General features: G+C 64.8%; 51 protein-coding genes. 20 read left to right on the top strand and 31 right to left on the bottom strand.

The window, feature by feature from the left end:
- Window positions 1-152 precede the first annotated feature (152 nt).
- The 7 genes from ACMV8A_RS12950 to nifH all read right to left on the bottom strand — a co-directional run bounded on the left by ACMV8A_RS12950 (window position 153) and on the right by nifH (window position 5,877).
- Window positions 153-413, bottom strand: a complete 261-nt coding sequence (locus tag ACMV8A_RS12950) for a DUF6129 family protein (RefSeq protein WP_495326290.1) — start codon at window positions 411-413, stop codon at window positions 153-155.
- A 3-nt stretch (window positions 414-416) separates the two neighbouring features.
- Window positions 417-1,127 (bottom strand): dinitrogenase iron-molybdenum cofactor biosynthesis protein, encoded by a 711-nt coding sequence (locus tag ACMV8A_RS12945; RefSeq protein ID WP_495326289.1) that lies wholly within the window; start codon window positions 1,125-1,127, stop codon window positions 417-419.
- A 4-nt stretch (window positions 1,128-1,131) separates the two neighbouring features.
- On the bottom strand, window positions 1,132-1,332 hold the full coding sequence (locus ACMV8A_RS12940; protein WP_127477631.1) for a 4Fe-4S binding protein: 201 nt from the start codon (window positions 1,330-1,332) through the stop codon (window positions 1,132-1,134).
- Between the two features lie 11 nt (window positions 1,333-1,343).
- The gene (gene nifT, locus ACMV8A_RS12935; protein ID WP_495326288.1) at window positions 1,344-1,553 is read right to left on the bottom strand and encodes a putative nitrogen fixation protein NifT; all 210 of its coding nucleotides are present in this window, start codon (window positions 1,551-1,553) and stop codon (window positions 1,344-1,346) included.
- Between the two features lie 91 nt (window positions 1,554-1,644).
- Window positions 1,645-3,216: a nitrogenase molybdenum-iron protein subunit beta gene (gene nifK / locus ACMV8A_RS12930; protein WP_495326287.1), complete on the bottom strand. Its 1,572-nt coding sequence runs from the start codon at window positions 3,214-3,216 to the stop codon at window positions 1,645-1,647.
- A 173-nt stretch (window positions 3,217-3,389) separates the two neighbouring features.
- On the bottom strand, window positions 3,390-4,862 hold the full coding sequence (gene nifD, locus ACMV8A_RS12925; protein ID WP_495326286.1) for a nitrogenase molybdenum-iron protein alpha chain: 1,473 nt from the start codon (window positions 4,860-4,862) through the stop codon (window positions 3,390-3,392).
- Between the two features lie 133 nt (window positions 4,863-4,995).
- Window positions 4,996-5,877 carry a nitrogenase iron protein gene (nifH, locus tag ACMV8A_RS12920; RefSeq protein WP_495326284.1) on the bottom strand — a complete coding sequence of 294 codons (882 nt, stop codon included), beginning with the start codon at window positions 5,875-5,877 and terminating at the stop codon, window positions 4,996-4,998.
- Window positions 5,878-6,043: 166 nt separating this feature from the next.
- Between nifH and ACMV8A_RS12915 the strand changes: the two genes are divergently transcribed.
- The 4 genes from ACMV8A_RS12915 (at window position 6,044) to ACMV8A_RS12900 (ending at window position 9,538) form a co-directional block, all read left to right on the top strand.
- Window positions 6,044-6,889 carry an NAD(+)--dinitrogen-reductase ADP-D-ribosyltransferase gene (locus ACMV8A_RS12915; RefSeq protein WP_495326283.1) on the top strand — a complete coding sequence of 282 codons (846 nt, stop codon included), beginning with the start codon at window positions 6,044-6,046 and terminating at the stop codon, window positions 6,887-6,889.
- Window positions 6,890-7,078: 189 nt separating this feature from the next.
- Window positions 7,079-7,930, top strand: coding sequence for an SIR2 family protein (locus ACMV8A_RS12910; RefSeq protein WP_495326281.1), 852 nt, complete (start codon window positions 7,079-7,081; stop codon window positions 7,928-7,930).
- A 68-nt stretch (window positions 7,931-7,998) separates the two neighbouring features.
- Entirely contained in the window at window positions 7,999-8,226 is a 228-nt protein-coding gene (locus ACMV8A_RS12905; protein ID WP_495326280.1) for a hypothetical protein, read from the top strand.
- Entirely contained in the window at window positions 8,210-9,538 is a 1,329-nt protein-coding gene (locus tag ACMV8A_RS12900; RefSeq protein ID WP_495326279.1) for an EAL domain-containing protein, read from the top strand. The genes ACMV8A_RS12905 and ACMV8A_RS12900 overlap by 17 nt, the downstream gene beginning before the upstream one ends.
- Before the next feature lie 63 nt (window positions 9,539-9,601).
- On the opposite strand, the gene draG is transcribed toward ACMV8A_RS12900, so the two are convergent.
- The 9 genes from draG to nifL form a co-directional block, all read right to left on the bottom strand.
- Window positions 9,602-10,492 carry an ADP-ribosyl-[dinitrogen reductase] hydrolase gene (draG, locus tag ACMV8A_RS12895; RefSeq protein WP_495326277.1) on the bottom strand — a complete coding sequence of 297 codons (891 nt, stop codon included), beginning with the start codon at window positions 10,490-10,492 and terminating at the stop codon, window positions 9,602-9,604.
- Window positions 10,493-10,563: 71 nt separating this feature from the next.
- Entirely contained in the window at window positions 10,564-11,145 is a 582-nt protein-coding gene (locus ACMV8A_RS12890) for a nitrogen fixation protein NifQ (RefSeq protein WP_495326276.1), read from the bottom strand.
- A 46-nt stretch (window positions 11,146-11,191) separates the two neighbouring features.
- Complete coding sequence (locus ACMV8A_RS12885) at window positions 11,192-11,599, bottom strand: ArsC/Spx/MgsR family protein (RefSeq protein ID WP_495326275.1); 408 nt, start codon at window positions 11,597-11,599, stop codon at window positions 11,192-11,194.
- 130 nt (window positions 11,600-11,729) lie between these two features.
- A complete protein-coding gene (locus ACMV8A_RS12880; protein ID WP_495326274.1) occupies window positions 11,730-11,990 on the bottom strand; it encodes a 4Fe-4S dicluster domain-containing protein in 261 nt (86 codons plus the stop codon).
- Between the two features lie 17 nt (window positions 11,991-12,007).
- A complete protein-coding gene (nifB, locus tag ACMV8A_RS12875) occupies window positions 12,008-13,495 on the bottom strand; it encodes a nitrogenase cofactor biosynthesis protein NifB (RefSeq protein WP_495326272.1) in 1,488 nt (495 codons plus the stop codon).
- Window positions 13,496-13,774: 279 nt separating this feature from the next.
- Window positions 13,775-14,176: a gamma-glutamylcyclotransferase family protein gene (locus ACMV8A_RS12870; protein ID WP_495326271.1), complete on the bottom strand. Its 402-nt coding sequence runs from the start codon at window positions 14,174-14,176 to the stop codon at window positions 13,775-13,777.
- A gap of 8 nt (window positions 14,177-14,184) precedes the next feature.
- Window positions 14,185-14,598: a bacteriohemerythrin gene (locus ACMV8A_RS12865; protein ID WP_495326270.1), complete on the bottom strand. Its 414-nt coding sequence runs from the start codon at window positions 14,596-14,598 to the stop codon at window positions 14,185-14,187.
- 79 nt (window positions 14,599-14,677) lie between these two features.
- Window positions 14,678-16,231 (bottom strand): nif-specific transcriptional activator NifA, encoded by a 1,554-nt coding sequence (nifA, locus tag ACMV8A_RS12860; RefSeq protein WP_495326268.1) that lies wholly within the window; start codon window positions 16,229-16,231, stop codon window positions 14,678-14,680.
- Window positions 16,231-17,832 (bottom strand): nitrogen fixation negative regulator NifL, encoded by a 1,602-nt coding sequence (gene nifL / locus ACMV8A_RS12855; RefSeq protein WP_495326266.1) that lies wholly within the window; start codon window positions 17,830-17,832, stop codon window positions 16,231-16,233. The genes nifA and nifL overlap by 1 nt, the downstream gene beginning before the upstream one ends.
- Window positions 17,833-18,130: 298 nt before the next feature.
- Between nifL and rsxA the strand changes: the two genes are divergently transcribed.
- The 8 genes from rsxA (at window position 18,131) to ACMV8A_RS12815 (ending at window position 24,604) form a co-directional block, all read left to right on the top strand.
- Window positions 18,131-18,712 (top strand): electron transport complex subunit RsxA, encoded by a 582-nt coding sequence (rsxA, locus tag ACMV8A_RS12850; protein ID WP_495326265.1) that lies wholly within the window; start codon window positions 18,131-18,133, stop codon window positions 18,710-18,712.
- A 147-nt stretch (window positions 18,713-18,859) separates the two neighbouring features.
- Entirely contained in the window at window positions 18,860-19,393 is a 534-nt protein-coding gene (locus tag ACMV8A_RS12845; protein WP_495326264.1) for an RnfABCDGE type electron transport complex subunit B, read from the top strand.
- 187 nt (window positions 19,394-19,580) lie between these two features.
- Entirely contained in the window at window positions 19,581-21,038 is a 1,458-nt protein-coding gene (rsxC, locus tag ACMV8A_RS12840; protein ID WP_495326262.1) for an electron transport complex subunit RsxC, read from the top strand.
- Window positions 21,035-22,123, top strand: coding sequence for an RnfABCDGE type electron transport complex subunit D (locus ACMV8A_RS12835; RefSeq protein WP_495326261.1), 1,089 nt, complete (start codon window positions 21,035-21,037; stop codon window positions 22,121-22,123). The genes rsxC and ACMV8A_RS12835 overlap by 4 nt, the downstream gene beginning before the upstream one ends.
- Window positions 22,120-22,755, top strand: coding sequence for an electron transport complex subunit RsxG (rsxG, locus tag ACMV8A_RS12830; RefSeq protein ID WP_495326260.1), 636 nt, complete (start codon window positions 22,120-22,122; stop codon window positions 22,753-22,755). The genes ACMV8A_RS12835 and rsxG overlap by 4 nt, the downstream gene beginning before the upstream one ends.
- A gap of 105 nt (window positions 22,756-22,860) precedes the next feature.
- Window positions 22,861-23,547, top strand: coding sequence for an electron transport complex subunit E (locus ACMV8A_RS12825; RefSeq protein WP_495326259.1), 687 nt, complete (start codon window positions 22,861-22,863; stop codon window positions 23,545-23,547).
- Between the two features lie 11 nt (window positions 23,548-23,558).
- A complete protein-coding gene (locus ACMV8A_RS12820; protein ID WP_495326258.1) occupies window positions 23,559-23,840 on the top strand; it encodes an RnfH family protein in 282 nt (93 codons plus the stop codon).
- A 152-nt stretch (window positions 23,841-23,992) separates the two neighbouring features.
- A complete protein-coding gene (locus tag ACMV8A_RS12815) occupies window positions 23,993-24,604 on the top strand; it encodes a hypothetical protein (RefSeq protein ID WP_495326256.1) in 612 nt (203 codons plus the stop codon).
- Window positions 24,605-24,702: 98 nt separating this feature from the next.
- Here the strand turns inward: ACMV8A_RS12815 and nifM are convergent, their stop codons facing one another.
- From nifM to nifV, 6 genes are all read right to left on the bottom strand, one after another.
- The gene (gene nifM / locus ACMV8A_RS12810) at window positions 24,703-25,524 is read right to left on the bottom strand and encodes a nitrogen fixation protein NifM (protein ID WP_495326255.1); all 822 of its coding nucleotides are present in this window, start codon (window positions 25,522-25,524) and stop codon (window positions 24,703-24,705) included.
- Window positions 25,514-25,972, bottom strand: a complete 459-nt coding sequence (locus ACMV8A_RS12805; RefSeq protein WP_495326254.1) for a nitrogen fixation protein NifZ — start codon at window positions 25,970-25,972, stop codon at window positions 25,514-25,516. The genes nifM and ACMV8A_RS12805 overlap by 11 nt, the downstream gene beginning before the upstream one ends.
- Window positions 25,972-26,286 carry a nitrogenase-stabilizing/protective protein NifW gene (locus ACMV8A_RS12800; protein ID WP_495326253.1) on the bottom strand — a complete coding sequence of 105 codons (315 nt, stop codon included), beginning with the start codon at window positions 26,284-26,286 and terminating at the stop codon, window positions 25,972-25,974. Before ACMV8A_RS12800 ends, ACMV8A_RS12805 begins: the two co-directional genes overlap by 1 nt.
- A gap of 77 nt (window positions 26,287-26,363) precedes the next feature.
- Window positions 26,364-26,870 carry a hypothetical protein gene (locus ACMV8A_RS12795; protein WP_495326252.1) on the bottom strand — a complete coding sequence of 169 codons (507 nt, stop codon included), beginning with the start codon at window positions 26,868-26,870 and terminating at the stop codon, window positions 26,364-26,366.
- A gap of 1 nt (window position 26,871) precedes the next feature.
- Window positions 26,872-27,645, bottom strand: a complete 774-nt coding sequence (cysE, locus tag ACMV8A_RS12790) for a serine O-acetyltransferase (protein WP_495326251.1) — start codon at window positions 27,643-27,645, stop codon at window positions 26,872-26,874.
- Window positions 27,646-27,662: 17 nt separating this feature from the next.
- The gene (nifV, locus tag ACMV8A_RS12785) at window positions 27,663-28,784 is read right to left on the bottom strand and encodes a homocitrate synthase (RefSeq protein WP_495326250.1); all 1,122 of its coding nucleotides are present in this window, start codon (window positions 28,782-28,784) and stop codon (window positions 27,663-27,665) included.
- A gap of 255 nt (window positions 28,785-29,039) precedes the next feature.
- On the opposite strand from nifV, the gene lexA reads away from it, so the two are divergent.
- The 3 genes from lexA (at window position 29,040) to ACMV8A_RS12770 (ending at window position 30,937) form a co-directional block, all read left to right on the top strand.
- The gene (lexA, locus tag ACMV8A_RS12780; RefSeq protein WP_495326249.1) at window positions 29,040-29,648 is read left to right on the top strand and encodes a transcriptional repressor LexA; all 609 of its coding nucleotides are present in this window, start codon (window positions 29,040-29,042) and stop codon (window positions 29,646-29,648) included.
- Entirely contained in the window at window positions 29,645-30,244 is a 600-nt protein-coding gene (imuA, locus tag ACMV8A_RS12775; protein WP_495326247.1) for a translesion DNA synthesis-associated protein ImuA, read from the top strand. Before lexA ends, imuA begins: the two co-directional genes overlap by 4 nt.
- Before the next feature lie 231 nt (window positions 30,245-30,475).
- Window positions 30,476-30,937 carry a CBS domain-containing protein gene (locus ACMV8A_RS12770; protein ID WP_495326246.1) on the top strand — a complete coding sequence of 154 codons (462 nt, stop codon included), beginning with the start codon at window positions 30,476-30,478 and terminating at the stop codon, window positions 30,935-30,937.
- 36 nt (window positions 30,938-30,973) lie between these two features.
- Here the strand turns inward: ACMV8A_RS12770 and malQ are convergent, their stop codons facing one another.
- The 3 genes from malQ to glgC all read right to left on the bottom strand — a co-directional run bounded on the left by malQ (window position 30,974) and on the right by glgC (window position 35,546).
- Window positions 30,974-32,446 (bottom strand): 4-alpha-glucanotransferase, encoded by a 1,473-nt coding sequence (gene malQ, locus ACMV8A_RS12765; protein WP_495326245.1) that lies wholly within the window; start codon window positions 32,444-32,446, stop codon window positions 30,974-30,976.
- Window positions 32,447-32,587: 141 nt separating this feature from the next.
- Window positions 32,588-34,288 (bottom strand): glycoside hydrolase family 57 protein, encoded by a 1,701-nt coding sequence (locus ACMV8A_RS12760; RefSeq protein ID WP_495326243.1) that lies wholly within the window; start codon window positions 34,286-34,288, stop codon window positions 32,588-32,590.
- A complete protein-coding gene (gene glgC, locus ACMV8A_RS12755; protein WP_495326242.1) occupies window positions 34,278-35,546 on the bottom strand; it encodes a glucose-1-phosphate adenylyltransferase in 1,269 nt (422 codons plus the stop codon). The genes ACMV8A_RS12760 and glgC overlap by 11 nt, the downstream gene beginning before the upstream one ends.
- A 237-nt stretch (window positions 35,547-35,783) precedes the next feature.
- Between glgC and glgB the strand changes: the two genes are divergently transcribed.
- From glgB to ACMV8A_RS12740, 3 genes are all read left to right on the top strand, one after another.
- The gene (gene glgB, locus ACMV8A_RS12750) at window positions 35,784-37,958 is read left to right on the top strand and encodes a 1,4-alpha-glucan branching protein GlgB (protein WP_495326241.1); all 2,175 of its coding nucleotides are present in this window, start codon (window positions 35,784-35,786) and stop codon (window positions 37,956-37,958) included.
- Between the two features lie 87 nt (window positions 37,959-38,045).
- A complete protein-coding gene (locus tag ACMV8A_RS12745; protein WP_495326239.1) occupies window positions 38,046-43,070 on the top strand; it encodes a tetratricopeptide repeat protein in 5,025 nt (1,674 codons plus the stop codon).
- Between the two features lie 54 nt (window positions 43,071-43,124).
- Window positions 43,125-43,682 (top strand): tol-pal system YbgF family protein, encoded by a 558-nt coding sequence (locus ACMV8A_RS12740; RefSeq protein WP_495326238.1) that lies wholly within the window; start codon window positions 43,125-43,127, stop codon window positions 43,680-43,682.
- Window positions 43,683-43,972: 290 nt separating this feature from the next.
- Here ACMV8A_RS12740 and ACMV8A_RS12735 read toward each other — a convergent pair whose 3' ends face one another.
- Complete coding sequence (locus tag ACMV8A_RS12735) at window positions 43,973-49,414, bottom strand: IPT/TIG domain-containing protein (protein ID WP_495326237.1); 5,442 nt, start codon at window positions 49,412-49,414, stop codon at window positions 43,973-43,975.
- Window positions 49,415-49,971: 557 nt separating this feature from the next.
- On the opposite strand from ACMV8A_RS12735, the gene ACMV8A_RS12730 reads away from it, so the two are divergent.
- Window positions 49,972-50,529, top strand: a complete 558-nt coding sequence (locus ACMV8A_RS12730; protein ID WP_495326236.1) for a phage tail protein — start codon at window positions 49,972-49,974, stop codon at window positions 50,527-50,529.
- Between the two features lie 55 nt (window positions 50,530-50,584).
- Entirely contained in the window at window positions 50,585-50,905 is a 321-nt protein-coding gene (locus ACMV8A_RS12725; RefSeq protein ID WP_495326235.1) for a DUF6916 family protein, read from the top strand.
- 21 nt (window positions 50,906-50,926) lie between these two features.
- Here the strand turns inward: ACMV8A_RS12725 and ACMV8A_RS12720 are convergent, their stop codons facing one another.
- The 5 genes from ACMV8A_RS12720 to ACMV8A_RS12700 all read right to left on the bottom strand — a co-directional run.
- Entirely contained in the window at window positions 50,927-51,433 is a 507-nt protein-coding gene (locus ACMV8A_RS12720) for a GNAT family N-acetyltransferase (protein ID WP_495326234.1), read from the bottom strand.
- An 8-nt stretch (window positions 51,434-51,441) separates the two neighbouring features.
- On the bottom strand, window positions 51,442-52,542 hold the full coding sequence (locus ACMV8A_RS12715; RefSeq protein WP_495326232.1) for an SAM-dependent methyltransferase: 1,101 nt from the start codon (window positions 52,540-52,542) through the stop codon (window positions 51,442-51,444).
- A 181-nt stretch (window positions 52,543-52,723) separates the two neighbouring features.
- Window positions 52,724-52,927, bottom strand: a complete 204-nt coding sequence (cspE, locus tag ACMV8A_RS12710) for a transcription antiterminator/RNA stability regulator CspE (protein ID WP_495326231.1) — start codon at window positions 52,925-52,927, stop codon at window positions 52,724-52,726.
- Window positions 52,928-53,154: 227 nt separating this feature from the next.
- Complete coding sequence (locus ACMV8A_RS12705) at window positions 53,155-53,514, bottom strand: hypothetical protein (protein ID WP_495326230.1); 360 nt, start codon at window positions 53,512-53,514, stop codon at window positions 53,155-53,157.
- A 48-nt stretch (window positions 53,515-53,562) separates the two neighbouring features.
- On the bottom strand, window positions 53,563-54,768 hold a 1,206-nt coding region (locus tag ACMV8A_RS12700; protein ID WP_495326229.1), incomplete at its 5' end, for a DUF58 domain-containing protein.

The following is a 54,768-nucleotide window of genomic DNA, read 5'->3' as shown; positions in this document are numbered from 1 at the left end:
GGCATCACGCAACAATTGCACATCGGCCACCTTCCACGGCGACCGCAATCCAAGAATCTGGGCGTACAGGTCTATGTCTCTCATGGTTCAACAGGCTAAGCTACCCACTCGATCCGGGGAAGAGCCTTATTTTGTATTGCTACGACTGCCCTTCATGACACCTCGGCCACGACCACCCCACTGGCCACCGCCGCATCACTGGTCAGGCTCATGCAATGACTGCTGCCGTCCACCAGATAGAGATTGAAGCGCTCGCGCTCCACCACCGGCCTAGCGCGAATCACGTCATCATCGGCGCAGACGGTGAAGGTCAGCGCCGGGAAATCAGCGCGCAGACGCGCAGCGAGCCCCGGCGCCGCCGGATCGTCAATGGCAGCCGCGATGGCCGCCAGCTGCGCGTCGTTGACGGCCATGGCTCACGCCTCCTCGGCGTCGGGCATGAAGCGCTCGAGGTCGGCGCGATGGCCCATGATGCGGGCCAGCCAGGGCGGCGGTGAGCCGGCCAGCACCCGCTGCAGATCGGCCAGGATCACCTGTGCCTCGCCGCCGTGCGGATACTTGATAGGATGCACGCCGGCCTTCACCACCTTGGCCGCCGCCGGGCCGCCGATGGATACCACGCACAGCAGCTGGCAGTCATTGAGTTGCGTCGCGCGATCGGCGTTCTTGTCGATGCCCTCGCCGTCGGTGCTGGCGCGGCGCACGTCGATCAGGCGCAATTCGTCCGCCGCCACCTGATAGATGAGGAAACGCAGGCAGCTGCCGAAGTGGCCGTCCAGGTTCTCGCCGCTGTTGGAGGCGATGGCGACGCGGATCGATCCGGGCATGTCGCCTGCCTGGTAATTCACGGGCTTGGGCAGGTCCGGGTCATCGACGGCGGGCGTGGCCTTGCCCCACAGGCAGTCCATCGCCGCCTTCATGGCAGGCATCGCCACGTTGCCGTAGCGGCTGTCGGCCGCGCTGCGCAGGGTGCGCACGGTGATCTGGGCCAGCTTGTCCTCGGTGAGCGGCATGCCGACGGCCTGCACCAGCACCTGCATCAATTCAGCGCTGTCGGTATCCGGCAGCTTCCGTGCCGCCAGACCGATACGCAGCGCCGCCTCCCGGGTAAGCCCCTGGGCGCCCATGGCGTCATGCCTCCAGCGGCAGGATGCAGTTGTCGATGGGACAGACATCGACGCACTGCGGATCGTCGAAATCACCCTCACACTCGGTGCAGGTGTCGGCGTTGATGGCGTACAGACCTTTTTTCTTCACGATGGACTGGGTCGGGCAGACCGGCTCGCAGTCGCCGCAGGAGGTGCACTCTTCTTTAACGATATACAAGGCCATGATGGTAGCTCCTACAGTTTTTTGGCGCGTATGGTGGTCGGCAGCTTCGGTGCCGGCATCGGGTCGATGTAAAACAACGAACCATCCGTCAGCTTCACCTCGCCGCCCCATTTCTCCGCCGTGGAAAATTCCATCGTGTCGATGGTCTCTTCCAGGTCTTTCTTGGCGACGTAGAAGGAAAGCCTGCCGTCCGCCATCTGTCGAATCATCACGCTGGGCATCTCTTGAACCTCAGTTGCGAGTTGCGAGTTGCGAGCTTCGAGTCCGGGCCGAAAACCCGAAACTCGAAACCCGAAGCTCGTAACTGTTCCTTTACCGCACCAAGTCGAAGTTGTAGTCGGTGGTGCCCATGCCCATGGTCTCTTCGTCGAGACGCTCCAGAACGGCGTTGACCAGAGTGGTGAGGATGTACATGGCGCCCTCATAACCCAGGGTGGTCATGCGGTGCAGGTGGTGACGATCGAAGATCGGGAAGCCGAGGCGAATCAGCGGCACCTCGAACTCCTCGCCCTTGTACAGCGTGTCGCGCTGGATGAACTTGCCGTAGCTGTTGCCGATGAGGAAGTCCGGCTTGTTGGTGAAGCACAGCGAGCGCAGGTGCCACAGGTCGGCGCCGACATGCACCTGGGTCTCCTTGCCGTACGGCGACGCCTCCAACATCTTCTTCATCGCCTTACCCCACTTCTTGTTGGCGTTGTGACAGACGATGTCGGTGGGCTCGGCGCCCAGCTCCAGCAGGAACTTGGTCAGCCCCATGAGGAAGTCCGGATCGCCGTACAGGGCGAACTTCTTGCCATGCAGCCAGGCATAGCTGTCGGTCATCATGTCGACCAGGCGGCCGCGCTCCAGCGTCAGCGAGTCCGGGATGGCCTTGCCGGTCAGCTCGGAGATCTTCATCAGGAACTCATCGGTCCAGGCCAGCCCCATGGGGATGTTGAGCTTGGGCACGTCGTGATTCCAGGTGGTCTCGACATACTTCTTGGTCTTTTCGAGCTGGGACGGCTGCAGCATCACGGTGGTGATGGCGTTGGGTGCATCCTTGATCTCGGCCTGGCTGGTACCGCCGGCATACATGCGGAACTGGCCGTCGGCCGGGGTATCGAGCACCTCGGTCGGGTCGGACAACAAGGTCGCCTCGACGCCCATTTCCTGCATCATGCGCTTGATGACGCGGTAGTTACCCAGGTAGGTCTCGAAGCCTGGAACGAAGTTGATCTTGCCGTTCTTGCCCGGTGCCTTGCCTTCCATTTCGTTCAGCGTGAAGTAACGCAGGATGCCCTCTTCCATGTTGTCCCAGCCGGTCACATGCGAACCAACGAAGGACGGGGTGTGGGCGAACGGAGTCGGAAATTCGGTGGGGATGCTGCCGCCCTTCTTGGCATTGCCGATGAAGGCATTCAGGTCGTCACCGATAACCTCGGCCATGCAGGTGGTGGACACAGCGATCATGTCCGGCTTGTACAGCGCCTTGGCGTTCTCCAGGCCGGCGTGCATATTCTTCTGGCCGCCGAATACCGCCGCGTCTTCGGTCATGGAGTCGGATACGCAGGCGACTGGCTCCTTGAAGTGGCGGTTGAAGTAGGAACGGAAGTAGGCCACGCAGCCCTGCGAACCGTGCACGTAGGGCAGGGTCTTCTCGTAACCGAGCGCGCACAGCACGGCGCCCAATGGCTGGCAGGCCTTGGCCGGGTCAACGGTCAGTGCCTCACGCTGGAAATTGAGGTCCTGGTATTCCTTGGTGGTGGTCCACTGGAACACCTCGTCGATCTTGGCCTTGGGCACGACGTTTTCGTACTTCGCCCGCTTGTTGGCGAGAGTTTCCTTGTATTCCGGCTCGCGGAACAAGGGATAGCACGGCTTCACTTTTTCAGCAGACTGGCTCATTGCATTTCTCCTGCCGCGCCACTCATGCGTGGACGACGGCTCAGTAAAGATTTGCCGCAGAGACGCGGAGACGCAGAGCACTAGATGCGTTCCGTTCCATGCGTAGTTACCTGCCGCAGAGCGCCAACCGCATAGTCATCTCTGCGCCTCTGCATCTCTGCGGCAGATTGGTCTTACTCGTTCACGGCCTTCGCTACCGGGGCCTCGGAACCCGCCAGCCACGGCGCTTTCATGCCGCTCCAGGTGGGGCTGTTGATGGCCATGTCCATGTCGCGGGCGAAGATGGCGAAGCCGTCGTAGCCGTGGTACGGACCGGAGTAGTCCCAGCTGTGCATCTGGCGGAAGGGGATGCCCATCTTCTGGAAGATGTACTTCTCCTTGATGCCGGAGCCGATCAGGTCGGGCTTGACCTTCTTGACGAACTCCTCGAACTCGTAGCCGGTGACATCGTCATAGATCAGGGTCGCGTTGCCCATCTCCTTGACGGTGCGGTCGTAGTCGTCGTTGTGGGCGAACTCGTAACCGGTACCGACCACCTCCATGCCGAGGTCTTCGTAGGCGCCGATGACGTGGCGCGGGCGCAGGCCACCGACGTACAGCATCACCTTCTTGCCTGCCAGGCGCGGCTTGTACTTGTCGACCACCGCCTGCATCAGCGGCTGATACTTGGCGATGACGCGCTCGGCGCCCTCCTTGATCTTGTCGTCGAAGTGGGCCGCGATGGCACGCAGGCTTTCGGCGATCTTGGTAGGGCCGAAGAAGTTGTACTCCAGCCATGGAATACCGTACTTCTCTTCCATGAAGCGGGAGATGTAGTTCATGGAACGGTAGCAGTGCAGCAGGTTGAGCTTGACCTGCGGGCAGGCCTTCATCTCTTCCACGGTGCCGTCGCCGGACCACTGCGCCACGACGTTCAGGCCCATCTCCTCCAGCAGGATGCGCGAGGACCATGCGTCGCCGCCGATGTTGTAATCTCCGATGACGGACACGTCGTAGGGACCGCCCTCCTTCTTTTCCACGCCGTCCAGCATGTGGTCACGGATGGCGTCGTTGGCGATGTGATGACCGAGGGACTGGGACACGCCGCGGAAGCCTTCGCAGCGCACCGGCACAACCGGCTTGTTGAGTGTAGCGGCGGCCTTCTTGGAAACGGCCTCGATGTCGTCACCGATGAGACCGATGGGGCACTCGGACTGCACAGAGATACCCTTGTTGAGCGGGAACAGCGTCTCCACTTCCTCGATCAGCTTGGCCAGCTTCTTGTCGCCGCCGAACACGATGTCCTTCTCTTGGAAATCGGAGGTGAAGTTCATGGTGCCGAAGGTGTCCACGCCGGTGGTACCGACGTAGTAGTTGCGGCGGCCGGCGCGCGAGTACTGACCGCAGCCCACCGGGCCGTGGGAGATGTGGATCATGTCCTTGATCGGACCCCACACCACACCCTTGGAACCGGCGTAGGCGCAGCCGCGGATGGTCATCACGCCGGGCAGCGACTTGCGGTTGGAGGTAATGCATTTGCCGGCTTTGTCGAGGCTGGGGTCGTTGGCCATCAAATGCTTGGCACGATCCTCCCGGGCCTCGGCGGGATAGACCTCGAGCACCTCATTGATGAGGGCCTCGGTCTCTTCTCGGGTCATCGTCGTCATGGTTTTCTCCTCTCGCCGCCTAATCCGGCGGACGATGAAAAAGATCAATGTAGGATGGGTGGAATGCAGCGCTACCCATCAGACTTCCTGGCACGGTGGGTTTCGCTTGCGCTCCACCCACCCTACCGGTGCGTCAGGCCGTCGCCAGCTCTGCCGCGGTCTTGCCGACGATGGATTCGTCTTCCTCTTCGAGGATGCCGAACTTCATCATCACGTCTTCCAGCTCGTCCATGGTCAGCGGAGTGGGGATCACGAACATCTTGTTGTTGATCACCTTCTGCGCCAGGGCACGGTACTCGTCGGCCTGCTTGGCCTTCGGGTTGTACTCGATGACGGTCATGCGGCGAATCTCGGCGCGCTGCACTTCGTTGTCACGCGGCACGAAGTGGATCATCTGGGTACCCAGCTGACGGGCCAGCTCTTCAATCAGCTCGTCTTCACGGGCGGTGTTGCGGCTGTTGCAGATCAGGCCGGCCAGACGCACGCCGCCGGAGCTGGCGTACTTGACGATGCCCTTGGCGATGTTGTTGGCGGCGTACATGGCCATCATCTCGCCGGACACCACGATGTAGATTTCCTGCGCCTTGTTCTCGCGAATCGGCATGGCGAAGCCGCCGCACACCACGTCACCCAGCACGTCGTAGAACACGAAGTCCAGGTCTTCGTCGTAGGCGCCTTCCTCTTCCAGGAAGTTGATGGCAGTGATGACGCCGCGGCCGGCGCAACCCACACCGGGCTCCGGGCCACCGGACTCGACGCACTTCACGCTGCCGTAACCGACGGAAAGCACATCTTCCAGCTCCAGGTCCTCCACCGAGCCGGCTTCAGCGGCCAGGTGCATTACAGTGGTCTGAGCCTTGGAGTGCAGAATCAGACGGGTCGAGTCAGCCTTGGGATCGCAGCCGACGATCATCACCTTCTTGCCGGCCTCGGCCAGGGCCGCCACCAGATTCTGGGTGGTGGTGGACTTGCCGATGCCGCCTTTGCCGTAAATCGCGCATTGACGTAGTGCCATGGTATGTTCTCCTTGCGTTGGGACACGGATTAACCTGTCGAACAGGTATGAGCAACGCCCATGCCAACATCGAAATCACGCGTTAGAACACTGGATTTACTGGAATTTTTTAATTCGACACGGTGCCGTCAGGCAGTGTCATGTACGACAAAGGCGCAGCAGCTGTATGGTTAGCGACAAAGCCCCCCCGGCCGCCCCGAACCCCATGTTGCCGGCCTGCGCGCGCCTGCCCATCAACCGCTGCAACCTACCTGCGGTAATCCTCGGCAGCCTCACCTTCCAGCGCCATCCCACCGCCCTGCGCATCGACGGCGTGGCCGAATTGCACCGCGAGCTGTACCGTCTGCTGGCGCCGCTGGAGCGCGCCGAGCACCGCGCGCATCTGTTCATGGATTATCTCGCTGCGCACTTTCTGCTCGATGCACCGGAACAGGCCGGGCTCGATCCCTCGTCGCGGCTGCAACGCCACAAGGCCGACTACCTGCGCGTGCTGCGCGGCTGGTCCTTCGATGCCGACGGCCGCGAGGGGGCGGTGGTAAAGGGTTGGGTGGAATCGCGCTTCGGCCTGTTGCCACGCCATCACGGCGCGCCGATCCGCGACGCCAACGATGCGACCTATCACGCCTATATGGAGGCGCGCGCCCAAGGCTTGTACAGCACCAATGCCCTGGAGGCACAGCTCGACCTGCTCTACGCCTATTGCCAATACGAACTGGGCCGACAACACCCGGACACCACCCACCTGCGCCTGTACCGCGGCGTCAACCGCCTGGAACAGCACGACGTATTGGCCAGCCCGGGCAAGGGCCGGCAGATTCTGCTGCTCAACAGCGCCAACTCCTTCACCGATCAGCGCGAACGGGCCGATGAATTCGGCGATCGCATTCTGGAAGTGGACGTGCCGCTGCCGAAGATCCTCGCCTACAGCCGCCTGCTGCCGGGCCGGCTCAAGGGCGAGGACGAGTACATCGTCATCGGCGGGGTCTACGAGGTGCAAAGCCATGCCTTGTAACAGGGAGCGCTTTGTCGCAATCGCGACAAATTGGTGCGTCCCTCCCCAATACGGCCGCCGCAAACCCCAGTAAAACAGTCATTTCAAAGGTCGGCCCGCTAATTGCAATGCTTGCGCCAGCACGCACGCACGCACGCACGCACGCATGCACGCACGCACGCACGCACGCACGCACGCAAGGAGCCTTCCATGACCACTCTGCATCTCGATGAAATCGTTGCCGGCCTGAAGGACGGCAGCATCGCCGCCTACCTCGGTCCCGATGCCCTGCGCGGCGCGGTCGATGCCGCCGGCGCACCGATCCCCGCCGACGGCGAAAGCCTGATCCTGGCCATGAACGGCGGCCGGCCGATGGCACCCAAGCTGATGTACGAATTCCCCCGCGCCGCCATGAACCTGGAGCTGAAAAAGGGCCGCAGCTTCGTCAACCGCTTCCTCACCAAGACCTACGCCGACACCCAGTGGAGCCGTGCGCCGCTGCACGACTGGCTGGCGGAAATCAAGCCGCGCTACGTCATCGACATCAACCGCGACACCCAGCTGCAGGACAGCTATCGCACCACGCCGCATCTGCTCATCCAGGGCTTCGCCCGCATGGTCGGCGGCTTTCGTTTCCGTATCTATCAATACAACGGCAGCGCCTACCGCGAGGTGACCCAGGAGGAGGCCGACGCCTCGCTGCCGGTGCTGTTCAAGCCCATGGGCTGCCCGCAGCCGCAGGCCAGCTACATCGCCGCCGACGCCGACTACGTGGACTACATCACCGAGCTGATGGGCGGCTTCGCCATCCCCTCCTTCCTCAAGCAGCAGCGCAAGGGGATGCGCTACCTGCTGATCGGCCTGTCGCTGACCCGCGACACCGAACGCATGGTGCTGTCCAACATCATTTACGACGCGGCGCAGCCCGCCGGCTGGGCGCTAATCCCCAACGCCACGGCGAAGGAACGGCGCTTCTGCGCCAAACTCGGCCTCGACGTGATCGACGCCGGTATCGAGGCACTGTTGAGCGGCACCCTGCCACCGCAGGTGCACACTGCCTGATACGGTTGCGGAAGCCCGGTGCACCGGGCTCCCGCAAAATTCACCCAACCCAATTGAGTTGATCTGCCATGAAATTCACCACCTGCGTCAACCGCACCGCCTGCACCGAGGACGGCACCCACTGCCGCGCCTGCGGCCGTTCGCATGAGGAAATCGCGCGCCTGCGTCAGCTCACCGACGCCGTCACCGCCTTCGCCATCGACATGGACTACGACAACATGGATGACTTCCTCCACTACCTCACCGGCAAGGTGAACAAGAAAGTGAAAGCCGTCCGAGATGAACGCCCCCGCTGAATTCTTTCTGCCGCCCCAGGACCGCACCGACGTGCGCCTGCCACCGGCGCACCAGCGCTCCTTTCTCGATCAACTGCTGCACGACAATGTTCAGGAACAAAACGGACTCGCCACTGCCACGTTCAAGGAATATCAGCTGAGCAGCGCGTTCCAGCCCATCTTCGGCCTGGCCCATGGCCGTCCGGTCGGTTACGAGGCGCTGCTGCGGGCAAGCAATGCCGCCGGCGCCGCGGTATCGCCGCTACAGGTATTTGGCAGCGTGGAAACCACTGAGGGCATCGTGCATCTCGACCGCACCAGCCGCATGCTGCACGCGAGCAATTACCGCAGCCTCGCCCGTGCCGACACCTGGCTGTTTCTCAACATCAACCCGCGCGTGGTGATCGAAGGCAGCCTGTACGGCCCATTCTTCGCCGAGCTGCTGGCGCACAGCGGACTTGCCCCCAGCCAGGTGGTGGTGGAGATACTGGAAAACGAAATCACCGACGAAGGCCAGTTGGCCGAATCGGTGCGCTATTACAAGGATTTGGGCTGTCTGGTGGCCATCGATGACTTCGGCGCCGGCCACTCCAATTTCGACCGTATCCTGCGCCTGGCGCCGGACATGGTGAAGCTGGATCGTAGCCTGTTGCAGCAGGCGCGCAGCAATAGCGTCGCCCGCCGCATGCTGCCCAGTCTAGTGGCGTTGCTGCACGAGGCCGGCTGCCTGGTGGTACTGGAGGGTATCGAGGACGAGGCCGAGGCCTTGCTGGCCATGGAGGCGGACGCCGATTTCGCCCAGGGCTACTTCTTCGCCCGCCCGGCCCCCGCCGCGCAGTTACACATTGCACCGCGCAGCCTGTTCGACAGTTTGAGTCGCGCCGCACGCGCCGGCCTGCATGGCGAGGCCACACGACACGCCGCCGCCCTGCAACCCTGCAGCCGGGCCTTCGAGCAGTGCAGCGCGCGTTATGCCGCCGGCACCGCGCTGCAGGAGGCCGCGGCCCCGTTGTTCGCGAGCAGCGATGTCCTGCGCTGTTATGTGCTGGATGGAGCCGGCGTGCAATTGGGTGGCAACCTCGTGCCGCCTCACAACAGAACCACGCTGCACCCGCGCTATGCCCCGCTGCGCGCCACCACCGGCTGCGACTGGAGCGGGCGCAGCTATTTCCGCCGCGCCATCGCCGAACCCGGCACGCTGCAGATCACCCGGCCGTATTTCTCCGTCACCGATGCCGCCATGAATATCACCCTGTCCCAGGCGGTACGCCGTGGCACAGCGTGGCATGTGATCTGCTGCGACATACGTTATCCGCTGAACGGCATGGTGTAACGGTGCTGTTGCTTTATAAGATACACCGCTAACCCGGCCTACATCGGCAACGTCATCAGCTCGTCAGGAGTGCAGTGCCAGCAGCGCCCGCGCCTGCTGTTCGCACGCTGTGCGCACCGCGGGACTGAGCGCCTTGAGCCAGGCGGTAGGGATGCCCGCCAGGCCGTAGCACGCCCCGGCCAGCATGCCGGCGATGGCGCCGGTGGTATCGGCATCGCCGCCGCGATTGACCGTTTCCACCAGGCAGTCGGCAAAGCTATCGGTATCGAAGAAGCATTGAAACACCGTCTGCAGGGTGTCGACGATGTAACCGGTGGGGTTCTCGCGCGGCTTGCCACCGCGAAAGCGAAAAGACGGATGCTGTTCGATAAGCCGATGCACCTGCTCATGCAGCACCTCGACGCGGCTGCGCCCGGCGAGAAAGGCCTGCACCATTTCGACGACACACAGCGTGCCCGCATCGGACAGGGCATGGTTGTGGGTCACCCGCGCCTGCGTCAGCACGGCCTCCCTGACCGCTGCACGGTCGTGATTGTGCGTCGCCAGCGCCACAGGCAACACACGCATGCAGGCGCCGTTGCCCGCATCATGCTCGTTGGGCGGGGTGCAGGTATCGCCGGTCTGGCGGAAACGCAGGATGCCGCGGCGCACCGTGTTGCCAATGTCCACCGGCTTGCTGCGCATCCAGCCATCGAAGGCGCGCGCGGCGGCCAGGGCATCCACCCGCCCCTGCTCCAGGATCGACTGCCCCAGTGCCAGCGCCATGGTGGTGTCGTCGGTGACCTCGCCGACCTTAAGCCGTAGCCAGCCACCGCCGCGGATGGTGTCATGCACACCGTACTCGGCGCGGATCTCGCGTGGCGTCATGAACTCCACCGTGGCGCCCAGGGCATCACCAATGGCGAGGCCCAGGTAGGCGGCCACGGCGCGGTCCTCGACCTGAATGTCTGGCACGGCTAAGTCCAAAGCAAATTCTGGCCTGTGCGGTAGACGCTGTCTTTCAGACCCGTGGGTGGAGTAGCTGCTCACTCCTCCGGCCCGAAGCAGCGCAGATAATCGTCGCACACCTCGCACGACGGCGAGCGGCAGGTATAGACGCCCTCCTGGTTGCAAAGCTGCTTGTAGAAGAAGCGCTTCCACTTCATGTCCCGGTCGTTCTTGGCCTTGAGGGCAGGAAAGTTGTGCTCGATGAGCGCCGACAGATCCTGGCGCGACCACAGGCCCAGGTCCTGCCACAGATGGTCGCTGCCCGTACAGCCGGCGGCCAGGATGTCCGCCATCCACTCCTTCTCCGGCGTCACCCTGGGGCAGTGGGCAAGGAACAGCGTACGCAACTCGTCCAGCTCCGGCGCCCGTGCCAGGTCAACTTCCGGCCCGGCCATCCAGGCCTCCGCCGCCGCCCCGGGAAAGTGCAGCCGCATCATGGCGGCGAACTGCTTGTGCGACAGGCCGAGGCAGAACGGCATGGCGCCGAGGCCGGCGCGCTGGCTGGCCAGCATGCGCGCCAGCGGCTCGTCATTGCCTAGTCCGGCCGCCTGCGCCTTCAGCTCCGCATACAGGTCGCGCACATCCAGCGTCGCCATCTCATTCATCGTCAGCACCATCATGACCATCTCCTTCGTCTGTACGATTCGTCGTCCGAACGGTCCTCCGCTAACTGCAGCGGTGTCCTGCGGTACGCGGACAGGACTCGTCCGCCTGCGCCGTGTTCAAATCGATGCCCAGCAGCGCCATCACATCCGCCGCCTCGAACCCCACGGCGCGCCATCCCTCCACATCCAGCAACGGACGGCGGATCAGCAGCGGGTCAGCCAGCATCAGCGCCAGTGCCTGTTCGGCGCTGACGGCGCCGGGGTCCACGCGACCGGACGTCACTGCCGGCGCACTGCGGTTGAACCACTCCGCCACCGGGCGCGCACCGAAGAAGCTGAGCAAGCGCTCGGCCGTCCACGGTTCGGTCAACAGGTTGCAGGCCTCAACCTCCAGGCCAGCGGATGCCAGGATGGCCTTCTGCCGCGTGTTATTGACGCAGCCGGGCTTTTCGTAGAACAGCACGCGCATGGCACTCAGCGCCTGCGGCTGTAGTGCAGCAGCGCGCTATGGCGCACGCGCGCCCGCTGCGGCAGATGGCCGTAGCCGTCATGGTCCAGCATGCCGAAACAGAACTTCATCATCCGCAGCCACATGATCATCACCCCAGCGCCGCAATACGTTCCGGCGGTATATTGGTCAGCGAACCCGGCGGATTGAGCGGCTCACCGAATGCATCGACGATGGCGCACTCGATGGGGCAGATGCTGGCGCACTGGGCATCGGCATAGTCGCCGTCGCACTCGGTGCACTTCTTCCCATCGATGACGAAGTGCGGTACCGCGGCGGCGATTGCCTGCGACGGGCACAGCGGCTCGCAGGCCCAGCAGTTGACGCATGCAGCAACGATTTTGAATGCCATGATCGGTCTCCCCCGGTTTACGCCACGCTGGCGCCGACGCTGGGCGCGGCAGCCAGTTCGCCCGCCTCGGCCATGGCGGCATACAGTGCCGCCACCGCCTCCTCGATGGGTTCCATCGCGTGGTCGCTGTCCGGCTTGATGCCGGCCGCCTCCAGCGCCTCCCACGGCGTGATGCCGATACGGGCGCAGAGCACGGCACGGCAGCCGTCCAGCGCGGTGATGGCCAGGGCCAGCTTGTCCTCGCCTTCGTCGCAATGATCCGAGCCGACGCAGTACTGATCGGTGCGGCGCGTGCCGACGAAGCGCACCCCATTGCTCGAGGCCTCGTACACCAGGAACTCGGTGGCGTGGCCGAAATGCTGGTTCACCACGTTGCCGCCCTTGCTCGCCACCGCCATCAGCACCGGCGGCGTCGCCGCGGCACGGCGCTTCAGCACCGCCAGCGACACCGTCGCCACCTGCACCTTGGGCTTGTTCATCTCCTCGACTATGGCCGACTGCACCGCGGCGCGCCGGGCGCGGATCTCCTCGTAGTCGAATTCCATCGCCTCAATCTTGTCCAGGGTGAACTCCGCGCCGCGATCCTCGCCCAGCAGGCCAACCGCATCGGCGCGGCACTGGCGGCAGTGGCGCATCATGTTCATATCGCCGGCGCAGGCATCCTGCAAAGCCTGCAGCTCCTGCGCCGTGGGCGAGGGTTGCTCCATCACGCCGTAATAGGTGCCATGCTCCGGCTCGGCGATGAGCGGCATCACGTTGTGCAGGAAGGCTCCCTTGGACTTCACTACCCGGCTCACCTCCTGCAGGTGGCTGTCGTTGACACCGGGGATCATCACCGAGTTGACCTTCACCAGCACGCCGCGTTCGGTGAGCATCTCCAGGCCGCGCTGCTGCTGCTCGATGAGGATGCGCGCCGCGGCACGACCGCGGATGCGCCTGTGGTTCCAGAACACCCAGGGATAGATCTCGGCGCCGATCTCCTCGTCCAGGGTGTTGATGGTGATGGTGACGTGATCGATGTTGTACTTGGCCAGCTCGTCGATATGCTGCGGCAGCGACAGGCCGTTGGTAGACACACACAGCTTGATGTCCGGCGCGTACTCGGCAATGCCGCGGAAGGTGGCGAAGGTGCGCTCGGGATTGGCCAGCGGGTCGCCCGGGCCGGCGATGCCCACCACCGTCATCTGCGGAATCGCCGCGGCGACGGCAATCACCTTCTTGATCGCCTGCTCCGGGTGCAGCACCTCAGACACCACACCGGGGCGCGACTCGTTGGCGCAATCGTACTTGCGGTTGCAGTAGTTGCACTGGATGTTGCACGCCGGCGCCACCGCCACATGCATGCGCGCGAAGTGATGATGGGCCTGCTCTGAATAGCAGGGATGGTTGAACACCTTCTGCCGGATGTGTTCGGGCAGATGGGACATCTGGTCCGACGTGCTGCCGCACGACGACGCGCTGCAACCGCTCTTCTTGCTGATTTCAATGGGGGTGGTGGTGGCCATCGCATTGCTCCCTTGGGTCTTTGCCTAGGGCAGTGCAAGTGGCGTGCCTGAACAGTAACTTATTGAATAATCATGGATATATTGATTCTCACAAGTTCATTTGTGGGGAACGCTACGCGCATTGGGAGGGGGCTGTGGAGGGGATGTGACATTGGAACGTGGTGCGCCGCTCCGGGCGGCTCTCCTCCCCAAGCATGAGGGGAAGTTCGGGAGGGGGCCTTCTCCTCCCCCATGTTCATGGGGGAGAAGTAAATGCACAGGGGTATGGCATGCCGCCGATCAGCGTGTAGCGAAGAAATCCCCCGACGCGATCAACTCCAATCCCGCCACCGGCCGGTTGTAGATATACACCCAGGCCGGCACCTCGCGCCCGTCACGCAGGCGCACCGTGCGCAACTCGCGCACATATTCAGTGGGATGCGCAAAGCCCGGCCCGCAGGCTTCGTAGCGATCCAGTTCGGCGAGGGCGAACAGCGGCCGGCGCAGGCGGTAGACCTCGCCGTGCACCACATCCGTGGCGTCATCCGACGGCACGGCGCCGGGATAGAAATCGACCCGGTACAACCGGCCCTGCCAGGTGGCATGGGCGACGAAGTCGGACTCGCGGGCGAGGAAATCGTGCATGGGGTTGGCGCCGTCCTTGCGCAGGGTGCCATAGACGAACAGGTGGGACTCGAACACGATGCGAATCAATCCTCGTGGCTAACCGGTGCGGCATTTTCCTGCATCGCCAGATACGCCGCCAGCGCGCTGTCCATGGTGGCGGCGTGGACGGCGAACCAGTGCGGGATTTGATCGATGAGGTAGCTGCGCGCCAGGCCGATTCGCCCCTGCACCACGCGCTGGCCCATCGCACGCAGGTCGCCGAGCACGCGCCAGTGTTCGGCGCGGTGTTCGGCGCTGGCCGGAAAGGCCGACTCTTCCATCAACGCCTCTTCGGCGCCGAAGTGATTGCCGGTGTGGTCGAGCAGTTCCAGAAACAGCGTCTGGAATTCGCGCCCATCGACGCCGGCGAGGCGATTGACCAGAGCGACGAACTCGGCATGGGTGGCATCCATGCCGGGGTTGCCGAGGAGATGGTTTGCGGGCCAGGGTATAAGCATATTGGTTTCGGTCTTCCTATCGTCCATCGTTCCCACGCGGAGCGTGGGAATGATGTCGTTGAACATATTCAGAGCTTCCCTAGAACTGTTTAACTTTTATGTTCAGCGTCTGGATGCGATAGGCGATCTGTCGTGGTGTCATGTCGAGCAGCCGTGCCGCCTTGGCCTGCACCCAGCCGGACTGTTCCAGCGCGGCGATGACGCGCTCGCGTTCATCGAGGTCGGGCGAATCGAGATCGACACTCTGGCTGGCGGCACGCGAGATGGGCATCTGTTCTTCCAGGCCGGTGAGGCTGACGGCATCGCGGTCGATGGTGCCGTCCTCGCTCATGATGGCGGCACGCTCCAGACTGTTTTCCAGCTCGCGTACGTTGCCGGGCCAGTTGTGGCGCATCAGCATACGCACGGCGCTCTCGGTGATCGATAGTTCACGCCCCTGCGCCTTGGCAATCTTCTGCACCAGAAACTGGGCCAGGGCCGGAATGTCCTCGGCACGCTCGCGCAGTGCCGGCACCTGAATAGGCATGACGTTGAGACGGTAGTAGAGGTCTTCGCGGAATTCGCCCTTCTCCACTGCCGATTCCAGGTCGCGGTTGGTGGCGGCGATGACGCGCACGTCGACCTTGATGGTCTGGTTGCTGCCGACGCGCTCGAACTCGCCTTCCTGCAACACGCGCAGCAGCTTGGCCTGGAAGGTGGGCGAGATCTCGCCGATCTCGTCCAGGAAGATGGTGCCGCCGTGGGCCTGTTCGAAACGGCCCTTGCGCTGGGCGGCGGCGCCGGTGAAGGCGCCCTTTTCGTGGCCGAACAGTTCCGACTCCAGCAGGTTGTCCGGCAGCGCCGCGCAGTTGAGCTTGACGAAGGCGCCGTTGGCGCGCGGCGAATTGTAGTGGATGGCCTGGGCGATCAGCTCCTTGCCGGTGCCCGACTCGCCACGCACCAGTACAGTGGTGTTCCACTTCGCCACCTGGCGCACCATCTCGAACACGCGGCGCATGGCGCTGGTGTGGCCCACCATGTTGTCGAAACCGAAGTTGCCGCGCACGGTACGGCGCAGCTGGTCGCGCTCGTCCTTGAGATCGCGCCGCTCGCGCTCCACCTCCCAGGACAGGCGCACGCTCTGGGCGATGAGGTTGGCCACCATCTCCATGAAATGGGCACGGTCCTCCAGCAGGCCGTCGACATGGTCGGCGGGCTGCGCCGCCAGCACGCCCACCGGCTTGCCGTCACCGACGCGGATCGGCACGCCGACGAAGGGCAGGTGCGGTTCGTACAGACCGGTGCGCGAGAGAAAGCGCGGCTCGTCGGCGATGCACTCCACCACCACCATCTTGTCCGCCTCCAGGATCGCGCCCACCACGCCTTCGCCGGGGCGGTAGCGCACGCTGTCCACCGCGCTCTGCTCGCTGGTGTAGAGGCCGCGCACCAGCATCTCGCCGCTGTCCGGCTCCACCAGCGCCACCATGCCGCGCTCCAGGCCGCCGAGGCGGTGCAGCGTTTCCAGCACGCCCTGCAGGGTGGTGCGCAGGTTGAGCGAGCGGCTCAACACCTTGCTCACTTCATATAGCGCTTCCAGCTCACGTTCGATGAGGCGGGAGCGCGCGGGATTGACGGTTTCGTGGCGGGACACCATCACTCTTCCTGTACGTTATCGCTATGGAGGGGGAAACGCAGACAGATGCGGCAGCCGTCCCGCTGGGCCGGGTCGATCTCCAGCGTGCCTGCGTGCTGATTGACCACGTCCTGTGCTATGGCCAGCCCCATGCCGGCATGATTGCCGCCCTTGGTGGTGAAGAACGGCTCGAATACCTTGAAGCGCAGTTCCGGCGCGATGCCGGGGCCGCTGTCCTCGAACTGGAGCACCACGAACTCGCCCTCGACACGGCTGGCGATATGCAACTCGCGGCGCACACCGCCGCCCTCGGCCACCGCCTCGATGGCGTTGTCGGTCAGTTGCTTGAGCAGGTTGCGCAGGCGCCGCTCGCGACCGTTGATCACCGGCAGGTCGGTCTGCGGCTGCCAGTCGATGACGATGCTCTCGGCCAGCAGGCGCGGCGTGCTCACCAGCAGCACCTCGTGGATCAGCTGGTTGAGATTCACCGGCAACAGCGGCTCCTGTATTTCCTGCGGCACGCTGGCGCGCAGGGTCTCCACTGCCGCACTGCCCTCGTCGCGCACTTGGCGCAGCACCGCGAGCAGGGAATCGTCGCCTTCGCTGCGCCGCTCCAGCATACCCACCGCGGCATTGAGCAGGTTGAGCGGCCGCTGCATTTGGTGCAGCGCACCGGTCAGCGTCTCACGCAGGCCGCGTCCCAGGGCCTCCTCCGCCATCAGGGCACGCAGCGCATTCATGCGCACCTCCTCCTGCTGGCGTTTGATCTCGGTGACCTCATGGGCCACCAGCAACTCGTAGTGCACCTCACGCGCGCTGAAATAGGCGTCGGCGCTGCCGTCGCGGGCGCTGAAGCGGCTGAGCAGGCAGACGAACCAGCGCGTCGACCCGTCGGGGAAATCGAGGCGCAGCTCGCGTGCCGGCGCCTCGGCGCCGTCCTTGCGCGGGGCGCCGAACAGCAGCTGCGCCGGGTCACGCCCGTGTAGCTCCGCAAGCAGGTTGCGGTAGGCGCGATTCTGCAACACCACCTCACCGCCTGCGTTCAGCACCGCGATCACCGCCGGCGCCACGTCCACCACCGAGCCGATCAACTCTTTCTGGTTCTGCAGCTCCTGCTGCAACTGGAACATCTCGGTGATGTCGCGGTGCATACCCAGGTAATGGGTGGTGGTGCCGGCGCTGTCCAACACCGGCGCCACGGTCAGTTCCGCCACATAGCGTTCGCCGTTCTTGCGCCGGTTCACCAGCATGCCGTTCCAGCTTTTCTGTTGCAGCAGCCGGCCCCACAGCGCCTGATAGACGATGGCCGGCGTGCTCTTGTCGGACAGGGACGATTCGTTGTGACCGATCACTTCAGCCGCGCTGTAGCCGGTGACCTGGGTGAAGGTCGCATTGGCGTAGAGGATGTTGGCCGCGGTGTCGGTGATGGAGATGGCCACCGGCGCCTGCTCCACCGCCTCCATGAACAGACGCGGCATCAGACCGGGACGGCGGTTGCCGTGCAGCGCGGTACCCAACAGTTGCAGCACCGCCGCCGGCACCTCGGGCGCCGGCGCGCTCAGAAAACGCTCCACCGCGGCGAGGGCCTCCAGGGGGAGCTCGGGTTGTTTGGGCTGGGACATGGGCTGCACCGTATAGGAACCTTGTGGGGGGCAATGCAGGATGCGTGCCCGCAGCCAGAGGCACACGCCAATCGTGGCAGAGCCGCTGCTGCCGGTGCCCGGCCCCTTTGTCGAATGTGCGACAAACACCTGTCGCACCACACGGCCGCACGACAAAACAAACGCTGTTTTTGCACCACAAGCGTGCACACCCACGACAAAACGGTGCAAACACTGGGGTTATGGTGGTGCAGTCGCGCGCCCGCCGCCGTGGCACGGTTGATGCAAAAACCTCTGCATCGATGAAGAGGTGTGCAACGTGACCGAATATCTCCTGCTGCTGCTCGGCACCGCCCTGGTGAACAACGTGGTCCTGGTGAAATTCCTCGGCCTGTGTCCGTTCATGGGCGTATCGAGCAAGGTGGACTCGGCCCTGGGCATGGGCCTCGCCACCACCTTCGTGCTCACCCTGGCCGCCTTCGCCGGCTGGCTGCTGGAGCACTTCGTGCTGCAGCCGCTCGGCATCGGCTTCCTGCGCATCCTCGCCTTCATCCTGGTGATCGCCGCGGTGGTGCAGTTCACCGAAATGGTGGTGCGCAAGACCAGCCCGGCGCTGTACCAGATGCTCGGCATCTTCCTGCCGCTGATCACCACCAACTGCGCCGTGCTCGGCGTCGCCCTGCTCAACGTGCAGGAAGGCAACGGCTTCGTGCACAGCCTGCTGTACGGCTTCGGCTCGGCGCTGGGTTTCACCCTGGTGATGGTGCTGTTCGCCGGCATGCGCGAGCGTCTGGCGCTCGCCGCCGTGCCTGCCCTGTTCAAGGGGGCACCCATCGGTTTCATCGTCGCCGGCCTGTTGTCGCTGGCATTCATGGGCTTTGCCGGTTTGCCGGTGAAATGAACGCACATTCCGATCAACCACGGAGAACACGGAGATGCATGACCGCAAACACGCAGATGCAGCGGGCCTTGCGATCGACGTCCTGAAGGATCAGCAACACGCCGTGTTCTCCGTGGTTCAACACTTTTTGTAATGAGGTGACCGACCATGCTCGCTGCCGTACTGAGTCTGACCGTTCTGGGCCTGGCCCTGGGCTGGCTGCTCGGCCTCGCTGCGCGCCGCTTCAAGGTGGAGGTGGACCCGCGCGTGGCGCAGGTGGAGGCGCTGATGCCCGGCTCGCAATGCGGCCAGTGTGGCTTTCCCGGCTGCTCTCCGGCGGCGCTGGCAGTGGTCAACGGCGAGGCGCCGCTGACCCTGTGCCCGCCCGGCGGCAAGGCGCTGGTGGAGGCGCTTGGCACCACCCTCGGCATCAGCGTCGACACCTCGGCGATGAACGATGGCGAGCCGCAGCTGGCGCGCGTGGATGAAACCATTTGCATCGGCTGCATCAAGTGCCTGCGCACCTGCCCCACCGACGCCATCATCGGCGCACCGAAACAGATCCACGTGGTGATGGAACGTGCCTGCACCGGCTGCGGCGCCTGCATCGACATCTGTCCCACCGGCGCCCTGGCCCTAGTGGAGGAAGAGCCCACCCTGCGCACCTGGCGCTGGGCAAAACCGCAACTGGTGGCAGCATGAACCGCTTGAAAACCTTTTGTCGCAGAGACGCAGAGACGCAGAGAAAACCCACGTCTCTGCTGGCAACTCCGGCCGCACGCGATGGCTGGCGCTTGGGGGCTGCGGACGCCGATCCACTGCCGCCTTGCCCTCACACCCTCCGCGTCTCTGCGTCTCTGCGACGGGTTTCATCGATGGAGAATCGGACATGAAACTGTTTCGCTTCCGCGGCGGCATCCATCCGCCCACCCGCAAGGAGTTGAGCGCAGACCGCGCCATCGAGGCCATGCCGCTGCCGGAGCGCTTGTACATCCCGATGCAGCAGCACATCGGTACGCCCGCCGAGCCGGCGGTGAAGATCGGCCAGCACGTGCTCAAGGGCCAGTTGCTGGCGCGCGCCAGCGGCGCACTGTCGGCGCCGATCCACGCGCCCACTTCGGGCTGGGTGCGCGCCGTCAGCGATTTCACCGCGCCGCATCCGTCCGGCCTGCCGATCCTCACCGTGGTGCTGGAACCGGACGGCAAGGATGAGTGGGACGAATTTCCGCTGCCGAAAGACCCGTTCGAGATGCCGCCGGAGCTGATCGCCGAGCGCGTCGCTGCCGCCGGCATCGTCGGCATGGGTGGGGCTACCTTCCCCACCGCGGTAAAGCTGGGCGGCGCCACCAACAAGCACATCCATACACTGCTCATCAACGGCGGTGAGTGTGAACCCTACCTCACCTGCGACGACCGCCTGATGCGCGAACGCGCGGCCGAGGTCATCGACGGCGTGCGTCTGATCCTGCATGGCATCCGCTGGGGCCGCGCCATCATCGCCATCGAGGACAACAAACCGCAGGCGCTCGCCGCGATGCGTGCGGAGGCAACAGGCTATGGCCAGCTGGAAGTCGTCGCGGTGCCGACGCTGTATCCCATGGGTTCGGAAAAACAGCTGATCAAGACCGTCACCGGCCTGGAGGTGCCCGCTGGCGGCCTCGCCGCACAGGTCGGCGTGCTGGTGCAGAACGTCGCCACCGCCTACGCGGTGCACGAGGCGATCCGCCACGGTCGCCCGCTGGTGCGGCGCATCGTCACGGTAAGCGGCGGCGCAGTGCGCGACCGGCGCAACCTGGAGGTACCCATCGGCACCCTGGTGGACGACCTGCTGCGCCATTGTGGCTACAGCGGCGAACCGGAACGCCTGTTGATGGGCGGGCCGATGATGGGCACGGTGCTGCCACATGCCATGGTGCCCATCGTCAAGGGCAGCAACGGCGTGCTGGCACTGAGCAAACCGGAACTGCCGCAGGGCAGTGCCTCGCCCTGCATTCGCTGCGGCTCCTGCGTGCGCGTCTGTCCGGTGGGCCTGATGCCGCTGGAGCTGATGAAGCGGGCGCAGAACAACGACCTCGACGGCGCCGTCGATTACGGCCTGTCCGACTGTCTCTCCTGCGGCACCTGTGCCTACGTCTGCCCGGCGCAGCTGCCGCTCACCCACTACTTCAACTACGCCAAGGGCGAGCTGGCCGCGCGCGCACAGCAGAAGCGCAAGAACGACTACACCAAACAACTGGTGCAGGCCCGTCAGGCGCGTCTGGAACGTGAGGCCAGGGCCAAGGCCGAGGCCGCCGCCAAGCGCAAGGCCGAACGCGCGGCGAAGAAGGCGCAGGAGGCCGAGGCATGACCACCCCCATCAGCGGTCCGCACTACCATGGCCAGCGCAGCGTGCGCGGCATCATGCTGCAAGTGATGCTCGCTCTCGTCCCCGCCACCGTGTTCGCGCTGTGGCAGTTCGGCTGGCCGGCGCTGTTCCTGTTCCTGCTCACGCTGCTCAGCGCCGTCATCACCGAGGCGCTGTCGCTGCACCTCGCCGGCAAGTCCACGCGCGCGTTTCTGCTCGACGGCTCCGGACTGCTCACCGCCTGGCTGCTGGCCTTGAGCCTGCCGCCCTGGGCGCCATGGTGGATCGGTGTGGTGGGCGGCGCCTTTGCCATCGTGCTCGGCAAACAGGTGTTCGGCGGCATCGGCCAGAACCTGTTCAACCCGGCGATGCTGGCGCGCGTCGCCCTGCTCATCTCCTTCCCGGTGGAGATGACGCGCTGGGCCGCGCCGCAACCGCTGTTCAGCGCCGGCGCGCCCGGCTTCATCGACAGCCTGAAGATCACCTTCGGCGGCGGCAGTCAGCTCGACAGTTTCACCGGCGCCACCGTGCTCGGCCACAGCAAGACCGAGCTGACCCGCGGCGTCGGCCTCGACACCTCGCTGCCTGACGTGTACGTGCCGCTGGATTACCTGCTCGGTCTCAGCGGCGGCAGCTTCGGCGAAACCTCCGCCCTGCTGCTCCTGCTCGGCGGATTGTTCCTGCTCGCCCGCCGCATCATTACCTGGCAGATCCCCGTCGCCCTGCTCGCCACCGTGGCCCTGCTCGCCGGAGTGATGTACCTGGTCGACCCGCTGCGCTACGCCGACCCGCTGCTGCACGTCCTGGCCGGTGGCCTGATGCTCGGCGCCTTCTTCATTGCCACCGACCCGGTCACCTCGCCCAGCAGCGGCCTCGGCCAGCTGGTGTTCGGCGCCGGCTGCGGTGCGCTGGTCTATGTCATCCGCACCTGGGGCGGCTTCCCCGAGGGCCTCGCCTTCGCCGTGCTGATCATGAACGCCGCCACCCCGCTCATCGATCACTACCTGCGCCCGCGCGTCTACGGCCGCAACCGCCGCGGCACGCCACTCAGCTACGCGCCGGAACAACTGGGACGGGAAAAGGAATGATGCACAAGGCCAATCCGGAACCGGAATACCGCAAGCGCCTGGCCTATTCCGCGGCGCTGCTGGGCGGCTTCGCCATGCTCGCCGGCGCGACGCTCACCTTGGGCCATGTGCACACGCGCGATGCCATCGCCGCGCGCCTGGCCGAGGATCGCCAGGCTTCCCTGAGCCAGGTGATCCCCGCCGCGCTGCATGACAACGATCTGCTGGCCGATCCGCTCCTGCTCGCGATCAACGACAAGGAACGCAAGACCGTGTTCCGCGCCACGCATGAGGGCCAGGTCAGCGCCGTGGCCTTCGAGATGATCGGCCAGGGCTACGGCGGCCCCATCGTGGTGCTGCTCGGCCTCGACCGTGACGGCAAGGTACTCGGCGCCCGCGTCATCGCCCACAACGAAACGCCGGGGCTGGGCGACAAGATCGAGGTGAAGAAAGATCGCTGGATCACCACCCTGGACGGCCACAGCCTCGCCGCCCTCGGCCACGGCGGCTGGCAGGTGAAGAAGGACGGTGGCCAGTTCGATCAGTTCACCGGCGCAACGATTACGCCGCGCGCGGTGATCACCGCGGTGCGCAACGGACTCGACCTGTTCGAGGCGCACAAGGCGGAACTGCTGACGGTGGATGTGGAATAGCAACGCAGGATGGGTTGCGCTGCGCTCCACCCATCCTACATAGGTTCCCTCCCCGAGACAGGAGAGGAGAAACGGAGCAACCACAACCGGCATCCGAGGTTCATCATGACTGATTACAAACGCATCGTCCGCGACGGACTGTGGGACAACAACGTGGTATTCGCGCAGATGCTCGCCCTGTGCCCGCTGCTCGCCGTCACCGGCACCGCCAGCAACGGCCTCGGCATGGGCCTCGCCTCCACCGCCGTGATGGTAGCCGCCGGCGTCGTCATCGCCTTGTTCCGCGGCCTGATCACGGCTGAGGTGCGCATCCCGGTGTTCGTGCTGCTCATCGCCGCCATCGTCACCCTGGTGGACATGATGATGAACGCCTGGCTGCACGAACTGTACAAGGTGCTCGGCCTGTTCATCCCGCTCATCGTCACCAACTGCGCCATCCTCGGCCGCGCCGAGTCCTTCGCCTCCAAGAACCCGGTGCTGGCCTCGGCCAGCGACGGCCTGTTCATGGGCCTGGGCTTCACCTTCGCCCTCGTCGTCCTCGGCGCCGTGCGCGAGGTCATCGGCAGCGGCACCCTGTTCGCCAACGCCGCCCTGCTGCTGGGCGAGCCGTTCCACTTCATGGAGCTCACCCTGCTGCCGAACTACGACGGTTTCCTGCTCATGATCCTGCCGCCCGGAGGTTTCCTCGCCCTCGGCTTCCTGCTCGCCGGCAAGCGCCTGCTCGACGCCCGCCGCAGCCGCGTGGCGGCACAGCCCGAGCCGACCACGGACGCAGCACCTGTCGCAGGATAAGGAACCCAACCATGCGCATCAGCATCGCCTACGCCGAACCGCACTACCAATTCTGGCAAGACCTCGACATCGACGACGGCGCCACCGTCGCCTACGCCATCGAACGCTCGGGCATCCTGAATCGCTTTCCCGAGATTGATCTGGAAGAACAGAAGGTGGGCGTGTTCGGCAAGGTGGTTAAGCTGGACGCGGTCCTCAACGAAGGCGACCGCCTGGAGATCTACCGCCCCATCACCGCCGATCCGGAAACGGTGCCGCGCAAGGACGGCGGCGATGACGAGGATGACGAATAAGGGGGACGCGAGTACCGCGTACGAGCCGTGCTTGTCGGATAGGAGACAACGCCCGAACAGGCGGCGCACTCCGTGTGTAGGCAAACACACATCGCCTTGCCCCACCCCAATCCGATCATGAAGTTACGCGCACCGAGCGGTTGGTATCAATCTTGCTCAATAACCTGCAGTCGATAACCCACCTGAAAGGTAACGCCATGCTCATCGAAAAATACGACCAGAACGGTCTGCTCTTCAACATCAACTTCATCGACAAGGCCAGCACCTCCGGCGTGGTCGGCTTCCGCGGCCGCGTCGCCATCGTCGAAGGCGAAGTAGCCGACGCCCAGGGCCGCCGCAAGCCGCCCGCCTTGGTGATGGAACATGCCGTCATGCTGGAGAAGGACGGCAAGCTGGCCATGGTTGCCGGCTCGCTGGACGAGCTCGCCGCGCTGCCAACGTTTGTCGAGAAGTACAAAGACGATTTCGCCCCCGACATGCTGGGCATCATCTACACGGTCAACATCACCAAGCTGATGCAGGTGGATCTGGCCGGCGTAAACTTCGCCCTGATACCCATGCAGGAAGGTATTACCTGGAACGAACTCAACGATGAGGCGGGCATCGAGAAGAGCGCAATGAAGAAGCTCTCTTCCGGCGACAAGGTGTACACGGTCTGGAAGGAACTCGGCGGCTACAAGGCCAAGGGCGACAAGCTGACCCTCGCCGAGGCGCTGAAGAACGTCGACGCCAATCTCAAGCGCGTGGAGCGCGGCGCGATTTAAACCATGCTTGCATCCCGCACGGGGCCGCGACGGCCGCGTGCGGGAACGCACACCTGCAGCAACCTTCCGCAAAGCATTTGTCTATGGCGTTAATCCGGCTAGGCCTTGGCCAACCACTGGCGCAGAAACTGCTTGCGCTTGCGCTCACCGAGATGTTCGATGATCTTGTCGCGCACCTCTTCAAAGGGGAGCGCGCCGCCCGGCTCGATCGCCTCACACCACAGCACATGCAGTCCGATCTCGGATTCGACCACCTCGCTCACCGCACCCGGGGCCAGGGCGAACAACGCCTGGTCGAGGGCGGGATAGAGCATGCCGGGTTTGACGCGGCCGAGGCGGCCGCCTTCCATGGCGCTGGGGCATTCGGAGTGGCGACGCGCCAGTTGCTCGAACTGCTGGGCGGGATTGTTCAGCTCGCGGCGGATCTGCTGCAGGCGCGGCAGGGCGCGCTCAACCCGGTTCTCCGCGTAGACTGGATTGAGGGTGATGAGGATGTGGCGCACGGTGCGGATCTCCGGGCGGGTGAAACGCTCGGGATGCTGGTAGTAGTAGATGGCCGCTTCGTCGTCGCTCACGGCACAGTTCGCGGCGGTGAGGCGGTCGATGACCGCCTCGACCTTCAGTTCGCGCTCCAGCGCGCTACGCAGCGCCAACGGGTCCAGGCCGTTGCCGGCCAGCTCATCACGGAAAGCCTCTTCACTGTCATAACGGGCTCGAATCGACTGCACGGCCTGTTCCACCACCGCGGCGGGGACGTGTACATCCTGCGCCGCCGCGCTGGCCAGCACCTTGCGCTCCAGTGCCGAAGCCCTGGCCACCTGCAACTCCAGCGCCTGGCGCTCGTCGTCGGTGAGCTGTGCCGGCGTGCGCTGGAAACCGGCCAGGGCGGTACGCAGGCGCAGGTAGTTGTCAGCCGTCATGGGCCACGCCCTCCTCCAGCGGCTTCAAACCTCGCTCGGGCACGCTCAGAGTCATGGCGCCGAAGATCACGTCGTAGCTCACACCATCGGCATCGTTGCGCCACACCTTGAGGATCTGCCCGCGCTCGCCGGTGTGCACCAGCACCTTGCCCTGATGGGCCAGGGTGACGGCAGCGGTGACATATTCGCGACTTTCAAACCGACTCGGCACCCAGGGCTGTTCGGCGTCGATCAGCTCCTCCTCGCGGCAGCCGACCACGCGCTCATCGTCGAGGAAGTGTACCTCGTAGATGATCTGGTCCTGCAGAAAGGTGCCGATCTGGCGCACGAAGCCGACGCTGCCGCGGCGCACCAGCAGGTCGCCGGTGGCCATGCCTGGATAGGTGCCGTCGTTGCGCACGTTGCGCACCACGCGCACCCTGTCGCCGTAGTCGAATTGCGGTCGCATCAGAAGCTCCTAATATCGCCGAGGCTCACCGGCACCTTGCGCGGCTGCGCGGCCTGGAACACCTTGAACACCTTTTCGGTGATGGCGTCGGATATCACGAAGTCCTGATAGGCGGCGGCCAAGGCCGCACGATAGGCGGCACGCTGCGCGGCCTCGCCATCCGGCAGGCTCACCCGCTGCATGTAGTCGTGGAAGCGTTGCAGAATGTGCAAGCGATTGACCTGCACCACACTGCGTTCGTAGGCGATGCCGAAGTAGTCGAGGAAGTCCTCGGCGCTTTCCAGATCCTGCAGGTCGTCATTCAGCGTGGTCATGATTGATTCCTCGTGTGTGCCACCGTGTTCAACTGTCTGTCTCCTCCCCCGTGACGACGAGAGAGGGCGTTATTCGTCTAAACCGCCAACGGCAGCGTCGCCGCCTCGCATACCGCCAGCAGGGCACCCGCACCCAGCCGGTCGGCGTCATCCAGTTCGCGCACCTTGCGCAGGCGCGCCATACCATCCTCCAGCGCGCCCATGCGCAGCAGCAGAAATCCCTCCGCCTTGAGGGCCAGCAGGCAGAACCGCACCATGCCCATGGACTGGCGCACCGCGTTGCTCAGATAGCGCAGGTCGAGGCTCTGCCAGTCGGCGGGAAAACCCAGCGTACTGCCGGCGGCGATGCGCGCCTGTTCAGCCACCTTGAGCGCCTCGTCCAGGCGCTGCTGGTAGTAGAAGTAGCGATACAGCGCCACCAGCACCGTAAGATTGTCGGGGGCCAGCACATAGGCGCGTAGCAGGGGCAGCTCGGCCGTGCCGTCGGCATACCCCTCCTCCGCTTCCTCCAGCAGCGCCTCGACCCGCGCCGGCAGAGGCTGATCGAAGTACAGGCTGTGTTCGTTGAATTCGAGCAGGTCCATGTCAGCGTTTCATATTGGGGCCGTCGTTATCGAACACATGCGCCTCGCAGTTACCGCCCTCGGCGCAATCGCCACAGGCGCCATCAGGCATGGCGGCCAGTTTCTTTTCCAGGTAGTCGATGCGCTCCATCAGGCAGCCGATGGCGCGCCCCACCGGATCGGGGATCAGGTGATGATCGAGGTCGATACCGTTCACGCTGCGCCGCGCGGTGTTGTGCGCGCGCACGATGCGGCCGGGGATGCCGACCACGGTACGCCCCGCCGGCACGTCCTGCACCACCACCGAATTGGCGCCGACGCGCACACCGTCGTCGAGATGGATAGCACCGAGGATCTTGGCGCCGGCGCCGACCAGCACGCCGTTGCCGAGCTGCGGATGGCGGCGACCCTTGTTCCAGCTGGTGCCGCCCAGGGTGACGCCGTGGTACAGCGTGCAATCGTCGCCGACGATGGCGGTCTCGCCAATCACCACGCCGGCGCCGTGATCGATGAAGAAGCGGCGGCCGATCTGTGCGCCGGGATGGATGTCGATATTGGTGGTTAGACGCACCATGAAGGCCAGCAGGCGCGCCGGATAACGCCAGCCGCGCGCCCACAGCCGATGCGCCACACGGTGCCAGATGATGGCGTGCACACCGGGATAGGTGGTGAGCACCTCGAAGCGGTTGCGTGCCGCCGGGTCGCGCTCGAACACGCAACCGATGTCCTCACGCCACAGGGCGAACAAACCCGGTGCACGCGGCGCAACTTCAGTCATCACCAGTTCGCTGTTCATGGTTGCTCCCCCGTCAGTCATCGATAGGCGTGGAAAATCTGTTCCAGCTCTGCCGCCTCCGGTGCGCGCTTGTTCTGCACGGCGAAGGCGCGGATCTGCGGCAGCAGTTGCTGCGCCTGTTCCTCGCTCAGGCGGATGCCGATCTCGGCGTAGCCGCGCATCACGCCGTGGCTGCCGGAGTGCTTGCCCAGCACCAGGCGATGGGCGCGGCCGAGCAGCGCCGGATCGAAGCCCTGGTAGTTACGCGGATCCTTGAGCAGACCATCGACATGGATGCCGGATTCGTGGGTGAACACGCCCTCGCCCACTACACTCTTCTGCCAGGGCAGCGGCCGGCCCGAGGCCTGCGCCACCAGTTGCGACACCGCACCGATGCCGCGCAGCTCCACGCCGCTGTCGATGCCGTGCAGGCAACGCAGCGCCACCGCCACCTCTTCCAGCGCGGCGTTGCCGGCGCGCTCGCCGAGACCGTTGACGGTGGTATTGACATGGGTGGCGCCGGCACGCACCGCGGCCAGGGTGTTAGCGGTGGCAAGGCCGAGGTCGTCGTGGGCGTGCATCTCGATGTCGATATCCACGGCACGGCGCAGGCGCGCGATGCGCTCGTATACGGCGAAGGGGTCGAGCACGCCGAGGGTGTCCGCAAAACGGAAGCGGCGTGCGCCGGCGGCCTGCGCCGCCTCGGCCACCTGCACCAGAAACCCGTCGTCGGCACGCGAGGCATCCTCGCCGCCGACGCACACCTCCAGTCCGAGTTCCAGCGCGCGCGGCACGCAGCGTTCGATGTTGGCCAGCACCCAGGCGCGGTCGCGCCCCAGCTTGCGGGCTATCTGCTGATCGGACACCGGGATGGAGAGGTCCACCATCTGCACGCCGAGACCGTCGCACAGGGCGAGGTCGTCCTCGCGCATGCGCGCCCACACCAACAGATGCGCATTCAGGCCGAGCGCTGCGAGGGCCTGGATGCCGGCACGCTCCTCGACGCCCATGGCGGGGATGCCCACCTCCAGCTCCGGCACGCCGATACCGTCCAGGGCGCGGGCAATGGCCAGCTTCTCCTCCAGGGAGAAGGCCACGCCGGCAGTCTGTTCGCCGTCGCGCAGGGTGGTGTCGTCGATGATGAGGGGGCGTGGGTTCATGACTGGCTCCTGTTACCCATGCTTGAGCAAGCCCTGTGCCAGCGCGTGTTATTCGTTATTTCAATGGGTTACAGAGAACTGCCTGCGGGCATGTGACACGCCGGGGTGGTGCTTGTCGCAAAGGCGACAAGCACCATCCCTTCCAAGCTGCCCCTCTCGCGGGGGAGGCATCTCCCGCTCACAGGCAGTGAAGAGGGGCGCGCGCCGGGGTCAAATGCTGTATATAATTCCAGCATCATTCCCCGAGGAACGACCATGCACGACGACCTTACCCCCCGCCAGGCCGAGATCCTGGAACTGATCCGCGACACGCTGGAGGAAACCGGCATGCCGCCCACCCGCGCGGAGATCGCCGACGCCTTCGGTTTCAGTTCACCCAACGCCGCCGAGCAGCACCTGCGCGCCCTGGCGCGCAAGGGCGCCATCGAAATGGTGCCCGGCGCCTCGCGCGGCATCCGCCTCAAGGAGAGCGTCGAGGGCCTGCCGGTGGTGGGCCGCGTCGCCGCCGGTTCACCGATCCTCGCCGAGCAGCACATCGACGCTCACTACCGCATCGACCCGCGCATGTTCAGTCCCCACGCCGATTACCTGCTGCGCGTGCGCGGCATGAGCATGAAGGATGTCGGCATCCTCGACGGCGACCTGCTCGCCGTGCACCGCACCCAGGAGGTGCGCAGCGGCCAGATCGTGGTGGCGCGCATCAACGACGAGGTGACGGTGAAGCGTTTCCGCCGTCGCGGCAACAAGGTTTCCCTCCTTGCCGAGAACCCGGACTTCGATCCCATCGAGGCCGACCTGAAAGTGGACGGCTTCGCCATCGAAGGCGTCGCCGTGGGCGTGATCCGCAACGACGGACCGCTGTGAAGCTGGAGGACGTACTGCAACGCCGGGACATCTGGCGCGGTGGTGAACGTGCCCAGCACACGTTCCATGGCCTGCCCACCGGCAATGCCGCCCTGGATGCAGCCATCGGCGGCTGGCCCCACGGCGCCCTGACCGAACTGCTCACCGATCACGCGGGCATCGGCGAGGTGAGCCTGCTGCTGCCCGCCCTCGCCGCGCTGTCGCGCGAACGCTGCATCGCCTTCGTCGCCCCGCCCTGCATCCCCTACGCGCCGGCCCTCGCCGCCGCCGGCGTGGACCTCGCGCGTTTTCTCTGGCTGCGCCCGCACAATGACACCGATGCCTTGTGGGCGATGGAACAAAGCCTGCGCTCCGGCGTGTGCGGCGCCGTGCTCGGCTGGCCGGCGCGCGTCGATCAGCGCAGCCTGCGCCGCCTGCAACTGGCGGCGGAAACCGGCCAGGCCCTCGCCGTCCTGTATCGTCCGCGCCGCGCCGCCGCCGCTGCCTCCCCCGCCGCCCTGCGGCTGGAACTGCTCCCCACCCCCGCCGGCCTGCGCATACACCCCCTCAAGCGCCGCGGCAGCTGGAACAACACACCGCTCCTCCTCGCCCGCTAGGGCCTCGGATTACGAAGAGCGGATGCGGCCGCGTCTGTCCCTCGTTTGCGTTAAATCAAGTATGTCGCCCACGTCACTCCCAACACTCGAAACTCAAAGCGCGAAACTTTTATAACCCCATACACAAATGCTCGTTGCGCCGCCCATGCGCGCCTGTGCACACTCGTTTCACCCCACACAACCGCGCAATTCCCACATTAAGCGCAATAAAATTATCAAGGGAGAGAGAACATGCTGGTGAAAGATGTCATGAGCCGTACCGTGCGCAGCGTCGACCCGGATACGAGCATGCTGGAAGTATCTTCACTGATGTGCCTGTACCGCTTCAGCGGCCTGCCCGTGGTGGACAATGGCAAGCTGGTAGGTTTCGTCGCCGAGAAGGACGTGCTGGATCGCCTGTTCCCCTCCATCGAGGAGTTCATGGAAGGCACTGCCGCCATGAAGCTGGACGACATGCAGGGCCAGTACAAGGATCTGGTGAAGCTGAAGGCCGCCGATCTGATGGCCCGTAATGTGATCACCGTACCGCCCGAGATGCACGCCCTGCGCGCCGCTGCTGTGATGGTGCGCAACCGCTTCCGCCGCATCCCGGTGGCCGAAGGCGACAAGCTGGTCGGCATGCTGAGTCTGGGCGATATCCACAAGGCGATCTTCCACTCCAGCATTGCCAAGATGCGCTGCACACCGGAATAAGCACCGCGACACGGCGCAAACCAACTGGCGGCTTCATTACAAACGGCGGTACACCTCCGCCAGACGGCGCAGGCGCGGCGCACGATCCGGCGCCACCATGTCCCAGGAAAAGCGCCATTGCCAATTACCCACCGTGGTGCCGGGCGTATTCATGCGATGGCTGGCATCCAGTTCCAGCACGTCCTGCAACGGGATGATGGCGAGACGCGCCACCGAGGCGTAGGCGGCGCGGATCAATGGCCAGGGCATGGGCTCTGCCGGCAGGCCCAGATACTCCAGCACGCCGCTGCGCAGGCCCTCGTCGCTGCTGTGCCACCAGCCCAGGGTCGTGTCGTTGTCGTGGGTGCCGGTATAGACCACGCTGTTCTCACTGTGATTGTGCGGCAGATAGGGATTGTCGGAACCGCCGCCGAAGGCAAAGTGCAGTATACGCATACCGGGCAAGGCGTATTTGTCGCGCAGCGCGGTGACCTCGGGTGTGATGGTGCCGAGGTCCTCCGCCACCACCGGCAGCGGATCGAAGCGCTCGGCCAACACAGCGAACAGTGCATCGCCCGGCGCCTTCATCCAGCGACCATTGATGGCGGTATCCTCATGTGCCGGGATCTCCCAATAGGCCTCGAAACCGCGGAAGTGATCAATGCGCACCAGATCGAACAGGCGCAGCTGTCCCTCCAGGCGCTGACGCCACCAACGAAAGCCGTCGGTCTCCATCCACTCCCAGTCGTAATGCGGATTGCCCCAACGCTGGCCGGTGGCAGAAAAATAATCAGGCGGCACGCCGGCCACCACGGTGGGATGTCCGCCCTCATCCAGATCGAAGCACTGCCGCTGCGCCCACACATCGGCGCTGTCGTGGGCGACGAAGATAGGCATGTCGCCAAAGATCGCGATGCCCTTGCCGTTGGCGTGGCGCTTGAGTGCCTGCCATTGCTGGTCGAACACAAACTGCTCAAACCGCAGCACCGCCAGCTCATCGGCATGGCGGCTGCGCAGCGCATCCAGGGCGGCCGGGTCACGATCGCGCAGCGGTGTCGGCCACTCGCTCCAGCCACGCCCCTGCTCCAGCCGCTTGATGAGGCAGAACAGGGCGTAATCCTCCAGCCAGTGCGTGCCGTCGATGAACTGGTGCAGGGCGGCCCGCGCCGCCTCGTCGGCACGGGCCTGGAACCCCTGCCAGGCGCGCGCTATGAGCGGGGCCTTGGCCTCGCGCCGCGGATCGGGCGTGACCGCATCCAGCCAGCCCTGCGCCTGCAGGGCCTCGATGCTGAGCAGTTGCGGATTGCCCGCGTGGGCCGACAGGCTTTGATACGGCGACAGGTCTTCATGGGTCGGGCCCAGCGGCAGGATCTGCCACACGTGCTGACCGGCGGCGGCAAGAAAATCGACGAAATGCCAGGCCTCGGCACCGAGATCGCCGCAGTGCCAGGGACCAGGCAGCGAAGTGGGATGCAGCAGGATCCCGGCCTGGCGTCGCTGCAAGGGGGTGTGGGCGATGTGATGGGTCATGCAGCCGTGCCTGGTTCGATTATTGATATGAGTGTTCGCCCCACAGCTGAAGAACCCTTCGCAGCAGCGGCTCCGCCACGATTGGGGCGCGTACCCGCTGATCGCGGCAGAGCTGCTTGCCTATGGCGGTAAACAGATTCGTTAAGCGCCTTCCTGGCCGCGGCGCATCACGCCGCCCATTTGCGGCGTGCCACCACCGTGGAACAACACATGGGTGATGCTTTCCGGCGGCTCCTCGCCGATAAGCCGGTAGAGCTTGGCCAGCTGGATGCGGAACAGGCGTTCGAAGTCGCGCACCGAATCGGCCGGATTGTAGTCGCCGAACCACCAGAACCAGTCGGAACCTTCGCAGACGCCAAGCTGCAATTCCGCCTCGCGCAGACGCTCGCCGCTCAGGCGCCCGTCCGCCACGGCGGCATCGAAGGCGCGCTTGGCATCACCCAGCAGATCCCAGGCGTGGTTTTTGTCGACCTCGCCGATCCAGGTGGAAAAGGTGCCGTATACCCAACTGCCCGCAACCAAGGACGGCAGTGACGCCGGCTCCAGGCCGGCATCGATGCAGTCGCTGAAGGTGGTGAGTTCGAGGGTGGGGTGCTGTGCCAGACGGCGGTACAGCGCCGAGAGGAAGTGGAAACCGTTCTCCGGGTAATACTCCCAGGCATTTTCGCCATCCATGATGATGGACACTACGCGGTTGTCCTCATCGGCGCAGGCCACGGCGATATTTTCCAGATGGTGGATCAGGTTGCCGACGGCATCGTCGGCATGCCAGTTGGCGTAGGTGAAACCGATCAGGTCGGACAAGCCATCATCGCGGAAGAAGCAGTGCAGGTTGGCCGCATCCACCTTGTAGGGGCGGTGGATGCACTGGGTGCGCGGCAGGGCGGAGCGGTTCAGGCTGTTGCGCAGCACGCTCTCACCGCTGGCCGCCCAGGCGAAGCCCTCCTCCGCCAGCAGGCGCACGGTGGCCGTGCTGACGCTGCCCTCGGACGGCCAGCAGCCGCGCGGCTTCATGCCGAAGTGCTGTTCAAATACGCGAATGCCTTCGCGCACATGCCAGCGCGCACGCACCTCACCGGCGGGATACTGGCTCAGCAGCGGCAGGCGCACCTCGGGCATCGCATCGCGCGCCGATTCGATATCCAGCAGCAGCGGCAGGATGGGGTGTGCATAGGGCGTCACCGACAGTTCGATGCGCCCCTCCTGCGCCAGGCGCCGGTAACGCGGCACGATGCTGTCCAGCAGTTCGCCGATCAGTTCCAGCAGCAGGCGGCGATCGGCCTGGCTGTAACCGGACTTGCGCTCCATCAGCTGCTGCACGCGGCTGTCGTTGCGACGCACGGTTTCACCGATCCAGGCCAGGTGATACCACATCAGCAGATCGGTCAGATACTGCTCATCCAGGTAGGTGGTCATGCGCGGCGTCGCTTCCATGCAGCGGGCCAGGTCGGCCAGCAGGCGGAACTGTGGATAGCGATCAATGAGACGGATTTCGTTGGCGCGCAAGCAGTTCTTGATCAGCCGCAGGCGCTGCTCCGCATCGGACGGTTGCGCCGGTGCCACCAGCGCGGCCAGCAGCGGGTCGCGCAGCGGCGTGCCCTGGCGCAGGTAATCGCGCACCATCAGCGCATAATCATCGAGCTGCTCCAGCAGGGTGGGGGCAAAATTGACCACCGCCCGCGCCCCCGGCACAGCCTCGATGATCGCCGCCATGTCGACATAGTCCTTGATGGCATGCAGGTAGGTCCAGGGCAGCTGGTACTGGCCGCTTTCCAGATCGAAATACTGTGGCTGGTGCATGTGCCAGCACAGCACCACCTTGAGGCGGGGCTTATCGGACATGGTGGATTTCTTGTCCCAGCATTTCCGGGCAGACCAGCACCACGCCGCCTTCGCTGACGTGGAAGCGCTTGGCATCCTGTTCCAGGTTCTCGCCGATGATGGTGCCGTCGGGGATGATGCAGCCCTTGTCGATCACGGCCTTGGTGATGCGGCAGCGCTCGCCGATGGTGACATCGGGCAGGATCACCGAGTCCTCCACCTTGCTGTAGGAATTGACCCGCACGTTGGAGAACAACAGCGAGTGGCGCACCGCGCCGCCAGAGATGATGCAGCCGCCGGATACCATGGAGTCCACCGCCTTGCCGCGGCGATCGTCGTCGTCGAACACGAACTTGGCCGGCGGCAGCTGCTCCTGGTAGGTCCAGATGGGCCATTCGTTGTCGTACATGTTCAGCTCCGGCGTCACGCCGATGAGCTCCATGTTGGCGGACCAGTAGGAGTCGACGGTCCCCACGTCGCGCCAATAGGCCTGGCTGCCGGTGATCGGATCGCGGAACGGATAGGCGAACACGCGGTACTTGTGGATCACGCTGGGGATGATGTTCTTGCCGAAATCGCGATCGGAACCGACGCTCTCGGCATCGCGCACCAACTGTTCGAACAGAAACTTGGTATTGAACACATAGATGCCCATGGAGGCCAGCGCCTCATTGGGCCGGCCGGGAATGGGGTCCGGCTGCGGCGGCTTCTCGGTAAAGCCCGTGACACGCCACTCACCATCCACCGCCATCACGCCGAAGGCCTTGGCGGTCTCCAGCGGCACCTCGAAACAGCCGATGGTCAGGTCGGCCTCATGCTCCACGTGATAGGCCAGCATCGGGCCGTAATCCATTTTGTAGATATGATCGCCGGCGAGGATCAGCACATATTCCGGATTATGGGCACGGATGATGTCCAGATTCTGGAACACGGCGTCGGCGGTGCCGGCATACCAGCTGCCACCGGTACGCTGCTGCGCCGGCAGCAACTCGACGAACTCGCCCAGCTCGGTGCGCTGAAAGCTCCAGCCGCGTTGCAGGTGGCGGATCATGGAGTGTGCCTTGTACTGGGTGATGACGCCGATGCGGCGAATGCCCGAGTTGAAACAGTTGGACAGCGGGAAATCGATGATGCGGAACTTGCCGCCGAACGGCACCGCCGGCTTGGCGCGCCATTGCGTCAGCCCCTTGAGACGGGTACCGCTGCCGCCGGCCAGGATCAGCGCCAGGGTGTCACGGGTAAGACGGCTGACGAAACGCGGAGTACGGAACTCGGGCATGAGGCCTCCTTGAAGTCGTTATAGTAATAGTTATGCGCAACCATGCCGTTGTCACGAACACGCATGGTAATGGGGCATGCGAAGCGGGAAAAACGGCAGGATTTGTAACTTCATACCCGATTGCCGCACTGGCCGCAAGAGCGAAGCCCAATCACACAATAAATCGATACCACAGGCCTGTTGCTGTGATATTAATTAGCGTCTGAATCTTTACTGCTGGAAACACTGAAATCAGTCATGAGCGAACTGCCCGACGCCCACCGCCGCATACTCGAAGCGCGCCACCACGATCCCTTCAATGTCCTCGGGCGACATCAGGACGGCGATATCACCGTCATCCGCGCCCTGCTTCCCGGCACCGCAGAGGCCGCCGTGGAGGGCAATGACGGCCCGCTGCCCATGAGGCGGCTGCATAACAGCGACCTGTTCGAATGGCGCGGCGACGGCAGCCTGGTTCCCCTGCGCTACCGCCTGCTGTGGCGCGACGGCAACGGCCACGACCATGCCACCCATGATCCCTACTGTTTCCCTGCGCAATTAGGGGACTTCGATCTCTACCTGTTCGGCGAAGGCCGCCACCACCACGCCTACCGCTTCCTCGGCGCCCATCCGCGCTGCATCGACGGCATCGACGGCGTGCAATTCGCCGTGTGGGCGCCCAACGCCGAGCGCGTCAGCGTGGTAGGCGACTTCAACCGCTGGGACGGCCGCTGCCACCCCATGCGCACCCGCGGCGGCGGTGGTGTGTGGGAACTGTTCATCCCCGGCCTGCAGCCGGGCACGCTGTACAAGTTCGAGCTGCGCCACCGCGACAGCGGCGCAGTGGTGGTGAAGACCGACCCCTACGGCCGCCGCTTCGAGCTGCGCCCGGCCACTGCCGCGGTGGTCGACGCCGAGAGCCGCTACCCCTGGCAGGACGGCGACTGGCTGCGCAACCGTGGCAACCGCGACTGGCTGCACACCCCGATGACCATCTACGAGGTACACCTGGGTTCCTGGCAAAAGGACGAAAAGTGCCACTTCCTCGGCTACCGCGAACTGGCCCAGCGCCTGGTGGACTACGTCAAACCCATGGGCTTCACCCACATCGAGCTGCTGCCCATCACCGAACACCCGCTGGACGGTTCCTGGGGCTACCAGAGCACCGGCTACTACGCCGCCACCAGCCGCTTCGGCCACCCGGACGACCTGCGTTATCTCATCGATCTGTGCCACCAGAACGGCATTGGCGTAATCCTCGACTGGGTGCCGGCCCACTTCCCACGCGACGCCTTCGCCCTGGCGCGCTTCGACGGCAGCCCGCTGTACGAACACGAAGACCCGCGCCGCGGCGAACACCGCGACTGGGGCACACTGATCTTCAACTACGGCCGCAACGAGGTGAAAAACTTCCTCATCTCCAGCGCCGTGTACTGGATGCAGGAATTCCACATCGACGCCCTGCGCGTCGACGCCGTGGCCTCCATGCTCTATCTGGACTACTCGCGCCAACCCGGCGACTGGCTGCCCAATGTCTACGGCGGACGCGAAAATCTGGAGGCCATCGCCTTCATGCAGGAACTGAACAGCGTGGTGCACGAGCAGTTCCCCGGCGCCCTCACCATGGCCGAGGAGTCCACCGCCTGGCCGATGGTGTCGCGCCCCGTTTCCATGGGCGGCCTGGGCTTTTCGCTGAAGTGGAACATGGGCTGGATGAACGACACCCTGAGCTACATGCACAAGGAGCCGGTACACCGTGCCTACCACCACGACATGCTCACCTTCGGCCTGCTCTACGCCTTCAGCGAGAACTTCATCCTGCCCTTCTCCCACGACGAGGTGGTGCACGGCAAGCGCTCCATGCTGGACAAGATGCCGGGCGACGACTGGCAGCGTTTTGCCAACCTGCGCCTGCTCTACACCTACATGTACACCATGCCGGGCAAGAAGCTGCTGTTCATGGGCAACGAGTTCGGCCAGGGCAAGGAATGGGATGACGACCAGCCGCTGGACTGGTATCTGCTGGAGCGGCCGCAACACCAGGGTGTGCACCGCCTGGTCACCGACCTCAACCGCCTGTACCGCGAGCAGCGCGCCCTGCACTACTACGACTTCGAGGGTCAGGGTTTCGAGTGGATCGACTGCCACGACGACCGCGCCTCCCTGCTCAGTTACGTGCGTCGCGCCGGCGAGGAACTGGTAGTGGTGGCGCTCAACTTCACCCCGGTACCGCACCAGCATTTCCGTCTCGGCGTACCGCGCCCGGGCAGCTACGAGGTGGTGTTCAATTCCGATTCCAGCTATTACGGCGGCGGCAATATCGGCAGCGCCGACCCACTGCACAGCGAGACCATTCCGCACATGGGCCGGCAATGGTCGGTGCAATTGCCGCTACCGCCCCTGGCCGGTGTCGTACTAAGATTGAAGCCCTGAGCCTTTCCGGGTCTTTCGCGCAGGGAAGCGCAGAACGATAAGTGTTCCTCCTCCGCCGGGGGGACCGCAGCCAGCGGAACGACAACCATGCACCATCAAGCCAGCCGTCTGCGCCGCGCCCTGCTCGGCGTCATGTTCCCCTCCCTGCTCGTTCTGGGCAGCGCCCACGCCAGCGTCAGCCTCGATACCCAGATCATCTCCGACGAAAAGGAGCGCCTGATCGGCTATGTCACCGCCATCACCGCCGGCGACGACGGCACCTTCCATACCGCCGACAGCCGCGACGGCCTGCTGGTGCGCTTCGGTGCCACCGAACGCAGCGCCCTGCCCCTGGCCGGCAAGGAGCGGGTGTTCTCCTCCAGTCGTGTGCGCGGCCTGGTGCGCCTCGGCCCGGACCGTTTCGCCGTGGCCAACGAGGGCGACGGCAAGGTGGCCATCATCGACGCCCAGGGCACGGTGCTGAGCCGCTTCGGCGACGGCGGCAGCGACGAGGGCCGCCTCAACAGCCCGGCCGGCCTGGCCTGGTCACAGAACCGCCGCCTCTACGTGGCCGACAAGCACAACAACCGCATCAGCGTGTTCGGCCCCGATGGCGTCTACATCCGTACCCTGGGTGGTCAGGACGGCGCCAGACTGGACACCCCCGAGCAGGTCTACGTCGACCACCGGGAGCGGGTCTATGTATTCGAGCGCCGCAACCGCGGCACCCTCAGCGTATTCAGCCACGACGGCGCCCTGCTGCACCGCACCGATGCCGCCACCCTGGGCAAGGCCGCCAAGGCCACCCTGCGCCTGACCACCCTGGCCATCGACCCCGCCACCGCCCTGGTCTACCTGGGCGACAGCGAGAACGGCCGCATCTACCTGTACGACTGGGAAAGCGGCCACCTCGAGGCCGGCTTCGGCACCAAGGGCCGCCAGCGCGGCCAGTTCAGCGACATCTCCGCCCTGGAACTGCTGACCGACGGCCGCCTGGCGGTGGCCGACAACGACAACAAGAAGATCGAGATCTACCGCCTGCCGCCCAACGAGCGCCCGGCCCTGCCGCGCCTGCACCTGCCCACCGTCGCCCAGGCCGGCGGCCGCGCGCTGGAATGCGACCTCGCCTACCAGACGGCGGCCGGGCACTGGTGCCTGAGCCGCCGTGGCGGCGGCACCCTGAGCGATGCGGACGGCGTGACCCGACTCACCCTGCAGGACAAGCTGGACAGGCCGCTGGCCGCCGCCTTCGGCAGCGAGCGCATCGCCCTCATCGACGACACCCGGCTCAAGATATTTGCCGCCGACGGCACCCTGCTATTCTCCTCCGGCGACAACCGCGCCACCGGCAACGACCCCTTCGGCGCCGGTGGCAACCAGTTCGACGCCTCCACCGATGGCAAATTCGACCGTCCCGCCGACGTCTACCTGCGCGGCGAGCGCATCCACGTCATCGACAGCGCCAACCGCCGCCTGCAAATCTTCACCCAGGACGGCCTCTACCTGGACAAGATCGACAACCCCAAATCGCGCCCCTGGCTGTTCGAGGAACCGGTGACGGTGGCGGTGGATAGCCGCGGCCAGATCTACATCGGCGACCGCAAGCTCAAGCAGGTGCTGATCTTCGACCGCCACAAGCAGCCGCTCGGCGCACTCGACGGCGGAGAGCTGCCGGGCGAGAAATTCAGCGACATCTTCGACCTGGAGATCGACGCCGACGACAATCTGTACGTGCTGTGCGCCACGCCGAAGAACCGCGCCACGGTGCAGGTGTTCCGCAACCGCCAGCACGTATTCAGCTTCGGCGCCCGCTCCGCCGATGCCGGCGGCTTCGCCACCCCGGTCAACCTCACCCTGCCGCCCAGCGCCCAGCGCGTGGTGGCGCTGTACGACCGCGAACGCAAGCAATTGCTCGACTACCACTACCTGCAGGTTCCCGCCGCGGTGGCCGACATCGCCGTCAGCGGCGGTACCCGCCACACCGAGCTGCGCTGGGGCGCGCTGCGCAGCAGCTACGTCACCGCCTACCGCATCTACGGCGCCACCGAGGCCGCCGGCCCCTACCGGCTGCGACTGGAGGTGCCGGAGGCGCGCGCGCGCCTGGAGCACAACGGTCATCCACACAGCCTGTACTACCGCATCGCCGCGGTGAGCGGCTTTGGCGTCGAAGGTCCCGCCTCGGAGCCGGTGCTCGACCTGTTCCAGGCCGGTTACGGCCACTACCAGGCCGGCGCCTGGGCACAGGCGGAGGCGGCCCTGCGCCGCCAGTACGAGGAGCACGCGGGCCACGCGGAGACCAACAAATACCTCGGTCTGACCCTGATGGAACAACAGCAGTACACCGCCGCGCGCCAACACTTCGAGGCCCTGCTCAAACAGCCCGGCCACGAGGCCGAGGGGGCGCGTCTGCTGGTCGCCGCCTGGCGCGCCGCCGGCGACGAGGTGGCCGCCAAGGGCGTGGTGGAGCGCGCCCTGTCCGGCGGCACCGCCACGCAGGAACTGCGCCTGCTGTGCGGCGAGCTGAGCCTGGCGCTCAATGACGCCATCGGCGCGGTGCAGTGCCTGGAGGATGCCCTCAAGGCCGACGGCGATGACGTCAACGCCCATCTGATGATGGCCGATGCCTACATCCGTCTCGGCATCATGGAACAGGGCCAGGCCGAGTTGACCCTGGCGCGCGAACTGGCGCCGGAAAACCCGCAGGTGTGGCGCCGCAGTGCCCAGATCCAGCAGCGCCTCGGCGCCCACGAGGCGGCCATCGAGCTCTACGGCAAGACCCTGGAACTGGCGCCGGACGACCTGGACAGCCGCCTGGCGCTGGCGCGCAGCCACCGCGCCCTGGGCCAGCATGATCAGGTGCGCAACATCGCCCTCACCCTCACCGCCCACAGCGCCACCGAGGGCGACGGCCACTACCTGCTCGGCGTGATCGCGCTGGAGCAGCAGAAATACGGCGAGGCCCTGCTGGCCCTCACCAAGGCCACGCGCAGTGCCCCCCATCACGCCGCCGCCTGGCTGGCCCTGGCCGATGCCTACGGCGCGATGAAACAGGAACAGAACATCCCGGCGGCCCTGCAAAAGGCCATGGAGGCCGATGCCACCTCCTTCGACGCCGCCTGGCGCCTGGGCCACTACCAGCATCAGCACGGCCAGTATGCCGCCGCCGCTGCGCCGCTGGCGCGGGCGGTGGCGCTCAAGCCCGACGACTACGATGCCCACTACCTGCTGGCCGACGTGCTGCTGCGCCAGGGTGAGCTGAAGGACGCCTTCCAGCACGCCACGGATGCGGCGCGACTGGCGCCCGCCCGGGTCGAGCCGCTGGCCCTGCTCGGCGCCATCTCCGCGCGCCAGGGCAAGAACGGCGCCGCCATCAACTACCTCAAGCAGGCCCAGGCCAAACAGCCCAACGACATGGCCCTGTTGCTGCAACTGGGCGCGCTGTACGTGGACAACAACATGTTCGATCAGGCGCGCGCGACGCTGGAACAGGCTGCGCTGGTGGACGCCACCCGCGCCGAGCCGCACGCCCTGCTCGGCCGGCTGTACCTCAAGCGGCGCCTGTTCGACGAGGCCATCACGGCGCTGGACAAGGCGGTCGGCATCAACCCCTCGGAAGACCACCGCCTGCTGCTCGATGGCGCCTACGCCGAAAAGAACAAGGCGCTGGAGTTCAAGTCCAACGCGCCGCAGATCGTGCTCAAGGACCTGCAACTGCAGCCGGTGTTCACCGCCGCCTACAAGCAGTACGCCAACGAGCCCATCGGCACCGTCCGCATCCACAACACCAGCGGCATCGACTACGGCAACCTCAAGCTCACCTTCGACATCAAAGGCTACATGGATTTCCCCACGGCGAAGGAGATCGCCGAGTTGAAGGCCAACAGCATCGTCGACCTGCCGCTGCACGCCGCCTTCAACAACCGCGTGCTGGAGATCGACGAAGACACCGGCGTGCAGGTGGAAGTGGCGCTGCGCTTCGTGCGCGACGGCCGCGACGACGCCATCACCCTCACCCAGCCGATGACGCTGTACGGCAAGAATGCCATCCTGTGGTCACGCAGCCACATGGCCGGCGCCTTCGTCACCCCGCGCGACGACACCCTGCGCGACTTCGTGCGCCAGGCCATCAACGAAAACCGTCCGGCCCCGGGTCCGCTCAACGCCCACCTGGTCACGGCGATGACCCTGTTCGACGTGTTCTCCGCCCACGGCATCAAATACGTCGCCGACCCCAACACGCCCTACGCCAAGCTGGCGGCGGATCAGGTGGACTACGTGCAGTTCGCGCGCGAGACGCTCCGGCTCAAGAGCGGCGACTGTGATGACCTGTCGGTACTGCTCGCCGCTGCGCTGGAAAACCTCGGCATCGAAACCGCGCTGCTCGACGTGCCCGGCCACCTGCTGCTGATGTTCAACACCGGCCTGCCGGCGCAGGACGCCGGCCTCATCAGCCTGCAGGACGATCTGCTCGCCATCCGTGGCGGCCAGGTATGGATCCCCGTCGAGGCCACCATGATCGCCACCTCCTTCGCCGAGGCCTGGACCGAAGGCGCGCGCAAATACCGCGACAACCTCGCCGCCGGCAAGCTGAAGGTGATCCCGCTGCACCAGGCCTGGGAGGAGTACGTGCCGGTGACGCTCAAGCAGGCCGACTACCGCATCGCCGTGCCGGCGCAGGAACGTGTGGCGCCGCTGGTGCAGCGCGAATACAACCTGCTGCTGGAAAAGAGCCTGGATCGTCTGGTGCGCCCCTACCGCGCCATGCTGGCGGCCAATCCCGCCAACGAGTCGGCGCTGACGCAGATCGCCATCATCTACGCCCGCAACGGCCTCTACGACAAGGCGTTCCAGACCTTCGACGAGTTGCTGCACAGGAATCCCGACAGCAGCGCGGCCTATAACAACCGCGGCAACATCTACTTCGGTCGCGGTGAGTTCGACCGCGCCCTGCAAAGCTACGGTCAGGCCGAACTCATCGACGGCAGCGACGCCGGCATCAAGGTCAATCTGGCCATGACGCATTACAAGCTCGGCCGCCTCGACGGCGCCAAGGAAAAATTTGCCGAGGCCGTGGCGCTGAACAGTGAAATGAAGAACCGCTACGGCGATTTCGCGCGCCTGCTGGCGAACTGATTACGGCCACTGGCCGGAGCAACAACAAAACAGTCATCAACGGGGAGCGTAACCATGAAAAGACTCATCACCATCGTGCTGCTGTCCGCCCTGAGCGCCGGCGCCATCGCGGCCGAATCCGCCAAGCCCGCCGCCGCCGCCGCCGCCGACAACAAGGCCCAGGCCGACGGCCGCTTCAAGGGCGCCGTATTCGACGCCCTGCGCAACCTCAGCGCCATGCTGCCCAAGCAGAACAACCGCAACGCCGACCCGCGCCAGAGCGCCACCATGGGTATCCGCGGCAGCGAAACCACCGCCAGCCTGATCAATCCCTACTGGAAGGATGACAAGGCCGATGACCCCGCCTTCCAGGCCGAGGTGCACGACTACAGCGCGGCCCAGCAACTGCTCGAGGATGGTCAGCTGAAGGAAGCGGAAGCCGCCTTCACCCGCTTCATCCAGGCCCACCCAGCCAGCGATCTGCTGCCCAACGCCCGCTTCGGCCGCGGCCTCGCCTTCGCCGCCCAGGGCGACAAGAAGCGCGGCAGCGAAGCGATGGCGGCCTTCGCCAAGGACTACCCGCAACATCCCCTCGCCGCCGACGCGCAGAAGGTCGCCGCCGAGTTGAAATAAGTCCACGCCTGCGCAGGAAGCCGCTCCTGATGCGACCGAATCGCCGGGAGCGATTCGTCGCTTCAGCCCTGCAGAGGTGAGGCGCAGAATGCGCCGGGCGAACAGCGCCTGCCATCGGCACTGTTCGCCGAAAGGCCCGGCTCCTACTGGTCACCCGGACAAGGCTGCATTACACCTGCCCCCCCAGTCGCACCAATTTTCCAGGCACCAAACAAGAACCCCGCCGAAGCGGGGATTCTTTTGTCCAACCACCGAAGCGGCCCGGCAGGAATGGAGGGGCCTGGCCCGCCTCAATCGCCCCGCAACGGTTTGGAGAGGCGGACAAAAATCGCCTGGCTGTTTTCATGATCGTTGGAATGCACAAACTGCAGATCGAGATCGATGTTCAGTCCGCTGCGCAACGTCAAGCTGCTACCCACGCCGATCAGCATCGAGTTGGCATTGACCGTCGGCACAGCCAACGTATAGCGCGAACCGATCATGTCGGCATAGGCGATGGATACCTGGCCGCTCCCCACAACGTGATGCTGGTATTCGACGCGCGCCCGCGGCTGGAGCAGACCCGCATCGATTTCCCGCTGGAACCCCGCACGCAGACCCAGCGATACCTGCTGCGACGTGGAATTCTGGCTTGCGTAGTTCAATGCGGCCACACCAGCACCGCTCTCGGTCACCGCATCCAGTCGGTCAAGCGAAAAATCGTAGCGCGCGTAGGGCGAGATGATCGAGTGCTCGTCACGATACTCATAACCCGCGGCCAGCGAGCCAAACAGCTGGCTGCCGGAACGACTGGCGCGCGCAAATTCACCAACCGAAGTCACGTAGCGACTGGTATTCATGGTCAAGACGCCATAGCCGAGCACGGCATCAATGAACGTGGCGTCGGCGGGCTGGTAACTGGCGTAGACGGCGACGCTGAATCCGTCCGTTGAGCTGCCGCTTCCGTCATTCCCGATAGTGCTGTCGTCGTAGGCGTAACCCACGCCGACGCCCATCATCAAATAATCACCATAGCGGCGATCCGCGCCCAGCGTTACGCCATCGGTGGTGTAGTCAATAGTGGAAGTGCCATCCTGCGTCTTCTTCGTGCCTATCCGTACGCTGCCGGCACCCCATATATCGACTCCGCCACTATCGTCCGCGGCTCCGCTCCCGTCGCCAACCAGCGCCGCCATGTTTAGATTGACGGCCGAACTGGCCAGCATGGATGTGATCGAACTGGCCAGCAGTGCCGGCAACCGCCCCGAACTGCCGCCGGAGGTTGCCACCGCCGGATCGTCATGATGTCCGACACTGTCCGGTCGCCCGTTGCGACCCGCGACCATGGCTCCCGCGAAGCTCTCACTGTCCGTGCTCATGGACGGCGTGCCCGCCAAACCGGCCGTTGCTGCGGTTCCGGATCGCGGAGACCGGTGGAGTTGTTCCATGCGTTGCTGGAAGTTGAAAATCTGCGCCCGCGAGAAGCGCCGCGCCGTTTCCATCTGGCTGGTGACCAAGCCAATCACCTTGGTGTCGGAGGTTGGGTCGGGACGCGTACCGGCAAAGCTCACCGTTACCACAGCGGGTGCGGAGGTCAGACTGCCGTTGACCGACACATAGGAGAATGTGTCGTCGCCGAAGTAGTCAGCGGATGGCGTGTAGGTAACCTGGGTGCCGCTTACCGATGTACTGCCATGGCGCGGTGCAACTACCACAGTCACTCCGCTACCCGTGATGTACGGCGCAAGGTCGAGCACTGACGCCGTATTGAGCTGGAACTGCATGGCCGTGTCGCTCGCCGTCGGCACAGTGCTGGGCGTAACGGCATTGCTGGCCGCCGACGCCGCACTCGTCCCCGCCAGATTGGTCGCCGTCACCGTGAAGGTGTAGGTAACGCCATTGGTCAGGCCGGTGACGGCAATGCTGCAGGCGGCCGGACCCGCGCAGGTGCCGGTAAATCCGCCAGGACTGGAGGTGGCGGTATAGGTGGTGACGGGAGAGCCGCCGTCATTGGCAGGCGCGGTGAAGGTCACCGTGGCCTGGGTATCACCCGCCATGGCGGTGGCCGCCGTCGGCGCGTCGGGCACGGTGGCCGCCGGTGTCACCGAATTGCTCGCTGCCGAGGCGGCACTGGTACCGATGACATTCGTCGCCGTGACGGTAAAAGTATAGGCAGTGCCATTGTTCAACCCGGTAACGGTGATGACGCAGGCCGCCGGACCGGCGCAGGCGCCGGTGTGACCGCCGGGGCTGGAGGTGGCGGTATAAGTGGTAATGGGGGAACCGCCATTGCTGGCCGGGGCGGTGAAACTGATCGTGGCCTGCGCGTTTCCGCCGCTGGCGCTGACACCCGTCGGCGCGCCAGGCGCGGCGAGATAGGTATACAGACCGCTGCCCGTACCGCTGCCGCCGGGCGCGGTGACCACTACATCCTGCGCGCCCGCCGTTCCGGCTGGAGCGGTGGCGGTGATGGTGGTCGCGTTGACGACCGTGACGCCAGTGGCTGCCGCGCCACCGATGGTCACCGCCGTCGCGCCGGTGAAACTGGTGCCGGTGATGGTGACGCTGGTGCCGCCCGTGGCCGGGCCGCTGTTGGGGTTGATCGCCGTTACCGTGGGGGCGGCGACATAGGTATACAGGCCGGAACCCGTGCCACTTCCGCCCGGCGTAGTCACGACCACGTCCCGCGCGCCCGCCGTGCCGGCCGGTGTGGTGGCGGTAATCGTGGTGGGATCGACAACGGTAACGCCAGTGGCCGCCGCGCCACCGATGGTGACCGCCGTCGCGCCGGTGAAGTTGGTGCCGGTGATGGTAACGGACGTGCCGCCCGCCGCCGGACCGCTGTCGGGACTGATCCCAGTGACGGTGGGCGCAGCGAAATAGGTGTACAGACTGGTCCCCGTGCCGCTGCCACCGGGCGTGGTGACGACCACGTCCTGGGCGCCAACAGTACCCGCCGGGGTGGTGGCGGTAATGGTGGTGGAATTAACCACGATGATGCTGCTGGCGGCGGCGCCGCCGATGGTGACCGCCGTCGCACCGATGAGGTTGGTGCCGGTAATGGTGACAGCGGTGCCTCCAGCCGTGGGGCCGGCGGTGGGACTGATGGCTGTCACGGTCGGCGCGGCAAGATAGGTGAAGAGACCGGCGCCGGTACCGCTGCCGCCTGGGGTGGTGACAACCACATCCCGCGCACCCACCGTGCCTGCCGGCGTGGTGGCCGTAATCGTCGTGGCGTTCAACACGGTCACGTCACTGGCCGCTGCGCCGCCGATGGTGACCGCTGTTGCACCGAGGAAGTTGGTGCCGGTGATGGTCACCGCAGTGCCGCCGACTGCCGGGCCGCTGCTGGGACTGATCGCCATCACCGTGGGCGCGGGGATATAGGTGTACAGCCCACTGCCGGTTCCACTACCGCCGGGCGTGGTGACGACCACATCCCGCGCACCGGCCGTGCCGGCCGGTGTGGTGGCGGTAATCGTGGTGGGATCGACAACGGTAACGCCAGTGGCCGCCGCGCCACCGATGGTCACCGCCGTCGCGCCGGTGAAGTTGGTGCCGGTGATGGTAACGGACGTGCCGCCCGCCGCCGGACCGCTGTCGGGACTGATCGCAGTGACGGTGGGTGCAGCGAAATAGGTGTACAGGCCGACACCGGTACCGCTGCCGTTGGGGGTGGTTACCACCACGTCTTTCGCACCTGCGGTCCCTGCCGGCGTAGTGGCGGTGATAGTGGTCGCGTTCGCCACCGTGATGCCGGTGGCGGCAGCACCGCCGATGGTCACCGATGTCGCACCGGTGAAGTTGGTGCCGGTAATGGTGACGGATGTGCCACCCGCCGTCGGGCCGCCCGTCGGGCTGATTCCGGTGACCGTGGGTTCCGCTAAATAGGTGAAGGCATCCGACGCGCTAGTGGCACTGGTACCGCCGACGGTCGTTACAGTGATATCGACAACACCGGCGGCCCCGGCCGGAGAAGTGGCCGTGATCTGTGTGGCTGAATCAACCGTGTAGGATGCGGCAGGGTTGGCACCGAACATGACCGCCGTCGCGCCGGTGAAGCTGGTTCCGGTAATGGTTACTGCCGTGCCGCCCGTGGTCGGCCCGCTGGTCGGCGACACGGCAGTCACCGTAGGTGCGGCGACATAGGTATACAGGCCGGTGCCGGTACCCGTACCGCCGGGGGTGGTGACAACCACGTCACGCGCACCTGCCGTACCCGCCGGTGCGGTGGCGGTGATGGTGGTGGAGTTGACGACGATGACGCTGCCGGCAGCCGCGCCGCCGATGGTCACCGCGGTGGCACCGGTGAAATTGGTGCCCGTGATTGTTACCGAGGTGCCGCCTGCCGTGGGTCCGGCGCTGGGACTGATGCCAGTCACGGTCGGCGCGGCGATGTAGGTATACAGGCCGCTGCCGGTACCGCTGCCTTGAGGAGTGGTGACAATCACGTCCCGCGCACCGGGGGTACCTGCCGGCGTAGTGGCGGTGATGGTGGTCGCATTCACTACGGTGATACTGGTGGCGGCTGCGCCGCCGATGGTCACCGCGGTCGCGCCGGTGAAGTTGGTACCGGTAATGGTGACGCCGGTGCCGCCCGCCGCCGGGCCGCTGGTCGGACTGATAGCGGTTACGGTAGGAGCGACCCCTTGGGCATTGGCGACTGAAAAGCTGTCCCAGGTCAAATTGCCGGTGGATTCGGCAGACGTGACCGTAAAACTGAACCCGCTAATGGCGGTAAAGGCTGAAAAATTGGCCCCTGCCAAAGCCTCTGTGGAACTAACGACACCCGTCGTCGCCACCGTGCCGCCGGCCAGTTTGTAACCGGTGAATTGCACCGTCATCGCGGCGCCTACGCCGAAATAGGGCATGGCCACCGCGGTCAGGTCAAAACTGCCGACGGTGGTGCCGTCTGCGCTCACGGTGAATGTCGCCGCGGCTCCAGGATTACCTTCGTCATAGAAATACAGGCCAAGCGGGTCATCGGTAAAAATGGTTGTCGCCGGCGTGTTCTTGGTGAGCGTGAAACCCGGGATGAAGCTGCCGGGCAAGGTTGCCGGCGTCACATCCTGCAAACCATTCGGCAGGTCCAGCAAATGGCCATAGCGCGACGCCGCCTGGGCACTAATCACCCCTGTCACAGCGATGTTTCCAGTCCGCTTTTCCAAGCGCCAGTTTCCACCCAATGCCGCTGAACCGGTGGCATCGGTGGAGGCCGCGACGGGGGCACCGGCAAGCTCGCCGATACGTTCAACGAATCGCTCTCCGCCCGGCCCCTGCGCCACATTGCATCCGTACAGTAGGATAGCGCCGTGAGATGCCAGCGCGCCGCCCCAGCCGCGCAGCGCCGATCGGTAACTGTCGACATTGGCATCGGTCAGCGCGGACGCGCCCAGCAACAGCGCGCCGGGAGCGCCGTGGGAAACGATCTGGATGCTGTCGAGATTACGGAAGTCCTGCAAAGCGGCGTTGATTTGCTCAACACCATCGGCATCGCTGCGCAACCTGATGACCTTTACATCATCGGTCATGCCGGAGAGCAGCACCTGCCCATCCGCCACGCCCGCATCGATGAACAGGACATGAGCATGGGGAGCCGGGTTCGCATCGTGACCACCCACATCTCCGCCACCTTGATTTGCGGCATAAGACGATGGCACCGCAAGGAAACTCAGGAGAAAAATGAAAGCAGACACCTGCAGCGATACTATTTTGCGCAACACCGACCAACAGCGATCATCCTTGCGGGTCATTTTCCTTTCTCCCTTCAGCATCCAATGCAGGCAATACGGCAATCCCGCCGAAACGGCGCAGCCGCTTGTTCAAATGGCTTCAGTTATCGCGTTCTCACAGACAAGACATGCAGCCCATGCGTCTGATACGGGTGTCGATACAAGATGAAATACATGATCGAATTGCTCCCTTTCATATCATCACCCTTGTGAAAAAAGGCGACGGGTTCCATTCATATCCATGAGACATCGCATGGATGCCGGTCATCGACTTGCCCCTGCGGGCCGTGCCATTGCTTCCCAGGATCATGTATAGGGAGGCCCGGCTGCGTGCAGCTGGGTGAAGCCTGAAGGATAAATATTGCTTCGTCAACATGCCCTGGCCATCGCGGCAGGCGAGCAGCGCCTATACCGTCCTGAAGGAGAGACCGGCACCCCTATCATTTCTGCAACCACACGCTACACTCGCCCTGACGATGCATCACAGCCAGCTGCGTATCCGGGGCGGTGGCTCGTCACCGGCAGTCAGCCTCACGAAGAGGCGAACTTAGGAATCTACTCAAACGGAAAGGAAAAACATGGATACTTACATCGGTTTTATCACGCCATTCCCCTGGGATTGGGCGCCTCAAAACTGGACTCTGTGCAATGGGTCGCAGATGCAAATTCAGCAATACAACGCTCTATACGCCCTGCTCGGCACCAACTTCGGCGGCAACGGAACAACCACCTTTGGCCTGCCCGACCTGCGCGGACGGCAGATAATCGGCATGGGCCAGGGACCAGACCTCAGCAACAGGATGGTGGGCCAATCGTTTGGCGCGGAGTCCGCAACACTGACCGCGGGCAACCTGCCGCCACATAACCACACACTGACCGCCAGCAACACCGACTCCGCCAATCTGACCCAGACGCCGGCCCCAGGCTGGACATTGGGTGCTGCCGCATCGGTAACTACGGCACGTCCAACCGTTACCACGCCGGTGCAGATGTACGGCTCGCCCAACCCCGCCAATCCGGTGCCCAGTGCGCCGACATCCGTTGCCGGCAGCGGCACCCCGGTGGCTACCATGCCGCCGGCCCTGTGCCTCAATTTCTGCATCGCCCTGATGGGCATATTCCCCAGCCGCAACTGACGAGCGCAAGCCGCCCTGCGCGCCTTCGGGCGTGCAGGGCACAGGAGATCGATTCATGAAGCTCGAAACGCTTACCAGCGCGCCGTTTACCGCGCGCGTCGGTACCCATGTGACTGTTGAGGCGGCCGAGGCGGATCTGGCGCTGGAGGTGATCGGCGTTAGGGAAAACCCTTTGGCCGCCGGCCCCAATTCCCGGCGCACTCCTTTCAACGTAACACTGCGGGGGCCCGACTCCCCCTGCCTTACCGACGGCTGCTATCACCTGCGCACGGACGGCGCCGAGGGCTGGCGCCTGGAAAACTGCTATTTGAATCGCATCATCCCGCCCGCCAGCTCCGGCGGCACGGGGGTCTTTTATCAGGTGATATTCGGTTAGGAGGGAAACCGGCCATGCACCTTATCCGCCCCCGCCGTGCCTCCCGGGTACCGGCGGATACCAGACCATGTGCTCGTAGGGTATCTGCGCCTCTTCCACCACGAAACCCAGCCCCCCATACAACTGTTTGGCGGGGAGGTGATCGAAGCGCACACTGAGCACCACCGGCGCCATCACCTTGCCGGCCACCCGCTGTACCGCCTGCAATATCTCGCTGCCGTAGCCCTTGCCACGCGCAGCGGGAATCAGGGCGATATCCACCACCCGGATCTCGTTCTGACCGAAATCCAGCACCACGCGGCCGATGCGCTCGTTGTGGTGCTCCACCACGAAATACATGGCATTGGGGAACATATCGCCATAGCCCTGGGTTTGTGCCTGGCGCTGGGCATCAATGAGCGACTCGATGAAATCCTCCTCCGCGTCGAGCAGGCGCAAGTCGTCACGGGTGGTTCGATACAGGCCCTCGTTGAACACATTGTCCGCCGCACTCATCGGCCGCAGACTCAAGCCGCTCAAAAATTTCACACTCCCTATCAACATGCCTTGCTCCCTGCCGTTTTCCGTACATCGGTTGTACATGGGCCACCGCAGCCCCACACGCCGTACTCCAGTCCGGGGCAGGACCCGAGTTTGTAGTGGAATTGCAAAGTTTCTCCACCTTCGAACGATCGCCTGCCGCCCAACGGTTGGGGGACGGTCAGGCTGCAATCATAATCCTGCAACAAGTGTTTCCCGTACACCGCAATTCGGGTCAGACAATAGGGCCGGTATCTGCTCTCCACCTGGTCGGGGATTTTCACCAGGGCGGCAGCCAGGCGGTCGCCGTCGACGTCCCGCCAGCTGCGGATGGCGGCAGCATCCAGCTCGAATATCTTCCCCAGATAAACCCTGTCCCGCTCCGGTGTCGGAATTTCGCCGGGGTGATCCGGGGGCACCAAGACGTGCTCTCTATCCTGATTCAGCAGGCAGACCTCCACGCTGACCGACCGGGGCACCATCTGCGCTTCCGGAGCCTGGGCCAGCAGATGCCGGGCGATGGAGACTTGGGGCTCGTTGCGCAGGCAAACGGCCATGGTTTCGCTGACGATGACGTCCGGTTTCCCGTCTGGCGGGATTTTGTATCGGGTCGCATCGGCACAGACACCGCCGGCCACATGGCCGGTGAGGCCGAGCGTATCGATGAGCGCCAGGGCACTGTCGAGGCACTCCTGGTGTATGTCCAGCAGCGTAAACATGACTTGCTCACGGGGAAACACCGTCATCAGCGGAACGGCCAGCAGGGCATACGGACCGCACCCCGCATACAAGACACGGACGGCCCGGTCCGGGCGCAGCGCATCATCTATCGCCTCGGCCAGCCCGCGGATGAAGGCCAACGTCCTGAATGGCTCGCGCAAGCACATGGCGGCGAGAGTCGGGGAAATGGCCAGCCCACAGTCAAGCCGGGTCTCCCCCGCCCCGATATCGCGGCCGTGATCAACGCGAAAATGTGCGAGTTCTTCGAAAAGGTTGCGCAAGGACTGCGCCTGGGGAATCAGATCCGGCAATCCTCCTTCCGGTGCGAGGATTGCGCGGCTTATCGCTGTCAGTTCGTCCAGAACGCGGATCATCATCCCTTCCACCCTGAAGGCCATGAAGCGGTACCTTTCCCTTGCCAGTATATCGTCGGCAGCGCACCGCTGCCCCGGCAGCATGCCGTGCAAGAACCGGCAGATGGCTTAGGCAAGGTCTGAATAAGTCCATCTTGGACTTCTCAGCCCACCAAAAAGAAACCCCGCCGAAGCGGGGTTTCTTTTTGCATCATCGGAGAACGGCTTAGCCGGCAGCGATGTTGCTCGCCTGCAGACCCTTCGGGCCCTTGGTCACGTCGAAGCTGACCTTCTGGCCTTCGGCCAGGGTCTTGAAGCCGCTGCCCTGGATGGCGGAGAAGTGCGCGAACACGTCGGCGCTGCCGTCATCGGGAGTAATGAAACCGAAGCCCTTGGACTCGTTGAACCACTTTACAGTACCTGTAGCCATGCTGAATTACCTTTGAATAACAATTAATGGAGAGTGTGCGTACAGGTAATGAACTGGAGTATTCGAGAAGTAACCAAGCGGGAACCACTTATAACTGCCAATAACAAATCTGACGCGGAAGCCACTGTATGCCTCTTCGGGTCAAATAGCTACAACTAATTGCATCTCACCCGTATTAAGCTTCTCCCATAGCTGAAGACGCCAACCACCCAAGGTGGCACAACACTTCAATCACGATGCACCGTCACGCTGTCGGCGCCGTCGACCAGTCGGACGCTGATGAGATTCTCGCCGGGATAGAGCGGCACCGTCGCCTGGAAGGCGGCAATGCAGGCGAGGATACAGACAACGTTCGAGGTCGCCACACCCGAAGCGCCGCCGTTGTACCAGTAGATGGATTCACTGGGGTAGGAGCCGTTGCGCATCGCGGCATTGCCCGTCACCAGGATGCTGTCGCCGGTGGTGTGCGTCCCCTCGGCCGGCGTGTCGATGCGCACCCAGGCCAGGGTTTCACGCTCCACGTCATCGCTGCATCCACCCAGCAGTCCCAGCAACAGCAACCCCACCACACAGCGGAGTCCCCACATGGCGACGACCTCCAAGCAACGCGTTATCCGGACACTCCAATTGTACTGCTACAACGTACCACTCCGCTTGATGGCGAAATACTGATTCACCAGCGCCACCGGCAGTTGCGCCGGACGCAGGTCGAGCAGGCGGGCACCATGGTAGGACAGACGGTCATGGCTTTGGCGGCGGCGCGCCAGATAGTCCTCGGTGGCGTGGAATTGCAGGGCCTGATCCAGCGTACCGACGCCGGCGGCGATGATATCATCCAGCAGCGATTCGCGCAGATCGGCCACCAGCACCAGGTGGCGGGTACGCAACAGCTTCACCGCCGCCTCCAGATCGGCCTGGTCCTCATCGCGGGTGTTGGTGATCAGCACCACCAGGGCGCGGCGGCGCTGGCGGGCGAGCAGTTCGCTGGCGGCGGCGCGGTAGTCGGCGGCCTCGGTGCTGGACTGCACATCGTAGGTGGCATTGAGCAGGCCGTTGACCACGTGCTGGCCCTTGCGCGGGGCGAACCAGCGGCGCACGCCGCCGAAGGTCATGAAACCGACGGCATCGCCCTGGCGCAGCGAGACGTAGGACAGCAGCAGCACGGCGTTGAGCGCCTCGTCGAGGTGGACGCGACCGGCATCGGCGTGGCGCATGCGGCGGCCGCAATCGACCATGAACAGGATCTGCTGATCGCGTTCATCCTGATATTCGCGCGAGATCAGCTTGCGGTAGCGCGAGGTGGCCTTCCAGTCGATCTGGCGCAGGGTGTCGCCGACGCGGTATTCGCGCAGCTGGTGGAAATCGCTGCCCTCGCCGCGACGCTGGCGGCGGCGCACGCCCATCTGGCTCAGGCGATTGTCGGTGGCGAGTAGGGTGTAATGGGCGATCTCGGCAAAGTTGGGATAGACACGCAACTGTTGCACGCTGCCGTCGTCGCGCCGCTCGCGCCACAGGCCCCAGGGGGATTGGATGAGGAACTCGGTGCCGATGGCATGGAAGGCGCCGCGGGTGGGCGGGCGCAACTGATAACGCATTTCGGCCCACTGCCCCGGCGCCAGGGTCAGGCTGGCCGGTTGGCCGCGCACCTCGAACTCCACCGGGTGCAGGTCGTGCACCTCGCAGCGCAGCGGCAGACTGTCGTCGTTGCGCAGCTCCAGCGTCACCGTGGACCAGGCCCCCACCGGCAGGTTTTTGTTCAGCCGCCGCGTGACCTGCGGCGCCGGCCGGCGCCGCTGGCGCAGCGCATCGGCCAGCGCCGCAGCGCCGAGCAGCACGCCGCC

It is taken from the genome of Sulfurivermis sp. (assembly GCF_059410345.1).
Note: the sequence above shows the minus strand (reverse complement) of the source record. Positions and strands in the feature narration are given on the sequence as shown.

What these genes read in the sequence shown, in the direction of transcription:
- rsxC (WP_495326262.1), top strand. Translation starts at nt 19,581, where the DNA reads ATGAAACTGTTTCGCTTCCGCGGCGGCATCCATCCGCCCACCCGCAAG.
- ACMV8A_RS12725 (WP_495326235.1), top strand. Translation starts at nt 50,585, where the DNA reads ATGAAGCTCGAAACGCTTACCAGCGCGCCGTTTACCGCGCGCGTCGGT.
- ACMV8A_RS12865 (WP_495326270.1), bottom strand. Translation starts at nt 14,598, where the DNA reads ATGCTTATACCCTGGCCCGCAAACCATCTCCTCGGCAACCCCGGCATG.
- ACMV8A_RS12795 (WP_495326252.1), bottom strand. Translation starts at nt 26,870, where the DNA reads ATGGACCTGCTCGAATTCAACGAACACAGCCTGTACTTCGATCAGCCT.
- ACMV8A_RS12705 (WP_495326230.1), bottom strand. Translation starts at nt 53,514, where the DNA reads ATGTGGGGACTCCGCTGTGTGGTGGGGTTGCTGTTGCTGGGACTGCTG.
- ACMV8A_RS12885 (WP_495326275.1), bottom strand. Translation starts at nt 11,599, where the DNA reads ATGCGCGTGCTGTTCTACGAAAAGCCCGGCTGCGTCAATAACACGCGG.
- ACMV8A_RS12945 (WP_495326289.1), bottom strand. Translation starts at nt 1,127, where the DNA reads ATGGGCGCCCAGGGGCTTACCCGGGAGGCGGCGCTGCGTATCGGTCTG.
- ACMV8A_RS12770 (WP_495326246.1), top strand. Translation starts at nt 30,476, where the DNA reads ATGCTGGTGAAAGATGTCATGAGCCGTACCGTGCGCAGCGTCGACCCG.
- nifK (WP_495326287.1), bottom strand. Translation starts at nt 3,216, where the DNA reads ATGAGCCAGTCTGCTGAAAAAGTGAAGCCGTGCTATCCCTTGTTCCGC.
- malQ (WP_495326245.1), bottom strand. Translation starts at nt 32,446, where the DNA reads ATGACCCATCACATCGCCCACACCCCCTTGCAGCGACGCCAGGCCGGG.
- ACMV8A_RS12900 (WP_495326279.1), top strand. Translation starts at nt 8,210, where the DNA reads ATGAACGCCCCCGCTGAATTCTTTCTGCCGCCCCAGGACCGCACCGAC.
- ACMV8A_RS12950 (WP_495326290.1), bottom strand. Translation starts at nt 413, where the DNA reads ATGGCCGTCAACGACGCGCAGCTGGCGGCCATCGCGGCTGCCATTGAC.
- ACMV8A_RS12910 (WP_495326281.1), top strand. Translation starts at nt 7,079, where the DNA reads ATGACCACTCTGCATCTCGATGAAATCGTTGCCGGCCTGAAGGACGGC.
- ACMV8A_RS12940 (WP_127477631.1), bottom strand. Translation starts at nt 1,332, where the DNA reads ATGGCCTTGTATATCGTTAAAGAAGAGTGCACCTCCTGCGGCGACTGC.
- ACMV8A_RS12730 (WP_495326236.1), top strand. Translation starts at nt 49,972, where the DNA reads ATGGATACTTACATCGGTTTTATCACGCCATTCCCCTGGGATTGGGCG.
- ACMV8A_RS12760 (WP_495326243.1), bottom strand. Translation starts at nt 34,288, where the DNA reads ATGTCCGATAAGCCCCGCCTCAAGGTGGTGCTGTGCTGGCACATGCAC.
- nifH (WP_495326284.1), bottom strand. Translation starts at nt 5,877, where the DNA reads ATGGCACTACGTCAATGCGCGATTTACGGCAAAGGCGGCATCGGCAAG.
- glgB (WP_495326241.1), top strand. Translation starts at nt 35,784, where the DNA reads ATGAGCGAACTGCCCGACGCCCACCGCCGCATACTCGAAGCGCGCCAC.
- rsxG (WP_495326260.1), top strand. Translation starts at nt 22,120, where the DNA reads ATGATGCACAAGGCCAATCCGGAACCGGAATACCGCAAGCGCCTGGCC.
- lexA (WP_495326249.1), top strand. Translation starts at nt 29,040, where the DNA reads ATGCACGACGACCTTACCCCCCGCCAGGCCGAGATCCTGGAACTGATC.
- nifM (WP_495326255.1), bottom strand. Translation starts at nt 25,524, where the DNA reads ATGACGGCTGACAACTACCTGCGCCTGCGTACCGCCCTGGCCGGTTTC.
- ACMV8A_RS12820 (WP_495326258.1), top strand. Translation starts at nt 23,559, where the DNA reads ATGCGCATCAGCATCGCCTACGCCGAACCGCACTACCAATTCTGGCAA.
- nifL (WP_495326266.1), bottom strand. Translation starts at nt 17,832, where the DNA reads ATGTCCCAGCCCAAACAACCCGAGCTCCCCCTGGAGGCCCTCGCCGCG.
- ACMV8A_RS12805 (WP_495326254.1), bottom strand. Translation starts at nt 25,972, where the DNA reads ATGCGACCGCAATTCGACTACGGCGACAGGGTGCGCGTGGTGCGCAAC.
- ACMV8A_RS12905 (WP_495326280.1), top strand. Translation starts at nt 7,999, where the DNA reads ATGAAATTCACCACCTGCGTCAACCGCACCGCCTGCACCGAGGACGGC.
- ACMV8A_RS12880 (WP_495326274.1), bottom strand. Translation starts at nt 11,990, where the DNA reads ATGGCATTCAAAATCGTTGCTGCATGCGTCAACTGCTGGGCCTGCGAG.
- nifV (WP_495326250.1), bottom strand. Translation starts at nt 28,784, where the DNA reads ATGAACCCACGCCCCCTCATCATCGACGACACCACCCTGCGCGACGGC.
- cspE (WP_495326231.1), bottom strand. Translation starts at nt 52,927, where the DNA reads ATGGCTACAGGTACTGTAAAGTGGTTCAACGAGTCCAAGGGCTTCGGT.
- nifT (WP_495326288.1), bottom strand. Translation starts at nt 1,553, where the DNA reads ATGCCCAGCGTGATGATTCGACAGATGGCGGACGGCAGGCTTTCCTTC.
- ACMV8A_RS12845 (WP_495326264.1), top strand. Translation starts at nt 18,860, where the DNA reads ATGCTCGCTGCCGTACTGAGTCTGACCGTTCTGGGCCTGGCCCTGGGC.
- ACMV8A_RS12890 (WP_495326276.1), bottom strand. Translation starts at nt 11,145, where the DNA reads ATGATGGTGCTGACGATGAATGAGATGGCGACGCTGGATGTGCGCGAC.
- nifA (WP_495326268.1), bottom strand. Translation starts at nt 16,231, where the DNA reads ATGGTGTCCCGCCACGAAACCGTCAATCCCGCGCGCTCCCGCCTCATC.
- ACMV8A_RS12735 (WP_495326237.1), bottom strand. Translation starts at nt 49,414, where the DNA reads ATGACCCGCAAGGATGATCGCTGTTGGTCGGTGTTGCGCAAAATAGTA.
- ACMV8A_RS12745 (WP_495326239.1), top strand. Translation starts at nt 38,046, where the DNA reads ATGCACCATCAAGCCAGCCGTCTGCGCCGCGCCCTGCTCGGCGTCATG.
- ACMV8A_RS12740 (WP_495326238.1), top strand. Translation starts at nt 43,125, where the DNA reads ATGAAAAGACTCATCACCATCGTGCTGCTGTCCGCCCTGAGCGCCGGC.
- ACMV8A_RS12835 (WP_495326261.1), top strand. Translation starts at nt 21,035, where the DNA reads ATGACCACCCCCATCAGCGGTCCGCACTACCATGGCCAGCGCAGCGTG.
- nifB (WP_495326272.1), bottom strand. Translation starts at nt 13,495, where the DNA reads ATGGCCACCACCACCCCCATTGAAATCAGCAAGAAGAGCGGTTGCAGC.
- ACMV8A_RS12915 (WP_495326283.1), top strand. Translation starts at nt 6,044, where the DNA reads ATGGTTAGCGACAAAGCCCCCCCGGCCGCCCCGAACCCCATGTTGCCG.
- ACMV8A_RS12715 (WP_495326232.1), bottom strand. Translation starts at nt 52,542, where the DNA reads ATGGCCTTCAGGGTGGAAGGGATGATGATCCGCGTTCTGGACGAACTG.
- cysE (WP_495326251.1), bottom strand. Translation starts at nt 27,645, where the DNA reads ATGAACAGCGAACTGGTGATGACTGAAGTTGCGCCGCGTGCACCGGGT.
- ACMV8A_RS12800 (WP_495326253.1), bottom strand. Translation starts at nt 26,286, where the DNA reads ATGACCACGCTGAATGACGACCTGCAGGATCTGGAAAGCGCCGAGGAC.
- glgC (WP_495326242.1), bottom strand. Translation starts at nt 35,546, where the DNA reads ATGCCCGAGTTCCGTACTCCGCGTTTCGTCAGCCGTCTTACCCGTGAC.
- ACMV8A_RS12825 (WP_495326259.1), top strand. Translation starts at nt 22,861, where the DNA reads ATGACTGATTACAAACGCATCGTCCGCGACGGACTGTGGGACAACAAC.
- nifD (WP_495326286.1), bottom strand. Translation starts at nt 4,862, where the DNA reads ATGACGACGATGACCCGAGAAGAGACCGAGGCCCTCATCAATGAGGTG.